The sequence below is a fragment of the Paenarthrobacter nitroguajacolicus genome, assembly GCF_007786235.1.
In the GTDB taxonomy this organism is placed as follows: domain Bacteria; phylum Actinomycetota; class Actinomycetes; order Actinomycetales; family Micrococcaceae; genus Arthrobacter; species Arthrobacter nitroguajacolicus_A.
This window is the reverse complement of record NZ_VNFK01000006.1, coordinates 288,358-345,090: the sequence shown is the minus strand read 5'-3', so window position 1 is coordinate 345,090 and position 56,733 is coordinate 288,358. Positions and strand designations below refer to the sequence as shown.

At 62.7% G+C, this 56,733-nt stretch carries 48 protein-coding genes and 2 tRNA genes (1 of these 50 only partly in view); 33 read left to right on the top strand and 17 right to left on the bottom strand.

The window, feature by feature from the left end; translation table 11 throughout:
* Nucleotides 1–94: 94 nt before the first annotated feature.
* Nucleotides 95–1,363 (bottom strand): macrolide 2'-phosphotransferase, encoded by a 1,269-nt coding sequence (locus tag FQP90_RS10815; RefSeq protein WP_144650020.1) that lies wholly within the window; start codon nucleotides 1,361–1,363, stop codon nucleotides 95–97.
* A 171-nt stretch (nucleotides 1,364–1,534) separates the two neighbouring features.
* Between FQP90_RS10815 and nudC the strand changes: the two genes are divergently transcribed.
* The 3 genes from nudC to FQP90_RS10800 are packed head-to-tail and all read left to right on the top strand — an operon-like array spanning nucleotide 1,535 to nucleotide 5,276.
* Nucleotides 1,535–2,521 (top strand): NAD(+) diphosphatase, encoded by a 987-nt coding sequence (gene nudC / locus FQP90_RS10810; RefSeq protein ID WP_144650019.1) that lies wholly within the window; start codon nucleotides 1,535–1,537, stop codon nucleotides 2,519–2,521.
* Complete coding sequence (locus FQP90_RS10805) at nucleotides 2,518–4,650, top strand: ATP-dependent DNA helicase UvrD2 (protein ID WP_144650018.1); 2,133 nt, start codon at nucleotides 2,518–2,520, stop codon at nucleotides 4,648–4,650. Before nudC ends, FQP90_RS10805 begins: the two co-directional genes overlap by 4 nt.
* A complete protein-coding gene (locus tag FQP90_RS10800) occupies nucleotides 4,650–5,276 on the top strand; it encodes a M48 metallopeptidase family protein (RefSeq protein WP_144650017.1) in 627 nt (208 codons plus the stop codon). Before FQP90_RS10805 ends, FQP90_RS10800 begins: the two co-directional genes overlap by 1 nt.
* Before the next feature lie 57 nt (nucleotides 5,277–5,333).
* On the opposite strand, the gene FQP90_RS10795 is transcribed toward FQP90_RS10800, so the two are convergent.
* The gene (locus tag FQP90_RS10795; protein WP_144650015.1) at nucleotides 5,334–6,761 is read right to left on the bottom strand and encodes a zinc-dependent metalloprotease; all 1,428 of its coding nucleotides are present in this window, start codon (nucleotides 6,759–6,761) and stop codon (nucleotides 5,334–5,336) included.
* Between the two features lie 211 nt (nucleotides 6,762–6,972).
* Here FQP90_RS10795 and FQP90_RS10790 point away from each other — a divergent pair, with 211 nt between their 5' ends.
* The 5 genes from FQP90_RS10790 to FQP90_RS10770 all read left to right on the top strand — a co-directional run bounded on the left by FQP90_RS10790 (nucleotide 6,973) and on the right by FQP90_RS10770 (nucleotide 12,575).
* The gene (locus FQP90_RS10790; RefSeq protein ID WP_144650013.1) at nucleotides 6,973–8,109 is read left to right on the top strand and encodes a YlbL family protein; all 1,137 of its coding nucleotides are present in this window, start codon (nucleotides 6,973–6,975) and stop codon (nucleotides 8,107–8,109) included.
* Nucleotides 8,110–8,235: 126 nt separating this feature from the next.
* Nucleotides 8,236–11,232, top strand: a complete 2,997-nt coding sequence (locus FQP90_RS10785; protein WP_144650011.1) for a UPF0182 family membrane protein — start codon at nucleotides 8,236–8,238, stop codon at nucleotides 11,230–11,232.
* Between the two features lie 134 nt (nucleotides 11,233–11,366).
* Nucleotides 11,367–11,440: transfer RNA gene (locus FQP90_RS10780), tRNA-Met, on the top strand.
* Nucleotides 11,441–11,586: 146 nt separating this feature from the next.
* Nucleotides 11,587–11,660: transfer RNA gene (locus tag FQP90_RS10775), tRNA-Met, on the top strand.
* A gap of 123 nt (nucleotides 11,661–11,783) precedes the next feature.
* Complete coding sequence (locus tag FQP90_RS10770) at nucleotides 11,784–12,575, top strand: GntR family transcriptional regulator (RefSeq protein ID WP_144650009.1); 792 nt, start codon at nucleotides 11,784–11,786, stop codon at nucleotides 12,573–12,575.
* 114 nt (nucleotides 12,576–12,689) lie between these two features.
* Here the strand turns inward: FQP90_RS10770 and FQP90_RS10765 are convergent, their stop codons facing one another.
* On the bottom strand, nucleotides 12,690–13,478 hold the full coding sequence (locus FQP90_RS10765) for a PspA/IM30 family protein (protein ID WP_144650007.1): 789 nt from the start codon (nucleotides 13,476–13,478) through the stop codon (nucleotides 12,690–12,692).
* A gap of 99 nt (nucleotides 13,479–13,577) precedes the next feature.
* Nucleotides 13,578–15,629 carry a TPM domain-containing protein gene (locus FQP90_RS10760; protein ID WP_208759982.1) on the bottom strand — a complete coding sequence of 684 codons (2,052 nt, stop codon included), beginning with the start codon at nucleotides 15,627–15,629 and terminating at the stop codon, nucleotides 13,578–13,580.
* 319 nt (nucleotides 15,630–15,948) lie between these two features.
* Here FQP90_RS10760 and FQP90_RS10755 point away from each other — a divergent pair, with 319 nt between their 5' ends.
* From FQP90_RS10755 to FQP90_RS10730, 6 genes are all read left to right on the top strand, one after another.
* Nucleotides 15,949–17,571 (top strand): S1C family serine protease, encoded by a 1,623-nt coding sequence (locus FQP90_RS10755; protein ID WP_144650003.1) that lies wholly within the window; start codon nucleotides 15,949–15,951, stop codon nucleotides 17,569–17,571.
* A gap of 232 nt (nucleotides 17,572–17,803) precedes the next feature.
* Entirely contained in the window at nucleotides 17,804–18,607 is an 804-nt protein-coding gene (locus FQP90_RS10750) for an electron transfer flavoprotein subunit beta/FixA family protein (protein ID WP_144650001.1), read from the top strand.
* A 14-nt stretch (nucleotides 18,608–18,621) separates the two neighbouring features.
* Nucleotides 18,622–19,575 (top strand): electron transfer flavoprotein subunit alpha/FixB family protein, encoded by a 954-nt coding sequence (locus FQP90_RS10745; RefSeq protein ID WP_144649999.1) that lies wholly within the window; start codon nucleotides 18,622–18,624, stop codon nucleotides 19,573–19,575.
* A gap of 5 nt (nucleotides 19,576–19,580) precedes the next feature.
* Nucleotides 19,581–20,360 carry a PIG-L deacetylase family protein gene (locus FQP90_RS10740; protein ID WP_144649997.1) on the top strand — a complete coding sequence of 260 codons (780 nt, stop codon included), beginning with the start codon at nucleotides 19,581–19,583 and terminating at the stop codon, nucleotides 20,358–20,360.
* A gap of 74 nt (nucleotides 20,361–20,434) precedes the next feature.
* A complete protein-coding gene (locus FQP90_RS10735) occupies nucleotides 20,435–20,980 on the top strand; it encodes a gluconokinase (protein WP_144649995.1) in 546 nt (181 codons plus the stop codon).
* Nucleotides 20,977–22,380 (top strand): GntT/GntP/DsdX family permease, encoded by a 1,404-nt coding sequence (locus FQP90_RS10730; protein WP_144649993.1) that lies wholly within the window; start codon nucleotides 20,977–20,979, stop codon nucleotides 22,378–22,380. The genes FQP90_RS10735 and FQP90_RS10730 overlap by 4 nt, the downstream gene beginning before the upstream one ends.
* An 82-nt stretch (nucleotides 22,381–22,462) precedes the next feature.
* Here FQP90_RS10730 and FQP90_RS10725 read toward each other — a convergent pair whose 3' ends face one another.
* From FQP90_RS10725 to FQP90_RS10710, 4 genes are all read right to left on the bottom strand, one after another.
* A complete protein-coding gene (locus tag FQP90_RS10725; RefSeq protein ID WP_144649991.1) occupies nucleotides 22,463–23,296 on the bottom strand; it encodes an anti-sigma factor in 834 nt (277 codons plus the stop codon).
* A gap of 1 nt (nucleotide 23,297) precedes the next feature.
* A complete protein-coding gene (gene sigK, locus FQP90_RS10720; RefSeq protein ID WP_144650059.1) occupies nucleotides 23,298–23,903 on the bottom strand; it encodes an ECF RNA polymerase sigma factor SigK in 606 nt (201 codons plus the stop codon).
* A gap of 190 nt (nucleotides 23,904–24,093) precedes the next feature.
* Nucleotides 24,094–24,561, bottom strand: coding sequence for a tRNA (cytidine(34)-2'-O)-methyltransferase (locus FQP90_RS10715; protein WP_144649989.1), 468 nt, complete (start codon nucleotides 24,559–24,561; stop codon nucleotides 24,094–24,096).
* Between the two features lie 52 nt (nucleotides 24,562–24,613).
* Nucleotides 24,614–25,558 (bottom strand): J domain-containing protein, encoded by a 945-nt coding sequence (locus FQP90_RS10710; RefSeq protein WP_144649987.1) that lies wholly within the window; start codon nucleotides 25,556–25,558, stop codon nucleotides 24,614–24,616.
* Nucleotides 25,559–25,719: 161 nt separating this feature from the next.
* Here FQP90_RS10710 and FQP90_RS10705 point away from each other — a divergent pair, with 161 nt between their 5' ends.
* From FQP90_RS10705 to FQP90_RS10690, 4 genes are all read left to right on the top strand, one after another.
* Entirely contained in the window at nucleotides 25,720–26,613 is an 894-nt protein-coding gene (locus FQP90_RS10705) for a diacylglycerol/lipid kinase family protein (protein ID WP_144650057.1), read from the top strand.
* A 50-nt stretch (nucleotides 26,614–26,663) separates the two neighbouring features.
* Complete coding sequence (locus FQP90_RS10700; protein WP_244296668.1) at nucleotides 26,664–27,341, top strand: hypothetical protein; 678 nt, start codon at nucleotides 26,664–26,666, stop codon at nucleotides 27,339–27,341.
* Between the two features lie 76 nt (nucleotides 27,342–27,417).
* Nucleotides 27,418–28,125 (top strand): helix-turn-helix transcriptional regulator, encoded by a 708-nt coding sequence (locus FQP90_RS10695; protein WP_144649985.1) that lies wholly within the window; start codon nucleotides 27,418–27,420, stop codon nucleotides 28,123–28,125.
* A 4-nt stretch (nucleotides 28,126–28,129) separates the two neighbouring features.
* Complete coding sequence (locus FQP90_RS10690; RefSeq protein WP_144649983.1) at nucleotides 28,130–29,362, top strand: cysteine desulfurase family protein; 1,233 nt, start codon at nucleotides 28,130–28,132, stop codon at nucleotides 29,360–29,362.
* Nucleotides 29,363–29,372: 10 nt separating this feature from the next.
* Here FQP90_RS10690 and FQP90_RS10685 read toward each other — a convergent pair whose 3' ends face one another.
* Nucleotides 29,373–30,608, bottom strand: coding sequence for an NAD(P)/FAD-dependent oxidoreductase (locus tag FQP90_RS10685; RefSeq protein ID WP_144649981.1), 1,236 nt, complete (start codon nucleotides 30,606–30,608; stop codon nucleotides 29,373–29,375).
* A gap of 175 nt (nucleotides 30,609–30,783) precedes the next feature.
* On the opposite strand from FQP90_RS10685, the gene mnmA reads away from it, so the two are divergent.
* Complete coding sequence (gene mnmA, locus FQP90_RS10680) at nucleotides 30,784–31,905, top strand: tRNA 2-thiouridine(34) synthase MnmA (protein WP_244296682.1); 1,122 nt, start codon at nucleotides 30,784–30,786, stop codon at nucleotides 31,903–31,905.
* Between the two features lie 94 nt (nucleotides 31,906–31,999).
* On the top strand, nucleotides 32,000–33,625 hold the full coding sequence (locus tag FQP90_RS10675) for a hypothetical protein (RefSeq protein ID WP_144649978.1): 1,626 nt from the start codon (nucleotides 32,000–32,002) through the stop codon (nucleotides 33,623–33,625).
* 10 nt (nucleotides 33,626–33,635) lie between these two features.
* On the opposite strand, the gene FQP90_RS10670 is transcribed toward FQP90_RS10675, so the two are convergent.
* Nucleotides 33,636–34,463, bottom strand: a complete 828-nt coding sequence (locus tag FQP90_RS10670) for a caspase family protein (protein ID WP_144649976.1) — start codon at nucleotides 34,461–34,463, stop codon at nucleotides 33,636–33,638.
* A 246-nt stretch (nucleotides 34,464–34,709) separates the two neighbouring features.
* Here FQP90_RS10670 and FQP90_RS10665 point away from each other — a divergent pair, with 246 nt between their 5' ends.
* From FQP90_RS10665 to FQP90_RS10640, 6 genes are all read left to right on the top strand, one after another.
* Nucleotides 34,710–36,338, top strand: coding sequence for an ABC transporter substrate-binding protein (locus FQP90_RS10665; protein ID WP_144649974.1), 1,629 nt, complete (start codon nucleotides 34,710–34,712; stop codon nucleotides 36,336–36,338).
* Between the two features lie 119 nt (nucleotides 36,339–36,457).
* Complete coding sequence (locus FQP90_RS10660; RefSeq protein ID WP_144649972.1) at nucleotides 36,458–37,549, top strand: ABC transporter permease; 1,092 nt, start codon at nucleotides 36,458–36,460, stop codon at nucleotides 37,547–37,549.
* 2 nt (nucleotides 37,550–37,551) lie between these two features.
* Nucleotides 37,552–38,550: an ABC transporter permease gene (locus tag FQP90_RS10655; RefSeq protein ID WP_144649970.1), complete on the top strand. Its 999-nt coding sequence runs from the start codon at nucleotides 37,552–37,554 to the stop codon at nucleotides 38,548–38,550.
* Nucleotides 38,547–40,253 (top strand): ABC transporter ATP-binding protein, encoded by a 1,707-nt coding sequence (locus FQP90_RS10650; protein ID WP_144649968.1) that lies wholly within the window; start codon nucleotides 38,547–38,549, stop codon nucleotides 40,251–40,253. The genes FQP90_RS10655 and FQP90_RS10650 overlap by 4 nt, the downstream gene beginning before the upstream one ends.
* Nucleotides 40,254–40,406: 153 nt before the next feature.
* The gene (locus FQP90_RS10645) at nucleotides 40,407–40,796 is read left to right on the top strand and encodes a chorismate mutase (RefSeq protein ID WP_144649966.1); all 390 of its coding nucleotides are present in this window, start codon (nucleotides 40,407–40,409) and stop codon (nucleotides 40,794–40,796) included.
* A 3-nt stretch (nucleotides 40,797–40,799) separates the two neighbouring features.
* Entirely contained in the window at nucleotides 40,800–41,834 is a 1,035-nt protein-coding gene (locus FQP90_RS10640) for a hypothetical protein (protein ID WP_144649964.1), read from the top strand.
* Nucleotides 41,835–41,889: 55 nt separating this feature from the next.
* On the opposite strand, the gene FQP90_RS10635 is transcribed toward FQP90_RS10640, so the two are convergent.
* Genes FQP90_RS10635 through FQP90_RS10610 form a run of 6 tightly spaced genes read right to left on the bottom strand, consistent with a single transcriptional unit; the run spans nucleotide 41,890 to nucleotide 48,142 of the window.
* The gene (locus FQP90_RS10635) at nucleotides 41,890–42,612 is read right to left on the bottom strand and encodes a DUF4166 domain-containing protein (RefSeq protein WP_144649962.1); all 723 of its coding nucleotides are present in this window, start codon (nucleotides 42,610–42,612) and stop codon (nucleotides 41,890–41,892) included.
* A 20-nt stretch (nucleotides 42,613–42,632) separates the two neighbouring features.
* Nucleotides 42,633–43,925: a DUF58 domain-containing protein gene (locus tag FQP90_RS10630; RefSeq protein WP_144649960.1), complete on the bottom strand. Its 1,293-nt coding sequence runs from the start codon at nucleotides 43,923–43,925 to the stop codon at nucleotides 42,633–42,635.
* A gap of 32 nt (nucleotides 43,926–43,957) precedes the next feature.
* Nucleotides 43,958–45,025: an AAA family ATPase gene (locus FQP90_RS10625; protein WP_144649958.1), complete on the bottom strand. Its 1,068-nt coding sequence runs from the start codon at nucleotides 45,023–45,025 to the stop codon at nucleotides 43,958–43,960.
* On the bottom strand, nucleotides 45,022–46,224 hold the full coding sequence (locus tag FQP90_RS10620) for a DUF4350 domain-containing protein (protein ID WP_144649956.1): 1,203 nt from the start codon (nucleotides 46,222–46,224) through the stop codon (nucleotides 45,022–45,024). Before FQP90_RS10620 ends, FQP90_RS10625 begins: the two co-directional genes overlap by 4 nt.
* Complete coding sequence (locus FQP90_RS10615) at nucleotides 46,221–46,859, bottom strand: DUF4129 domain-containing protein (RefSeq protein ID WP_244296666.1); 639 nt, start codon at nucleotides 46,857–46,859, stop codon at nucleotides 46,221–46,223. Before FQP90_RS10615 ends, FQP90_RS10620 begins: the two co-directional genes overlap by 4 nt.
* A gap of 23 nt (nucleotides 46,860–46,882) precedes the next feature.
* Complete coding sequence (locus FQP90_RS10610; protein ID WP_244296664.1) at nucleotides 46,883–48,142, bottom strand: DUF7847 domain-containing protein; 1,260 nt, start codon at nucleotides 48,140–48,142, stop codon at nucleotides 46,883–46,885.
* Nucleotides 48,143–48,364: 222 nt separating this feature from the next.
* Here FQP90_RS10610 and mtrA point away from each other — a divergent pair, with 222 nt between their 5' ends.
* Genes mtrA through FQP90_RS10595 form a run of 3 tightly spaced genes read left to right on the top strand, consistent with a single transcriptional unit; the run spans nucleotide 48,365 to nucleotide 52,693 of the window.
* A complete protein-coding gene (gene mtrA / locus FQP90_RS10605) occupies nucleotides 48,365–49,039 on the top strand; it encodes an MtrAB system response regulator MtrA (RefSeq protein WP_144649950.1) in 675 nt (224 codons plus the stop codon).
* Nucleotides 49,011–50,978, top strand: a complete 1,968-nt coding sequence (gene mtrB, locus FQP90_RS10600; protein WP_144649948.1) for an MtrAB system histidine kinase MtrB — start codon at nucleotides 49,011–49,013, stop codon at nucleotides 50,976–50,978. The genes mtrA and mtrB overlap by 29 nt, the downstream gene beginning before the upstream one ends.
* A complete protein-coding gene (locus FQP90_RS10595) occupies nucleotides 50,975–52,693 on the top strand; it encodes an LpqB family beta-propeller domain-containing protein (protein ID WP_144649946.1) in 1,719 nt (572 codons plus the stop codon). The genes mtrB and FQP90_RS10595 overlap by 4 nt, the downstream gene beginning before the upstream one ends.
* Before the next feature lie 125 nt (nucleotides 52,694–52,818).
* Here the strand turns inward: FQP90_RS10595 and FQP90_RS23635 are convergent, their stop codons facing one another.
* Nucleotides 52,819–53,367, bottom strand: coding sequence for a hypothetical protein (locus FQP90_RS23635; protein ID WP_244296662.1), 549 nt, complete (start codon nucleotides 53,365–53,367; stop codon nucleotides 52,819–52,821).
* Between FQP90_RS23635 and FQP90_RS23815 the strand changes: the two genes are divergently transcribed.
* The 4 genes from FQP90_RS23815 to secA form a co-directional block, all read left to right on the top strand.
* Nucleotides 53,341–53,814, top strand: a complete 474-nt coding sequence (locus FQP90_RS23815; protein WP_306439403.1) for a ComF family protein — start codon at nucleotides 53,341–53,343, stop codon at nucleotides 53,812–53,814. The two genes, FQP90_RS23635 and FQP90_RS23815, sit on opposite strands and share 27 nt — an antisense overlap.
* A gap of 143 nt (nucleotides 53,815–53,957) precedes the next feature.
* Nucleotides 53,958–54,686 (top strand): ribosome hibernation-promoting factor, HPF/YfiA family, encoded by a 729-nt coding sequence (gene hpf, locus FQP90_RS10585; protein WP_144649942.1) that lies wholly within the window; start codon nucleotides 53,958–53,960, stop codon nucleotides 54,684–54,686.
* A gap of 29 nt (nucleotides 54,687–54,715) precedes the next feature.
* Complete coding sequence (locus FQP90_RS10580) at nucleotides 54,716–56,002, top strand: winged helix-turn-helix domain-containing protein (protein ID WP_144649940.1); 1,287 nt, start codon at nucleotides 54,716–54,718, stop codon at nucleotides 56,000–56,002.
* Between the two features lie 42 nt (nucleotides 56,003–56,044).
* Nucleotides 56,045–56,733, top strand: the beginning of a protein-coding gene (gene secA, locus FQP90_RS10575) for a preprotein translocase subunit SecA (protein WP_144649938.1). 2,053 nt of this gene lie beyond the right edge of the window; the window shows 689 of its 2,742 coding nt (coding positions 1–689); it begins with the start codon at nucleotides 56,045–56,047; its stop codon lies beyond the right edge, outside the window.

Genomic DNA, 56,733 nt, shown 5'->3' with positions numbered 1-56,733 from the left:
GAGCACTACAATCAACGCAGGCCACACACCGCACTCAAAGGCGCCTCACCCATCAGCCGCGTCACCAACCAACCGGGTTAGTACACCTAGCGGGCTAGGACCGGTCCGCCGCATGAAGTGGGGTTACATTGACCACGCTGATGGCGGCAGTGGACGTATCGTCCTGGTCGCTGGTCCCCGAGGTGCCGGCCTCAGTGGTTTCGCTCTCGGATTCCGTTTCTCCGGCGGCTCGTTCCATGTCGCCGCCGCTGCTTGGAGCCGACCCAACAGAAGGCTCGTTAGAGGCATTATCGGTCTCCTCGACGGCCGGTATGGCGGCCACCGAAACTGAAGGACCGGCGTCGGATATTGGGACGACGCTGACAGCGGGCTGCTGGGCCGCCGCGACCTCGGAGGCCTGATGTTCAGCGGCCGCGTCTTCGGCGGCCTGGGCCGCTTCATCGCGTCGTGCCTGCTCTTCGATGTCGTCTGCGAGTGTCTGGAGCATCGACTCCGCCTCTGTCGTCATGCCTTGGTGCCCGGCAGCCATGGCTTTGACCAGGTACTGGGCGAGGGCAAACTCGGCCAACAATGCGGCCCGGCGCAACAGGTGGGCGTCGGGTGTTTCGCGGCGCGCTTGGGTGTAGTGGCTCAGGACTGCTTCAACAAATGAGGCTTCGTTGGAGGCCACCAGCCAGGCGAAGTCGTCGGCGGGGTCGCCAATCCGGAGGTCGGTCCACCCGGTCAGGGCTGTGACGGTGTCGTCTTGGACCATCAGGTTGTCTTCGTGAAGATCTCCGTGGACCACCGAAGTGTTGAAACGCCACAAAGCGACGTCTTCCAGTGCGTGCTCCCATCGGCGGAGCAAGGTGGCCGGGATCTTGCCCGTGGTGGCAGCTTGGTCCAGTTCGTTGAGCTTGCGCTGCCGGAACTCGTTGGCCGAGTAACTGGGGAGGTCCGCATTGGTGACGAGAGTCAGCGGAAGGTCGTGGATGGCGGCCAAAGCCGCGCCAATTTCCTGCGCCAAGGCAGGGTTGCTCGCCGAGAGTTCCTCAATGGACAGCATGGAGCCCTGGAGGTGGGCATACACGAAGGTGGTGAGGGCGCCCTGCCTCACTGTGCCCGCGATGGTGGGCACATGGAATGGCAGTTCAGCGCGGATGGCGGGCGCGAAGGCGCGCAGCACCATGAACTCGGTCTCCAGCCGCGTGCTGGCTTCGGGATGGCGCGGCGAACGGACGCGCCAGCGCTTGCCTTCCGCGTCGAGCAGCAACGCCGAGTCGAAGTCGGCGTCGTCGTCGGGGGAATAGGCTGTAGCCGTCGGCGCCAAACCTGGCACCGCCGCGGTTGCTATAGCGGCCAGTTCGAGCGGTGTTCTTCTCACGTCTCCACGGTAGATTGAGTGGAGCCTGTGGCCATGATGCAGTGCGGCGAGTCTCCAGATCCGCTGCAAATACGCAGTAGAACCTCCCGTCGGGACACCTACTCGGGGCGCGTCCACAGGGCGGGGCTCCGTCAAATGTTTTTTGTCGGTACGAGTCAGTACGGTAGATACATGAGTTACACGGAGCCACCGGCGCTGGCCAATCACCTGATGGACACTGTTCTCCCAGTGCGCGCAGCCATGGTGGACCGCGGATCGGGCGTCCGCATGAAGCCGGGGATGGTTGATGATCTCATCGCGTCCGGCACGGCGAGGGCCATGGTGATTTCCCAGCGCAAGGCGCTGGTGACTGCCGATGGGCTATGGTTCGGCGATGCCGCCCCGCTGTGGAACGCCCTCAAGAGTGGTGATGCCGGTGCTGCCGCCATCTATTTGGGCACAACCCTGACGTCTTCCTCCCTGCAGGAAGGCACCGCCGTTCTGCTTTTCACGGCTGCTGAACCGGTGGACCCGGGGACCGCAACGGTCCCTCTGGATGCTGAGTGGGCGGGCTTCCGGGACGTCGCCGCCCGTCTTGACGCTACTGACACCGCCTTGTTTATCGAGGCCAGCGCAATCTCCAACTGGCACGCAACCCACACGCATTGCCCCCAGTGCGGGACTCCTACGGACATAGAGGCCGGGGGATGGGTGCGGCGCTGTCCCCAGGACAACTCGGAGCACTACCCACGTACGGACCCCGCCATCATTGTCACAGTGGTGGGACCTGATGGCCGACTCCTTCTTGGCGGCGGGGGACCCCTCGACGCCAAGAACTATTCCACGCTCGCGGGATTCGTCGAGCCCGGTGAATCGCTGGAACAGGCTGTCGTTCGTGAAATAGGGGAAGAAGTGGGTGTCCGTGTGACGGCCTGCCAGTATCTCGGTTCACAGTCCTGGCCGTTCCCCGCCTCGCTCATGCTGGGGTTCACGGCCACCACCGACGACGCCGTTGCACGCCCCGATGGCGTAGAGGTCACCCGCGCACGGTGGTTCAGCCGCGATGAGCTGCAGGCGGCCGTGCTGAGTGGCGAGATCACCATCTCCACGCGTTTGTCCATCGCGCGTTCATTGATTGAGCATTGGTACGGCGGCGTCATCGAAGACCTCCAGCCGTGACAGAAGATATTTTCGACGCCGGGGGCTCGCTTGAGGAGCGCATCCTCGGCGGTTTGGATGAAGAGCAGCGCGAAGTCGCCAGTACCTTGTCGGGCCCTCTATGCGTGCTCGCTGGAGCGGGAACGGGAAAAACCCGTGCCATCACCCACCGCATCGCCTATGGCGTTCACTCAGGCGTGTACAGTCCGCAACGGCTGCTGGCCGTGACGTTCACGGCCCGTGCTGCGGCCGAGATGCGGAGCAGGCTTCGCGATCTAGGCGTTGCCAATGTACAGGCCCGTACTTTCCATGCTGCGGCCCTGAGGCAGTTGCAGTTCTTCTGGCCCCAGGCCATCGGCGGTACGCTCCCAAGCCTTTTGGACCACAAAGCCAACATGATCGCTGAGGCCTCCCGCAGGCTTCGCCTCAGCACTGATCGTGCGTCCATCAGGGATCTGGCCGCAGAAATCGAGTGGGCCAAGGTGTCCATGCTCACCCCAGCGAACTATCTGGAGAATGCTCAGGGCCGTGGAACTCCCGGAGGATTCGATCTCACGGCGGTTTCCCGTGTGTTCCAGGCGTACGAGGACATCAAAACGGACCGCAACGTCATAGACTTCGAAGACGTCCTCCTGATCACGGTCGGCATCCTCCAGGAGGATCCGAAGGTGGCAGCAACCGTTCGTGAGCAATACCGCCATTTTGTGGTGGATGAGTACCAGGACGTTTCGCCCCTGCAACAAAGGCTCTTGGACCTCTGGCTCGGTGGTCGTGATGAACTGTGCGTGGTGGGCGATGCCAGCCAGACGATCTACTCTTTTACCGGCGCTTCGCCCAAGCACTTGTTGGGGTTCAAGGCACAGTTCCCCGCCGCCACCGTCGTCAAGCTCATCCGGGACTACCGGTCCACACCGCAAGTGGTGAAGTTGGCCAACGAACTCCTCGGTTCCCGGCGCAGCGGTGGCCCCGTGGCGGATGCCGCTTGGGCTCCGCCGCTCAAGCTGGTGGCGCAGCGTCCCACGGGTCCGGAACCGCGGTTCATGGAGTGCCCGGATGACGAAGCCGAAGCCGCCGTGGTGGCAGGCCGGATTCAGGAGCTGCTCAACGGTGGCGTCAAAGCCAGCGAGATAGCCATCCTCTTCCGCACCAATGGACAATCCGAGGCCTACGAACAAGCACTGGCCTCAGCAGGCATCGGATACCAACTCCGGGGAGGCGAACGGTTCTTCGCGCGCAAGGAAGTTCGGGATGCCATTCTCCAGCTGCGAGCCGCTACCCGGGCGGTGGCCGAGGGACCCCAGGAAGCATTGGGACAGATCGTGCGGGACATCGTCGCCTCCCTTGGGTACACCGAAGCTGCTCCGCACAGCGGGGGAGCGCTTCGCGAGCGGTGGGAATCGTTGGCGGCGCTGGTTGCCTTGGCCGACGAACTTGCCGTCAGCCGGGGCGAATCCTTCACGTTGGCCGAATTTGTCAACGAACTGCAGGAGCGTTCGGTCGCGCAACATGCCCCCACGGTCCAAGGGGTGACTCTCGCTTCGCTGCACGCAGCGAAGGGCTTGGAATGGGACGCCGTGTTCCTGGTGGGACTGAGCGAGGGCCTGATGCCGATTTCTTTCGCGGACACCCCTGAAGATGTTGATGAAGAACGCCGGTTGCTGTACGTCGGAATCACCAGGGCGCGGGAGCACTTGAATCTTTCATGGTCCACAGCCCGTACGCCTGGTGGCCGGGCCAACCGCAAACCGTCCCGCTTCCTCGACGGACTCCGTCCGGATTCCGTGGCGTCCGCAAACGCGCGCAGCAAGACAGGCCCCACACGTCGCAAAGCTGCCGCACCGGCGTCGTGCAGGGTCTGCGGAAGCATGCTGGGAAGCGGAGCCGAACGCAAAGTCGGTCGCTGCAACCAATGCCCGCCCACCTACGAGGAACAGACGTTTGATGCGCTGAGGCAGTGGCGTTTGGATGAGGCGAAGTCAGCCGACGTCCCGGCGTATGTGGTCTTCACGGACGCTACCCTTACGGCGATTGCCGAGGCCAAACCTTCGTCACTTGAGGAATTGGCCGTCTTGGCGGGAATCGGCCCGTCCAAGCTGGAACGTTACGGCGAAGCTGTCCTGGCTGTCCTTGCTGAGAGCTCTGAACTCTGATGGCGCGCCCACCGGCTGCCGACGCCGGCGTTCCGCAGGTCACCGATGACGGTACCCCTGTAGTCGTGCGGCGATCATCGCGACGCCGCAGGACTGTTGCTGCGTTCTGGGAAGACGGCAATGCAGTGGTGGCCATCCCGGCGAGCTTTACCAAGTCCCAGGAACGTGAATGGGTCCAGCGCATGCTGGCCAAACTGAAGAAGCAAGGTGAGCGGCGGAACGCCCAGGGCAGGCGCCGTCCGGCAACGGACCAAGTGCTTGCCGAGCATGCCGCGCAACTTTCACGGACCTACCTGGGCGGGCGCGCAGTCCCGACGTCGGTCCGCTGGGTTGGCAACCAAAACTCGCGGTGGGGTTCGGCCACTCCGGCGGACGGCACCATCCGGCTTTCGAACAAGCTTCAGCCCATGCCGCAATGGGTCATCGACTATGTGCTTGTTCACGAGCTTGCCCACCTGCTGGTAGCTGGGCATAACGCCGACTTCTGGAGACTTGTCGAGGCCTATCCTGAGACCCAGCGTGCCAAGGCGTTCCTGGAAGGAGTGGCTTTTGCGACGTCTCGGGGCCTCGCGCCGGAATCAGGGCGTGACAATCAACCAGAGTGCGCTGCGGAACTGACTGATTAACCCAGCAACGGCCGCCATGAAGGACGGCCGTTGCTGGAGGACAATTGCGGAACCTGCCTACTTGCTCGGCGAGTCCGGGTCGTTGTCGTCCGTTTCTTTCTCGTCGTCCCGGGAATCCGAAGTCTCAGCATCGTCGGTGGTGTCGTAACCGCCGCTGAGCAGCTTCTGCAGGGCGTCGTCAACTTCGCTGTCACTGGCCTCGGCCAGCCGTCGGCGTTCGGAGAAGCCCTTCGGGTCGTCAAGGTCCTCACCCGTTGGCAGCAAGTCCGGGTGGTGCCAAATCGCGTCGCGGCCGGCGATGCCACGCTCTTCCTTCAGCGTTGCCCACAGGGTGGCAGCCTCCCTGAGCCTGCGCGGACGCAGTTCCAGGCCGACGAGGGAAGAGAACGCGTGCTCGGCCGGTCCGCCGGTCGCGCGGCGACGACGGACGGTTTCGCGCAGCGCTGTAGCGGATGGGAGCACCTTGTCGGTAGCTTCCGCGGTCAGTTCGTCCACCCAGCCCTCGACGAGCGCGAGTGCAGTCTCAAGCTTCTCCAGTGCTGCCGTCTGCACGGGAGTGCGTTCCGGCGTAAAGACTCCCTGGGACAGTGCTTCCTGAATTCCCTCGGGGTTGCTGGGGTCCAAGTCCCGGGCCAGGTCCTCTATGCGGGACATGTCAATGTGGATGCCGCGGGCGTATGCCTCGATGGCCCCGAGCAGGTGGCCACGCAGCCACGGGACCTGCACGAACAGCCGTGCGTGGGCGGCTTCGCGCACCGCAAGGAAGAGCCGTACGTCGTTCTCGGGGAGGCTGAGGCCTTCTCCGAATTTGGCGACGTTGGCGGGCAGCAGTGCCATCTCCAGATCTGCCAGAGGGACACCAATATCAGTTGAGCTGACCACCTCAGCCGAGAGAGCGCCGATTGCCTGCCCCAGTTGCATGCCAAAGATCGCGCCGCCCATGTTCTGCAGCATGGAGGAAGCGCCGCCCATCATGGACTTCATTTCCTCGGGCATTTGTTGGGTGAGGGCGTTGGACAGGGCATTGGCGATGCTGTTCGCCACCGGCTCGGTCAGCCGCTTCCATGTCCCCAAGGTCGCTTCCACCCACTCGGCCCTCGACCACGCACGGCCGATCAGGCCGGTTGCCGAGAGATCGGTAACGGGGTCGAGCCAAAGTTCCGCGAGCCGAAGTGCTTCGTCGACTTCCTTGGCCTGCTGGGCATTGACCGAGGGATCGGTGCCGGCTGCTGCGACCCGGCGTGCATTCTCGTGAGCGAGTTGCCAGTTCACGGGCCCTTCGGAGGTGGAACTCATCATGGCCTGGACCTGGGCGAACATCTGCTGGAGCAGCTGGGGGTCGTTGGGCAGGCCTGCGGCCTTGGCCAGCTCGGCGGGATCGATGTTGCCCATGCCCTGGCCGCCCATCAGGTTCTGCAGCATTTCTGCCAGCGGGTCCTTGGGTGTGTCGTCGTCGTTGGACGGGTTGTTGGGGTTGGAAGTCATGGTGCCGCCGATCGTCGAACTGGCTGGTGATCTCTTTCACCGTACCGCGCGGCCGGAGGGCTGTCTGCCCGGAAGCGGCGCCGTTCGCTGTAGGCAAAGCAGCCTCGCAGCGCAGGACCGCGTAGTGTTGATGTTTGGTATGTGCCGCTGCCGCCCTTCGGCGGGATGAGCCATGGAACCGGTCAAGCAACGCCGGCATAGAGAGGCCTCAATGCTTACTTCACCCAGCCCCGAGGGCTCACTGGACCCGCGTCAAACGCCCGACGCCGATCCCTCCTCCGTGCCGTCGGCGCCTCCCCGGGACAGCCGCTACATGATCATGGTGATTTCGGGGCTGCTGGCCTTGGGCCTCGGCATAGGCGCAGCGGCATTGCCTGTTCCCTACGTTGTTGAGTCAGCGGGACCCACCTTCAATACCTTGGGTAAGGACGGCGATAAGCCGGTGATCACCATCACCGGCCGGGAGTCTTTTCCGGCCAACGGCAACCTCGACCTCACTACCGTCGTGATGACCGGTGGCCCAAAGAGTCCTGCCACGATCTTCGATATTTTTCGCGCATGGTTGGACCCTTCCAAGGCCATCTACCCCGAGGAACTGATCTATCCCAAGGGCACCACGGCTGAACAAACGGTGCAACAGGGCGAAATTGCCATGGAAACCTCGCAGGAGAATGCCGTCGCCGCAGCTTTGCGGCAGCTGGACATCCCCTTTGAGCAGCGGCTGACCGTTGCGGGCTTGTCCGATCCATCGCCGTCAGCCGGGAAGATCCAGGAAGGCGACCGCCTGACGTCCATCAATGGCAAGCCCGTCACGTCCATGAGCGTGATCCAGGCGGAATTGGCAGCGGGGGCCGGTGCCCCGGCCGTCGTCGTTGTGGACAGGGACGGTGCCGCCGTGACGGAAACGGTGACGCCCACCAAGAACCAGGCGGACCGTTACGTCCTGGGTGTTCTTCTCGCCAGCGATTTCACCTTCCCGTTCGATGTCCGCATCTCCTTGGAGAACGTGGGCGGACCGAGCGCTGGAATGATGTTCGCCTTGGGAATCGTGGACAACCTCGAACCGGGGGACCTTACTGGCGGTAAACACGTCGCTGGTACAGGCACTATCACTGCAGATGGAGCCGTGGGACCTATCGGCGGTATTGCCCAAAAGATGATCGGGGCCCGGCAGCACGGGGCCAGCATGTTCCTTGCTCCGGCTGCCAATTGTGCGGATGTAGTGGGCCATGTCCCGGACGGGTTGCAGGTTGTCAAAGTGGAAACGCTGGCCGACGCCACTGCCGCCGTGGAGCGGCTCGGGTCCGGACAGGACACGACTGGCCTTCCCACCTGCACAAACAACTAGACTGGCGAAGGAACTTAGCTTTACTGCCACTCGTGGCATATATGACGGCCTCCGCCATATCCCAGCGGCAGAGAATGTCAACCACTCGCACACCGACTGTTCACTGACACCAATGAGGTACAGAGTTTGTCCCGTCCCGCCAGCTCCAACCCGCCCGGAAGATCACCGCTGAGACGAGGTGCCCTGACGCCGACGCTCATTGTCGTTGCAGTGGCTGTCGTCGGGTTCATTTTCTTCGCCAATGTGTGGACTGACGTCCTCTGGTACCAGCAGCTCGGCTTTTTCGAAGTTTATATCCGCGAAAACCTCGCCAGGATCATTACCTTCCTGATCGGTTTCGCCATGATGTTCGCGGCCGTGTTCTTTGCCATCAGGATCGCCTACCGCTCCCGGCCCGTCTACGCGCCTGATGCGGAGTCCCGCGACAACCTCAACCGCTACCAGGCACAGCTTGAGCCAGTTCGCCGGGTGGTTATGGTCGGCCTGCCGATCCTGTTCGGGCTTTTTGCCGGCAGCGCTGCAGCCAGTCAATGGCAGAAGGCACTCTTGTTCTTCAACCAAGAGCCGTTCGGCCAGACGGACCCGCTGTTCAACCTCGACATCAGCTTCTACCTGATGTCCCTGCCGTTCCTGGGATTCGTCACCGGATTCCTGATCAGCATCGCGGTTGTAGCCGGTATCGCAGGCATCCTGACCCACTACCTTTACGGCAGTATCCGCCTCATGGAGCGTGGCATCTTCACCAGCCGCGCAGCCCAGATCCACATCGCTGTCACCGGCGCTGTCTTCCTGGTCCTGCTGGGCATCAACTTCTGGCTGGACAGGTACACCACGGTGCAGAGCAATTCCGGCCGCTGGGCCGGTGCGCTCTACACGGATGTCAACGCCGTTGTGCCTACCAAGGCCATCCTCGCCGTGGCGGCCGGCCTCGTGGCAATCCTGTTCATCATCGCTGCGATCATTGGCCGCTGGCGTTTGCCGGTCATTGGTACCGCGATGCTGGTCATTACGGCCATCCTTGCCGGTGGCGTCTACCCGTGGGTTATCCAGCAGTTCCAGGTGCGGCCCTCGGAAAACACCTTGGAGAAGGAGTTCATCGACCGCAATATCAAGATGACGCGGGCGGCTTACGGGCTGGATCAGATCGACGTATCGGCCTACAACGCCACTACTACGGCTACAACAGGGGCCTTGGCCGCGGACGCGCAGACCACCGCCAATATCCGCCTCCTCGATCCGAACCTCATCTCCTCGGCGTTCGCCCAACTGGAGCAGTACCGCCCTTACTACCAGTTCCCGCAAACGTTGAATGTTGATCGATACATGGTGGATGGCAAAGTCCAGGACACCGTGATCGCCGTTCGCGAACTGAATCCGGACGGCTTGAGCGCCAACCAGCAGACGTGGGTGAACAGGCACATTGTCTACACCCACGGCTACGGTGTGGTTGCTGCCAAGGGCAACAAGTTCACCGCTGACGGTAAACCCGAATTCCTGCAATCAGGTATTCCCTCCAACGGCGTCCTCGGCAATGACACGACGTATGAGCCGCGAATCTACTTCGGTGAGAACTCTCCCGAGTACTCCATTGTGGGCGCACCCGACGGCGCTCCTAACCGTGAGCAGGACCGGCCCGCAGGGCGGGAAGGTGGCGGCGAAACCCAGTACACCTTCAGTGGCAACGGCGGACCTAACGTTGGCAATTGGCTCAACCGCATCCTTTACTCCATCAAGTTCCAGTCCTCGGACCTGTTGCTGTCAGATGGCGTGAACGCAGAATCCCAGATTCTGTATGAACGTAATCCACGGGAACGTGTTGAGAAGCTGGCTCCCTACCTGACTGTTGACGGCAATGCGTACCCTGCAGTCGTTGACGGCCGCGTGAAGTGGATTGTTGACGGCTACACCACCAGCCAGTACTTCCCGTACTCCCAGCCGCAGCAGTTGCAGAACGCCACTGCTGACTCACAGACGAGCGCAGGCCGCACTGTCGCCCTGCCGAACAGTTCGGTGAACTACATCCGTAACTCGGTCAAGGCCACGGTGGATGCCTACGATGGTTCGGTCAACCTGTACGCGTGGGATGACCAGGACCCCATCCTGAAGGCCTGGCAGAAGGTTTTCCCGACTGTCATCAAGCCGTACTCGGAAATGTCGGGCGACCTCATGAGCCACGTCCGTTACCCGGAGGATCTCTTCAAGGTTCAGCGCGAACTTCTGGGCCGCTACCATGTGACGGATCCTGACAGCTTCTACCAGAACAACGACGCATGGAGCGTTCCCAACGATCCCACTGTCTCCGAGGCTGTCAAGCAACCTCCGTTCTACATGTCGCTGCAGATGCCGGACCAGGAAAAGCCGGCCTTCCAGCTGACATCGTCGTTCATTCCGCAGACGGTCAACGGCAGCGCGAGGAACATTCTTTACGGGTTCCTGGCTGCTGACTCCGACGCCGGTAACGTCAAGGGAGTCAAGGGGGAGAGCTACGGAAAACTTAGGCTCCTGGAGCTCCCAACAGATACTCAAGTCCCCGGGCCGGGGCAGGCGCAGAACAAGTTCAACTCGGACCCCACCGTTTCCCAGGCCCTTAACCTCCTGCGGCAGGGCGCATCCGATGTCTTGAACGGAAACCTGTTGACCTTGCCAGTCGGCGGTGGCTTGCTCTACGTACAGCCTGTCTACTTGAAGTCCACGGGTGAGACGTCGTACCCAACGCTTCAGCGTGTGCTCGTGGCCTTCGGTGACAAGATCGGCTTTGCACCCACGTTGGACGAAGCACTCGACCAGTTGTTCGGTGGCAACTCCGGCGCAACAGCCGGCGATGCTGACAACAATGGCCAAACGCCCGCCACGCCCCCTGGTACTACTGCACCTCCCGCTGGCCCGACCGACGCCAAGGCTGACCTGAAGGCAGCGCTCGACGAGGCCAACAAGGCGATCCAGGATGGCCAGGCTGCTTTGGCAAAGGGCGACTTTGCCACGTACGGTGCCCAGCAGGCCAAGCTGTCCGAGGCCCTGAAGAAGGCACTCGACGCGGAAACCCGCCTGGGTGCAACACCAGCTCCAACCGCGACGCCGGGGACTACTCCCAGCGCGACGCCGTCGCCGTCGCCGAGCAGCTGATAGCCGCAGGCGATTGAAGGGCCGGTACCCGCTCCTGTTGGAGCAGGTGCCGGCCCTTTGCACTGGGGGGAGATGCACATCACGTAGCCAGGATTTGGTCTGACATTCACCGGACGGTAGTGTTGTTCTTGCGACGCGGGGTGGAGCAGTTCGGTAGCTCGCTGGGCTCATAACCCAGAGGTCACAGGTTCAAATCCTGTCCCCGCAACTGGAGAAAAAGGTCCGGATCAGTCAAGGCTGATCCGGACCTTTTGTTTTGCCCACAGCGAATTTTCCGTGAAAAGTGATCTGTGGCACCATTGCGGGCAGATGGTCAAAAGCACCCTTTCGGGTGCGGTAGAGTTGTTCTTGCGACGCGGGGTGGAGCAGTTCGGTAGCTCGCTGGGCTCATAACCCAGAGGTCACAGGTTCAAATCCTGTCCCCGCAACTGGAGAGAAGATCCGGATCAGTCAACACTGATCCGGATCTTCTGTTTAACCAGGTGCCGCTGCTGCCGGTGCTAGCATCGAACCCGGATTTGCTGCGGCAAGGGAATGGATGGAACAGCCCAATGGTCAATGACGACTACAAAGACGACTTGGGTCACCTCGCCCTCCAGCGCGACAGCCCGGTTGCTGTGTACCAGCAGGTGGCTGACTTTCTCACAGACCAGGTCAGCCGCTTGGAGCCAGGCTCGCGAATACCCACGGAAGAGTCGTTGATGGACGACTACGGCATTAGCCGCACCACCGTCCGGAAAGCCATTGAAACGTTGGTGGTGAAGGGCTTGCTGGTCCGTAGGCAGGGCAAAGGAACGTTCGTCATGGCCCAGCGTCCCGTAAAGATGCTGAATCGCTTGGCCCCCTTCATGGAGACATTCACTGCGGCGGGAATGAAGACGGTCAAAGGTCTCATCGAGTACAAGTGGATGGAGAAGGACTCGTCAGTTCCGGCCAAGCTGGTTTCTGACGACAACCTGGTCCTGGTGATCCGCCGGTCATATTCCAGTGCAGGCTGGCCCTACGCCATAGCGGAGATTTTCATTCCCTCACATATCGGCCGCCACATCAGCTTGGCCGATGCTGAACGGAACTCCATCTATCAGGTCATCCAGGACAGGACGTCGAAGCCTCTGCAGCGGGCCGAAATCACTGTCACCATGCACGCGCCACCAGAGCATCTCGCCGACGCCCTGAACGTCCGTGGGTTCGCCATGGTGCCGCGCCTGGAGCGGACGACCTTGGGACCGCATGGCGAGGTCTTGGAGTGCACCGTGACGTACTTCCACCCGAAGGGCTTTGAGATTCGCGCCGAAGTGGCAACTGATGCGAGTCCTGGCCACGAATTACCGCCAGGCTCCTGAAGCTGGCCGACGGGGCCTTACCGGAAGGTCAACACCACAAAAGGGGCCGGATCCTTTCAGGATCCGGCCCCTTTTGGGTTAGCGGCAGGTCACGGCAAACGGTCTGACCAGCGACTACAGCTTGTCGAAGTCGGCTTCGTCAACCGTTGCGCCACTGGACGCGGGAGCACCTGCGCCGATGGCGGGCTTGGAACCGCCCGATTTGAGCGCTGCGAGGCGCGCCTCAATTTCGGTCTGCTCACCAAGATCTTCCAACTGGTTGAACTGGGCGTCCAGACTGGAGCTGGCGAGTTCCTGCTGGCCAAGCACCTTTGCCTCTTCGCGGCGGATCTTCTCTTCGAAGCGACCCACTTCGCTGGTGGGATCCATGATGTCGATGCTCTTGAGGGCATCGTGCACCTGGGATTGCGCAGCTGCGGTCTTGGAGCGGGCCACGAGCTCGTTGCGCTTGGCAGTGAGCTGGTTGAGCTTGTTCTTCATCTGATCAAGGCCAGTCTTGAGCTTGTCCACAACTTCCGTCTGGGACGCGATGCTCGGCTCTGCGGAGCGTGCTTCGGACTCGGCCGTCATCTGGCGCTGGATGGCTACCTTGGCAAGGTTGTCGAACTTCTGGGCATCAACGGTATCGCCGGCATTCCGGTACTCGTCGGCCTTCCTTGACGCTGCGAGGGCCTTGTTGCCCCAGTCCTGGGCGTTCTTGATGTCCTCGTTGTAGTCAGCCTGCAGCATCCGGAGATTGCCGATGGTCTGGGCTACGGCGGACTCTGCCTCGGCAATGTTGTTCGTGTAGTCGCGGACCATCTGGTCCAGCATCTTCTGCGGGTCCTCAGCCTGGTCCAGCAAGGCGTTGATGTTTGCCTTGGCGAGCTGAGAGATCCGACCGAAAATGGACTGCTTAACCATGGTGTTGCCTTTCGTCCTGCTCAGTGGTGCCCACTGAAATCAGTGATCAGTTGTTGTACCGCTTCTACACGGGGCATAGACCCCGCCTAGTCTGTCTGGCTAGAAGCTGCCGGAGTCTCCACCACCGAAGTCTCCGCCACCGCCACCCCAGTCTCCACCGCCGGAGTCTCCGCCAAAGAAGCCTCCGCCTCCGCCGCCGTCATTGCCTCCGCCGCCCCAGCCGCCTCCGCCGCCGTTCAGGATGGAGTTGATCAGGATGCCGCCCAGGATGGCGCCGCCGAGACCGCCACCTCCGCCGCCTCCGCCGAACATGCCGCCGCGGCCGTAGCCTTGGTCGGCGTGGCCGAACTGGTCCACGTCGGATTGCGCGAGTTGCGCGGCCTGCGCAGCAAGCGAGTGCGCCTGCTGGGCGTAGGTCAGGGCCGTTACGGGGTCATTACGTGAGATGGACAGCGCGTAATCGAGGTTGCGCTGAGCCTCTGCCAACCTGGTCCGGGCCTCCGTGCCTACGCCACCGCGTCGGGCCGTGATGTAGTCCGAGGTTGCACTGATCTGAGCTTGGGCCGCCATGATGGTTTGCTGCAGCGACGCCTGGGCACGGCGGGCCTGTTCCTGCTGGTCGCGGATACCTGACAACGATTGGTCCAAGGCCTGATGCGCTGATTCGACGCGGCTGAGGGTGGCGATGGGGTCGATCTTGCCACCCTGGATTTCGGTTTTCACCTGGGCCAGAGCGGCTTCGACGCCGGCCACAGGCCCGGCGAGTTCAGGGTGTTCGCCCGACTGGATCATTGCCCTGGCCTGTGCCAGGTCCTGGCTGGTCTCTGCTACGGCACCCTCCAAGGACGCGCGGGCCTCATCGAGGCTTCCGGCCGTCTTGGAGATGGCATCGATCAACACGTTGGTCTGGTGCAGGCTTTCCTCCGCGGCACGGACGGCCACGGCGGCCAGGCTGTTCTCCCCACCTGCCAGCTTCTCCTGGGCTGCGGCAACCGCGTTCTGCACGAAAGCCAGACGCTCCTTTGCCTGGAGGATGTTGTCGGAGACCTGCGCCAAGGCAGAGTCGGCGTACTTGGCACGCAAACCTTCGAGCGATTGTTCAGCGCTGGCGATCTTGGCGTCCGCGTCCTTGGCTCCAGTGGTCACTGCTGCCAAAGCCTGCGGGGCGTTCTTCTCCAGTTCCCGCAGGGAATCGAAGTCGGCCTTCTGATCACGCAGGGATGCCAAGGCGGCCTCGGAGCGGCGGATGATTTCGCCCAGCCAGCTCCGCTGCTGCTCTTCCGTGTCAGGAATGTGGTCGTCAAGCTGCTGCTGAAGCTTGAAGGACTCGGTCATGTGGCCCTTGGCTTCTTCCAAAGCCTTGGTGAAGTTGCCGATTGCGGAGTCACCGTACTGCGCCTGTGCAAAGCCGAGTTCCTGCTCGCTGGACTTGATCGCGTCATCCGCCTCGATCAACAGGGAGCCGCTCTTCTGACGGAGTTCCGGGATGGTCAATCCTGCCAGCGGATCAAGCTGCTCACCCTGGGGGCCATAGCTGGCACTGACAGCCTTGGTGCCCTTCTTGCGGCGGTTGCGCAGGTAGAGGTAGGTTCCAGCGCCGCCGGCGGCTACTACGCCAACCCCTACGAGTACACCGACACCAGCATTTCCGCTCGGGACCGAACCACTGCCTCCGCCTGCGGCATCGCCAATGGCAGCGGCTGTATCAATTGCGGCCTGGGCGAAGTCCTTCTTACCGCCCGCCAGATTGGCAACAACGGCGTTCTGCGCGATGGCGGACTGCTTGGAGTAGATGGAACTACCCGAGTTCAAGGCAAAGTTGTACTGGCCCGTGGTAGAGATGGCCAGGATGGCGTCTGCCTTGCCCATGCCCTTTTTCTCGGCAACGGCCTTGGTCCAGTCAACTGGGGATGTGGGGTTCGTAAACGAGTCCACGGTTACCACATACAGATTGTATTTGTGGTCCTTAAGTGTTTTGGCAATGGCATCCTGGACTTCGCCTTTACGGTTTCCCAGGACGTTCGCATCGTCCACGATGTTCTGGCCGGACGGTATCGTCACGGGATCCGCGGCCCAAGCCGCGCTGGCCGGGAAGGCCAGCAGTCCAGCCACGCCAATGACAGCGAGTACGCGTCTAAATATTGACCGCATGTGCAACCCTTCAGCACGTCTGCGACTGGAACAAGGCGTACCAATCGTCACAGAATGCTCAGCGCCCCCACGCATGGTGTAAAGCCGCAGGTCGCTGTGGCAATTCCTCTTGATTCTATGGTGCACCCCATGGCCCGTCCACAGGGGTGAATATGCCACCAGCGAAATATAGGAGTGAGCAGGATTGTTGAGCCGTTGAGGGTTATTCCAGCGACAGCGCCAGGGGCGCTGCATCTTTCAGGAAGCTCCCAGCGAACGTCCGCTTTTGTTCCAGTAAATGGGTACATAGTTGTGGAAGACGAGGACGAAAGGAAGACCCATGACGGAGAACCCAGCGCAGGGCACCGCACCAGAGAACCGCGAGCCACGCGAACCATCTGAGCAGCGGGAAACCACTGGCCAGCATAATGATGCCACCGCCACCCAGCAGCAGCCTGCCTGGACTTCAGGGCAAGACGAGACTTCAGGGCATCACCCAGAGGCTCACAATGCGCCTCAGCCGACGAGTCCCTTGCCGGCTTTCCAGCCCCCGGCCGAGCAGCCGAGGCAGCCGCAGTACTACGGCGCCCCGCAGCAGCAGGATCCGGCGCAGCGCCCCAACTACCCCCAGCACCAGCCGTTCTATGGTGGAGGCCATAACCCCGCTGCCAACAACGCAGGTCCGCAGTTCCACAACGCCCAGCATCAGCAGGGCCCGGGTATGCAGCCCGGGCCGGGGCACTCGACTGCGGTGGCGACCAAGCGCAAGCCGGCTTTCGGCGTCGGGACGCTTGTGGCCAGCATGCTTGCGGCAGGCCTGATCGGCGGCGGCGTCGTGGCAGGCAGCAATGCGTTGTGGGACAACCCCGCCCCTGCCGCGTCAACGGGCGGACAGTCCAGCACGGTCATCGTCAACAACAAGGATGATGTCAATGTCATCACCGCAGCGGCAGCCAAGGCCTCGCCCAGCGTGGTGACCATCAAGGCAACCAGTGGCAGCGAAGGCGGCACCGGGTCCGGCATCATTCTTGACGACCAAGGCCACATCCTTACCAACACCCACGTGGTCACGTTGGACGGCGCCACGGCAAACGCCGCGATCGAGGTACGCACCAGCGACGGCAAGGTCCTCAAAGCCACCGTTGTGGGCACTGACCCGCTTTCCGACCTCGCTGTCATCAAGGTCAGCGATGCGTCGGGTCTGGTTCCGGCCACCTTGGGTGATTCCTCCAAAATCAATGTAGGGGACACCGCCGTCGCGATTGGTTCGCCGCTGGGCCTTACTGGCACGGTGACGGACGGTATTGTCTCCACGCTCAACCGGACCATCAGTGTCGCGTCGTCAGCTGTGCCGGAGGGTACTCCCGACGAGAGCCAGGGCGGAGACGAAGGCTTCCAGTTCGCGCCGCCAAACGGCGGCCAGAGCCAGCGGACTGCCAACGAGGGTTCCATCGCCATCAACGTCATCCAGACCGACGCGGCCATCAACCCGGGCAACTCCGGTGGCGCATTGGTCAACAGCAAGGGTGAGGTCATCGGGGTCAACGTTGCGATCGCATCGGCTGGCAGCGGTACGTCCGATTCCTCGGCCGGCAACATCGGTGTGGGCTTCAGCGTCCCGATCAACCACGCCAAGCGTGTGGCTCAGGAAATCATTGATACCGGCAAGGCAAGCCACGGACAGTTCGGTGTTTCGGTCCGTTCGAAGTCGTCCACGGGAAGCGATTCCGGCTTCTCCGTCGGCGCCGAGGTCGCTTCGGTGACCTCCGGCTCGGCTGCCGCGAAAGCGGGCCTCAAGGTAGGCGATGTGGTGACCAAGTTTGGTGACTACACCGTCAGCGACCCCAACCAGTTGACCGCAGCCGTCCGCGAACAACCGGCCGGCGCCAAGGTCAAGGTGACCATTCAGCGAGGTGGCCAGTCGCAGGAGGTCGAGGTAACCCTCGACTCCGCGCAACAGTAGGCAGCAAGACATCAAACAACGACGGCGGGCTGCACCCCCCAGGTGCGGCCCGCCGTCGAGCCGTTCCCGGCGGCGCGGGGGCAACTGAAACAGGGGTTAACGCTGGGAGTGGTTTTCTGCGGACAATATGCTTAGCTAGGACGAGCCCACGCGCTGGGCAATTCACGGCCACGCTGTTGCGGTTGGCCGTCCACAAGCATGGAAGGCTGCTTCGAAGACAGTGGAAGAGACATTGAAGATTGTCGTTCTGGTCAAGCACGTCCCGGACGCGCAGTTCGACCGGCACATTACTGGTCCTGCCAACACAACAGACCGCGATGAGAGCATCTTGTCCGAACTGGACGAGTACGCCCTGGAGGCAGCTCTCCAATTGGCGGAAGAACGCGGTGGACCGAAGGCGGGCAATGAGGTCATTGCCTTGAGCATGGGCCCGTCCGGGGCGGTCAACGCCGTCAAGAAGTCGCTCCAGATCGGCGCCTATTCCGGTGTCCACCTCAGCGATGACGCTCTGGCGGGTTCGGATGCCGCGGCTACCTCGTTGGCTCTCGCTGCAGCGATTCGCCACCTTGCGGCCGATGGGCGCCCGGTAGACCTGATCCTGACGGGCATGGCATCCACCGACGGTGAGACGTCGCTGGTCCCGGCCCAGCTCGCGGAGCGCTTGTCGCTCCCGCAGGTGACCTTTGCTTCCAGCCTTGAGGTCGCGGGAGGCCAGGTGACTGCCCGCCGCGATGCCGGCCACTTCTCGGAAACTGTGGAAGCGCAGCTGCCTGCGGTCGTCTCGGTCACCGACCAGATCAACGAGCCGCGTTACCCCAACTTCAAGGGCATCCTGGCCGCCAAGAAAAAGAAGATTGCCTCGCTGTCACTGGCCGATATCGGCGTGGACGCCTCGCAGGTCGGCTTGGCGGGCTCCTGGACGGTCGTGGAGTCTGCTGATGCCCGCCCGCCGCGCACAGCGGGCACCATCATCACCGACGAAGGCGACGCCGGCATCAAGCTGGTCGACTTCCTTGCCGCACAGAAGCTGCTCTAAAGGGGACTCCAATCATGGCAAATGCACTTGTTTTCATTGACAACCCGGGAGCTGCGCTCAAGAAGAGCAGCCTTGAGCTCCTGACCATCGCCCGCTCGCTCGGGGAGACCGCCGTCGCGATCACCGGCGAGTTGAACGACGACGTCGCAGCCACCTTGGGTGCCTACGGTGCCACGACGGTCTTCCAACCGTCGGTGGACGACCTCGACCAGTATCTGGTTGGTCCAAAGGCCGCCTACCTGGCGGCGGCTGTGGCAGCTTCCGGTGCCACGGCCGTCCTGCTCGACAACTCGCCTGAGGGCAAGGAAATCGCGGGCAGGCTCGGCATCAAGCTGAACGCGGGTGTGATCACGGACGTTGTCGGCGTGGAGGCCGATGGCACGGCCCACAAATCGGTTCTTGCCGGCTCCTACAACACCACGGCGAAGGCAAACACTCCGGTAACGGTTCTCTCTGTCAAGGCCAACAACGTTGAGCCTGCACCTGCTGGTGCCGGGGCTGCTCCGGCAACCGCCACGGTGGACGTTCCGACCGACGCGGCAGCGAACTCCGCCCGCATCGCCGCGAGGACCGAGAAGCCCGTGAGCGGCCGTCCTGACCTCAGCGACGCCAGGATCGTCGTGGCGGGTGGGCGTGGCGTCGATGGAGATTTTGGGCCTGTTGAGGAGCTTGCTGACGCCCTGGGCGCAGCTGTTGGTGCCTCCCGGGCCGCAACTGATGCCGGCTGGATCGGACACGACGCCCAAGTCGGACAGACGGGTGTCACGGTTTCCCCGCAGTTGTACATCTCGGCGGGTATTTCCGGAGCCATCCAGCAGAAAGCCGGTATGCAGACCTCCAAGGTCATCGTGGCCATCAACAAGGATGCCGAGTCGCCGGTGTTTGAAATCGCCGACTACGGCATCATCGGCGACCTCTTCAAGGTTCTCCCGCAGGCCACCGCGGAAATCAAGAAGCGGAAAGGCTGATCCCTTTGCCTACTGACGTACCGTCAGCGAAGAGCCCGTTCGACGCCTCCACGGAGCGCGTTGAGCGGGTGCTTTGTTTTACTGCCCATCCCGACGACATCGACTTCGGGGCTGCGGGGACCATCGCAGCCTGGACGGCAGCAGGAGTCCACGTCAGCTATTGCATCATGACCGACGGCGACGCCGGCGGCTTTGATCCCGTGGACCGGGAACGGATCATCGAACTGCGGGTAGAGGAACAAGAGCGGGCAGCGGCCCTGGTGGGTGTCACGGACATCCACTATCTTCACGAGCGCGACGGGTACCTCGAACCGACGCACGGCGTGATCAAGCAGGTGGTGAAGCTGATCCGTGAAATCAGGCCCGACATCGTGCTCACGATGCACCCGGAACGGAACTGGGACCGCCTCCAGAAGAGTCACCCGGACCATCTCGCGGCGGGCGAGGCGGTGACTCGGGCTGTCTATCCTGCCGTGGAGAACCCCTTCGCCTACCCGGAACTGGCTGAAGCCGGTCTTGATGCCTTCAAGCTGCCGTGGCTGTGGTTTATCTCCAGCCCCGAGTCACGGGAGAACCACTTTGTGGATGTTTCCGGGCATGTCGACGCCAAGCTCCAAGCCATCCGGGTCCATGCAAGCCAGCACCCCGATATCGAGGGCATGGAACGGGTGGTCAGGGCCATGATGCTTGGCAATGGGGAGCGCGCGGGCCTTCCCGCCGGAGCGAGCGCAGAGTACTTCCATGTAGTGGCCGTCAACGGATCCACCACGATCGCCGGCTTCTGACGTTGCCGTGGTGTAACCCGTGTCATATGCTTGATCTCGGTTAAATCATATTTATTCGAGGAAGGCAGACTTTGATGGCGAAGACTGCGCAACAACCCGTACTGGTGATTATGGGAGTCTCCGGTTCTGGGAAATCGACCGTAGCCGGCGTTCTGGCCGGCAAGCTGGGCTGGGACCTCGCCGAGGGCGACGACCTCCACCCGGAGGCGAATGTGGCCAAGATGCACTCGGGGCAGGCCCTCAGTGATGAGGACCGCTGGCCGTGGCTGAACATCATCTCGGAGTGGATCCGGGAGCGTGCTGATGCTGGAGTGCCGGCCATCATTACGTGCTCGGCCCTGAAAAAGAAGTACCGTGACGTGCTCCGGGGCGAAGGCGTCGTGTTCGTCTTCCTGCAGGGAAGCAAGGACAAGATTTCCGACCGTCTCGCTTCCCGGCATGGACACTTCATGCCGCCATCGCTCCTGGAATCGCAGTTCGATGCGCTCGAGGAACCCACGGAGGACGAGAACTACATCTCGCTGTGCGTTTCGGCGTCACCTGCCGAAGAAGCAGACGAGGTCATTGAACGCCTTGATCTCCGCCCCGTTGGCGCAGGCACCGAAACGACCACCCCGTGAGGGCGCTGGAAACCGCGACGCAAGTGCAGGAATGGACCGCGCACGACACCCAACTGCTTGTGGTGGCGGCGCTGGGCATCGCCCTGATTGTGGTTCTGATCGCCAAGCTCAAGCTTCATCCGTTCCTGGCCCTCGTCCTGGGTTCCGCCTTCGTTGGCCTGGCGTCCGGTGTTGAACTGGGCAAGGTCATCACCAACTTCGAAGACGGCGTGGGAGGCGTCCTTAAGGAGGTCGGCCTGCTGATTGCCCTCGGGGCGATGCTGGGGAAGTTGCTGGCCGACTCCGGTGGAGCCAACCGGGTGGTGGACACCTTGCTGGCCAAAGCCAGCGGGAACAAGCTCGTCTGGATGATCACGCTCGTCGCCGTGATCATCGGGTTGCCGATGTTCTTCGAAATCGGACTGGTGCTGCTGCTTCCCGTGATCGTCCTGGTGACCCAGAGATCCAAGATGAAGCTGATGCGAATCGCCATCCCGGCCTTGGCAGGACTGTCCGTACTGCACGGGCTTGTGCCTCCGCATCCGGGTCCGCTCATTGCCATCAGCGCAGTGAAGGCCGAACTCGGAACCACCCTTGGCCTGGGTATCCTCGTCGCGATTCCCACGGTCATCATCTGTGGCCCGCTGTTCTCGAGGCTGGCTGCCCGGTGGGTCCCTGTTGACGCACCAGCAGTAGCAGGTGGCATCGACACCCAGCACGCGGCAGACCTTAGCGAGGTCAAGCGTCAGCCGTCGTTCCTGGTGACCCTGCTGACCATCATCTTCCCCGTCGTCCTGATGCTGTTGAAAGCTCTGGGCGGGATCATCTGGCCGAACCCCGAGACGGCACCCGCGATCCGGATCTTCTTCGACTTCGTCGGCCAGCCCCTGGTGGCCATGACGCTGGCGGTACTCCTGGCCATCGTGACCTTCGGCTACGCCGTGGGCTTCACCGGTAGCAGGATCACGGCCAAGCTGGGTGAAAGCCTGGGGCCGATTGCGGCGATCCTCCTCATTGTGGGCGCCGGTGGCGGCTTCAAGCAGACCCTGATCGGCGCAGGCGTGGGCGACGCCGTCAAGAAGTGGGCCGAGGGCGCCAATATGTCCGTCCTGGTGCTCGGCTTCATTGTGGCAGTGGCCCTCCGGCTTGCCACCGGTTCAGCCACCGTCGCCACAGTCACGGCGGCGGGCATTGTGGCGCCTCTGGCCAGCAGCCTGAGCCCCACGCACGCAGCACTGCTGGCCCTGGCCATCGGGGCCGGCTCGCTGTTCCTGTCCCACGTCAACGACGCCGGGTTCTGGTTGGTCAAGGAACTCTTCGGCCTGACTGTGGGTCAGACATTCAAGACGTGGTCCGTCATGGAAACCCTGATCTCCGTGGTGGGCTTCGGATTCGTGATGCTTCTGTCGCTCGTGTTGTAGCTGCCGGAAATTACCAATAAATATCGACGGCGGCCGTCCCCCTAAGGTGGGACGGCCGCCGTCGAGCTTAAAGCCTTGTTCATCAAGCGTTCAGTGCCACCACCAGGACCGGTGCCGTGGTCGGGGCGGTGGATCCACCGGTGGGTTCCACCGTGATGGCCACCGACGACGCAGAGGACAGGCCCTTGACGACTGCCGGCTTGGAGAGCGTCTGGGCGTCCATGGTGCCCTGCGGGACCGGTGCGGAGCCGTCCTTGGGCAGCGTCCACAGCTGGTAGACCTTGCCATCCGGCGCGGGAGCCACGCCATCCATCAAGACGACGAAGGAGTCCTTGGCCGACGACGCTGAGATGGTAGCCGTTCCGCCACCAGGAACTGCGGCGGACTGTTTCTGGACGTCTTGGGCCTGCAGCACCTGGTTGACGGGATCGTTCTGTGCAGAGACGTACGCACCCACACCGATTCCACCGAGCGCAATGACGGCCGCGGCTGCTGCCCCTACGATCCACCGACGCGCACCACCGGTGCGTTGACGCTCCTCGCGCTTCGCCCTGGCGGCTGCGAGATCGTCGACGGCGGGGGCTGCTGCCGCGGGGGCTGCCGGCTCCGCGACTGTTTGGGCCACCGCATCCTTGGTGATGCGGTCCATGATGTTGTCGAAGAGGGCCGCAGGCGGTTCCTCTTCGGGGGCAAAACTGACAGCCAAGGTCTCGCGCGCTTGGCGCACCCTCTCAAGAAACTCCGGGCCCTCGGGGGCGTCCTTGATGTAGTCGTCGATCATGGCCCGTTCGTCGTCGCTGACGGCGTCCAAGGCATAGATCTCCGCCAGCTCGAGGACGCGGCCCTCGGCGAGGTCTGTTGGGATGTCGTTGGCAAACATTCTGCGGATAAAGCCTCCACCAGTGGTTTCACTCATATCAACCCACCCCCAGGCAGGTCTTCAGGCGTAAGAGTCCATCGCGGATGCGGGACTTGATGGTCGGAACGGCGGCACCGAGGTGCTCAGCGACCTCGCGGTAGGTCAGTCCGCCATAGTAGGCGAGGCGAACCGACTCGCGCTGGGTATCCGTCAGCGTACCGAGGCACCGGCTGACGGCTTCAGCCTCAAGGTTGCTGTCGGCCTCATCCGCGACGAGATCCCTGTCCGGGTCCTGGCTTGCTGCACCATACTTGGCTTCGCGGTCCGTGGCGGCCTGCACGGCACGCACACGGTCGATGGCGCGGCGATGGGCAATGGTCATAAGCCACGCCAGGGGGCTCCCTGCGGCGCGATCAAACTTGGCTGCTCCTTGCCACACCTGGATGAAGACTTCCTGGGTGGCGTCCTCGCTGAGGTCAGGGTCTATGAGGACGCGCCGGGCCATGCCAAAGACGCGCCGGGAGGTCAGACGGTAGAACTCGGCGAATGCTTGCTGATCGCCTGCTGCCACGAGCTCGAGCAAACCAGCCAGCTGCGAATTCAGGTCAGTAGCGGTGCCTGTGGCTTCGAAGACCGGGGGGCCGGGATTGTTGGGGGTGTCCATCACCGTCCAGCATATGTCGTCCCGTTTGAAACCGGCAGCACGACAGGCTTGGAACGCATGCGCGGCGGTGCAGCGGCTTGGTGCCATCACCCGGGTCTGCAGCGCGGTCACGTAGGCTCCCTCAATGAATGTCCCAGCCAGGGTCTGTCCCTGCATAAGGTATTCGGTGCTGAGACGCCGTTGGATGGGACTACATCTTGGCGCCCGCGAATCCGTTCTGCCGCCAGGCCTCGAACACGGCGATTGAGGCAGCATTGGCCAGGTTGAGGGATCGAAGCGACGGCTTCATGGGAAGGCGCACGCGTGCGGTGACGTGTGGGTCCTGCTTGAGCCAGTCAGGGAGGCCTACCGATTCCGGGCCGAACATCAGGACATCGCCTTCGCGGTAGCTGATGTCCGTGTAGGAGGTTTCGCCGTCTGAGGTGTAGGCGAAGACACGTTCGGGCTGCAGGGCCGTCCACGCGGCATCGATGTCCTTATGGACCGTGACCACCGCGAGATCGTGGTAGTCCAGGCCGGCACGGCGCAGTTTGGCATCGGAAAAATCGAAACCGAGGGGCTCCACCAGATGGAGCTCTGCTCCCGTGATGGCGGCCAGACGAATGGCATTGCCCGTATTGCCCGGGATTTCTGGGGTGTGGAAGAGGATGCGGAACACTGTCCCATCTTAGTCAGCCCGTGGCAGCGGGCCCGCCGCCTGCAGGCCGGACCTAGTGCATTCCGCGAAGCAGTCGCGCCAGGACCGGGACCACCACGGTGTTTGGCGCCGGACCCGAGCTGAGGAATTGCTTGAGTCCCCGGACCAGTCCCGCACCATTGACTACCTCGACGGTGGGGAGGCTGGACTGGCTTTTGCCGTAGTGGTCGATGACCGGTTCATGGAGGTTGCCGTCGGGACCATGCAGCACCACCCAGCCGGTGACGTTGAGTTCGGGGAAGAGGTCCTGCATGTGGCGGACGATATGCGCCAATTGTGGGGGAGCGACCGAACGGCCGCCATGGCGCAGGGAATGGCCGTCCCAGGCGTACGCACCCTTGGGCAGCAGCATGGAGCCGACCAACGCCAAACGGTAGCCGGACAGGACCGCATGGTCGATGTGGTTGTTGTCCGATGGCGAGCGCAGCCCATTGATCAGGCGGGCAGCGGGAATCGCGGGAAGGACCTGCCGGGTGATGAGCTGGACGGTGCGCATTTCGCGTTGGATGCGGGCTTCGGCGCCGAAGATGCCCCGCTTGCGGGGGAGTCCGTGGACTTGCTGGGCTGCTTCCGCAGCAGTGATGAGGGGGACCTCGTTGGGATCGTCAAAAGCCGGTACGTAGACCGGGGGATCGCCTGCCGTATTGCGCTGGGCCTGGGGTCGTTTGACGTTGGTGGTGGCGGAGGGGCCCGGTGCCGGCGTGCCCGAATAGTCGCCTGGCCGTGCCTGGGTGCGGCCTGAGGTTCCGCTTGCGTACCTGCGATCGTATTCGGCCCTTCGCTGCGGGTCGATCAGGGTTTCATACGCGAGGGTTACCCGCCGGAACGTCTCCGCTTCACCGCCGTGGTCGGGGTGGGCCTTCCGGGCAGCCTTACGGTAGGCGACTTTGATCTCTTTGTCCGTGGCTGTGACGGACACTCGGAGAACCTGATAGTGCGAACTGCTGCCCTCGGCCAAGCATGGGCCCTTCTCTAAAATTTCGGTCCGCTCCGGGAAAGCGCGGTACAGGCAAGTTTATCCAGCCACTATGTGAACGTTGGCACCATGGCTGCTGGTTCCCGGCTGGCATAATTCGGGCTGTGAATCCTCCGGAACCCGTGCACCCCACCAACCCTCCGATGAGGATCGCCTTAGCCATCAACCCCGCGGCTGCCTTCGGCCGCACCAGCAATGCAGGGCACCAAGCCGCAGGCCACTTCCGCGACGCCGGGTGGGACGTCGTCGTCCTTGAGGCGGATGGCTATGACGCCTTGAGGCGGCTTGTTAACGAGACCCTTGCCACCGGAGCCAAGGTTGATGCGTTGGTGGTGGTGGGCGGCGACGGAATGGTTCATTTGGGCGTCAACGCGCTCGCGGGTTTGGACACACCCCTCGGCATTGTTCCCAGTGGGACGGGCAACGACGTCGCCAGGCTGTTGGAGGTGCCACTGAAGGACACCGCCGCCGCCTGCCGCCAAATCATGGCCGCCTTGGAGGCGGGTGGACGCACAATGGACCTCGGCCGGGTGAGTGCGGCTGGCACCAGTACCTACTTTGCCGGCGTCCTCTCTGCCGGGTTTGATGCCGCAGTCAACGAACGCGCCAACAGGTGGCGCTGGCCGCGGGGGAAGAGCCGCTACAACCTGGCGATGTTGAGGGAGCTCGGCTCGTTTCGGCCCATCGAGTACACCGTGACAGCGGACGAGGAGACGTGGCGGCAGCCTGCGCTGCTGATTTCTGTGGCAAATGGCCAGTCCATCGGCGGCGGCATGAGGATTACTCCGGATGCCTTGCCCGACGACGGGTGGCTGGACCTGTTCGTGGTCAAGCCGTTGTCCAGGATCCGCTTTCTCGCGGTGTTTCCCACAGTGTTTGCCGGAAAGCACACCACCCACCCTGCCGTGGAGATCAGGCGCGTCCGGAACGTGCGGCTGGAAGCAGCGGGCGTGGTTGCCTACGCTGACGGCGAGCGCATCGCTGAGCTGCCGGTCGTGGTCGACATTGTTCCGGGTGGCCTCAGGGTTCTTGCCTAGGCGGATAGACTCGATCGCGTCAGAAGGCGGCAGCAAACAGGCAAGGAGCAATGGTGGCGGGCAACGTTCGACGACGCTTGGCTGGGTTTGCGGCCATGGGAACCGCAGGCGTCGTACTCGCTGCGTGCAGCGTTAATGTTCCGGACCCTGCGGCACCGAAACCTTCGCCGTCGGCATCCACCCTCGCGACGCCGACCATCACCCCGGGGCATGACGCGGCTGCCGTGGCGGCGAAGGACTTGCCGCTGTCAGCTGGAGGAACGCTGGCTCCGGGGGAGCCGGTGACGGTGTCCACCAGGTTGGAGGAAGTGCCGGGTTGGTCTTTGGTCCACTCCGCACTGCAAGGCGAGGTCCGGTACAAGAAGACAGACGGGTGCACCTTCGCTGCCCGGGTGAGCGTGAACCAGGAGCCGCTGGTTGTTACGGGCGATGATGTCGCTTCCACCAAGGAACTTTTCCATTACCTCGATGCGGGCATCGCGCTGGAAAACCTGAAGCCTTCCTCGCTGCGCTGGGGACAGGAAGCAAACCAGCCGCAACACAGCGTTGAGGTTCTGGGCCTGGTGTCCTCTGCTGCGTCAGGCGGCAACGCCGCTGTCGTCTTGGCCAGATTATTCAGCGCGCCGGCATCCTCTGTGTACGTCTCGGTGGCATGCCCGGATGACGGCACCCTGGCCAAGGCCCGCACCGAGGTGGAGGCCCAGCTTGTAGTGGTCCCCCCAAGCTAGACCAGTGCGGGATCGGTGGTGCCCTGGCGGCCTGTGATTAAGCAAAGGGTCTTGTTTTTAGAGATACCCTTGCTCCATGAGCGCATTGGGTCCTGCCTGGCTCCAAAGACTCGCGGCAGTCGCTTCACTGCATGACGCCCACCGCAGGGCGCTGTTCACCTACGTCCGCGGTGCTGATGATGCTGTAGGGCGCGATGAAGCTGCCCTTGCGTTGGGCATGCCTCGCAGTACTGCGTCCTTCCATCTTGACCGGCTTGCACGGGACGGCCTATTGCAGGTTGAGTTCAGGAAATCGGCGAAAAAGGCGGCGGGGCCGGGTTCAGGTCGTCCTGCCAAGCTCTACAAGCCGGCCTTGGACGAAGTGGGAGTATCGGTCCCCGCGCGCCACTACGATCTCGCAGGCGATCTCATGGCCACAGCCATCCTCCGATCGTCTGCGGGAGGGGTTCCCGTAGTGGAGGCGTTGCTGCAGGTTGCGGAGTCCAAGGGGCGGGACGCGGGACGTCCCGGCAACCTCATGGGCGCCTTGGCTGACCTCGGTTACGAGCCCTTGCCGGATTCCGCCGGGGGATACCGCCTGATCAACTGTCCTTTCCGCCGGTTGTCGCGGGATCACGCAGAAGTCGTCTGCTCCATGAACGGCGCGTTCCTGAGGGGAGCGGCGGAAGCATCCGGACTGGACCCGTCCGTTGTCGTCCCTCATGCGTCCACTGGGCATTGCTGCGCACGTATTGCCGCTGTGGGGGACGGGCCTCAGTCCTGGGCCTCGGCGTCGGTAGAATAACAAGGTGCCTGTATACCTTGACCACGCTGCCACGACGCCCCTCTCGGCTGAAGCGCTTGCCGTGATGACGCGCGAGTTGGCTCGGACGGGCAACCCGTCCTCGCTGCACGGTGCCGGTCGTCGGGCCCGGCGGGCTGTAGAGGACGCCCGGGAGACGTTGGCTGCCGCAGCTGGGGCGCACCCCTCCGAAGTGATTTTCACCTCAGGCGGGACCGAAGCGGACAACCTCGCGGTCAAGGGCCTGTTTTGGGCCCGCCGCGACGAAAACCCGCGGCGGACCCGCATTCTCTGCTCCGCCGTCGAACACCATGCGGTCATGGACACCGTGGAATGGCTGGAGCGGCACGAAGGAGCGGACGTCGTGTGGCTGCCTGTTGACAGCGAAGGAACAGTTCGGCTTGAGGTCGTTCAGCAGGAAATCGACAAAGACCCTGAGTCAATTGCCCTGATCACCGTCATGTGGGCCAATAACGAAGTGGGCACCATCCAGCCGATCGCGGACATCGTTGACCTGGCAAGGCCCCACGGGATTCCGGTCCACTCGGATGCCGTTCAGGCTTTCGGTTCAATACCGTTGAATTTCCGCGCGTCAGGCCTTGCGGCAATGTCCGTGTCAGGGCACAAGCTTGGTGGCCCCGTGGGCGTTGGAGCGCTCCTCCTTGGCAGGGCCGTAAAGCTGACCCCGGTGCAGCATGGCGGCGGGCAGGAGCGCGATGTGCGCTCTGGCACCCTGGACACTCCGGCCATTGCGGCCTTCGCCGCGGCGGCCGAAGCCGTCACCGCACATTTGCCGGAGGAGCGCGAACGACTCGGCAGGCTGCGCAACCGGCTCATCGACGGAGTCCTGGGCTCGGTTCCGGACGCCGCGCTGCGGGGTGCGCCCGCTGACGGGCGGTTGCCCGGTAACGCCCACTTCACATTCCCCGGCTGCGAAGGCGATTCGCTGCTTTTCCTCTTGGACCTTGCGGGCGTTGAGTCATCCACTGGGTCGGCATGCACAGCCGGTGTGCCCAGGCCCTCGCATGTCCTGCTTGCCATGGGCCTGGACGAGGACACGGCCCGGGGAGCCCAGCGCTTCACCCTTGGCCACAGTTCCACGGATGCCGATGTGGATGCACTCCTGAAGGCCCTTCCCGAGGCCTGCTCCAGGGCCCGGCAGGCGGGCATGGCGGGTCATGAGTCTTCCATCCAGACGGCGGCAACGGTGGCACGGCAAGGGTCGGCAAGCCTCGAATAGAGTGACGCCGCTAGGCGGGTAACAATTCCTCCAGCGGCACGCCGGGATCCGAAAGCTGTTCAACACCTACGCGGACACGACCGGAAATCAAGGCTTTGATGGGCTTTTGGACGCGGCGTTGATTGACGCTCATCCCGGCAACTACTTCGCCCTCCCTCACCCAGAAGGCAATGAAGCTGCCGTCAGCCAACGAGCCACGAATCAGCGGCGGTATGCCGACGGTCAACGATGGAAACCCTGAGTATTCCATGCTCACGCTGAACTGGTCCGTATAGAAGTACGGCACCACATCCAATTGCGCGTCCTCGCCCAGCATGGACTTTGCGGCCACCTTTCCGCCGTTGAGCGCATTGGCCCAGTGTTCGCTGCGATGGTGCTCGCCAGTGAAGGGATGGAGGGCGTTTGCCACGTCCCCCGCTGCCAGCACATCCGGGGCGCTGGCGTTCAGCCCCGCATCCACCAGGATTCCATTCTTGATGGCCAGCCCGGCTGACTCCGCGAGCACCATGTCCGGGATGACTCCAACGGCCACGATGACGACGTCGGCGGGCAGGGTTTCGCCGCTATCGGTTCTTACTGCCGTGGCCCGGCCGTCCTTGCCCACAATCTCGGCTGCGCTCGCGGGGAGACGAAAACTCACGCCCTGTGCCGTGTGGAGCTCCTGGAAGAATTCGCCGAGCTCAGGGCCGATGGCGGCGCTCAAGGGAATGTCCTCCAGACCCAGCAGCGTGACCTGGTTGCCGTAGGTCCGTGCTGCTGCGGCCAGTTCCATGCCGATCCACCCTGACCCGATCATGACCACCGAGAGGCCTCCGCCCTCCAGGAGCGACCGGAGACGCAGGCTGTCTTCGTAGGTTCGGAAGGTCATGACGCCCTCAAGGTCCGCGCCGGGGAGCGGGATCCTACGAGGTAGTGCACCAGTTGCGATGAGGAGCTTGGAGTATCCGATCTTCCGGCCGCTGGCGAGCCTGACCGTGTGGTCCGCCGGGTCAATCCCGGCGGCCGGGCTGCTGAGGAGGAGTTCGACGTCGTTCTCCTGGTACCAGTCTTCCCCTACCACCGCTACGGAGTCTTTGTCTGCTTTGCCCAGGAGGAATTCCTTGGACAGGGGCGGGCGAATGTAAGGGATCCTGTCTTCTGCCCCAAGCAGGGTAACGGGCCCCGCGTAGCCGTCACCGCGGAGGGTCTTCGCGGCGGTGGCACCGGCCAGCCCTCCGCCGATGATCAGCATTCGTTCTTGTGCCATGTCAGCTCGATTCTAAAACCAGTAGTTTTGACTTTAGAAGCGTGAAAGCTCGCGGTCAAGGGATTTAGCACAGGCGTGGCACCGCAGGCTAGAATGGATGGGCACCCCGGCTGTTCTGAGCCGGAATCGATGCCAGCACCCACAACAGAAAGCCAGCATGCGAGTACTTGCAGCAATGAGCGGCGGAGTGGACTCCGCCGTGGCCGCCGCCCGCGCCGTAGAGGCCGGACACGACGTCGTCGGAGTCCACCTTGCGTTGTCGCGCATGCCCGGCACCCTGCGCACGGGAAGCCGGGGTTGCTGCACCATCGAGGACTCCCGCGACGCGTGGCGCGCCTGCGACGTCCTGGGAATTCCTTACTACGTGTGGGACTTCTCGGAGCGCTTCAAGGAAGACGTCGTCCAGGACTTTATTGACGAGTACGCCGCCGGCCGCACACCTAATCCGTGCATGCGATGCAACGAACGGATCAAGTTCGCCGCCCTGCTGGAAAAGGCCATTGCACTGGGATTCGACGCTGTGTGCACCGGCCACTACGCCAAGGTCATCGAAGACGCTGACGGCAATCGCGAACTCCACCGCGCAGCCGACTGGGCAAAGGACCAGAGCTACGTTCTTGGCGTCCTCACCCACGAGCAGCTCAAGCACTCGATGTTCCCCCTGGCCGATACCCCGTCCAAGGCGGAGGTCCGCGCGGAAGCTGAACGGCGTGGTTTGTCCGTGGCCAACAAGCCGGACAGCCACGACATCTGCTTCATTTCCGACGGCGACACCCGCGGCTGGCTGGCCGAAAAGATCGACATGACCACTGGCGACATCGTGGACGAGACAGGCGCCAAGGTAGGCGAGCATCCCGGCGCCAACGCCTTCACGGTGGGGCAGCGTCGCGGGCTGAAGCTGGGAACTCCCGCGGCCGACGGCAAGCCCCGGTTCGTCCTTGAAATCCGTCCGAAGGAAAACAAGGTTGTGGTTGGTCCGGAAGCACTGCTGGCCATCGACGAGATCCGCGGCATCAAGGTTTCATGGGCGGGGTTGCCCATTGCCGAGGTCGCCACAGGCGCGGAGTTCGACTGCCACGCTCAGGTCCGGGCCCACGGCGATCCCGTTCCGGCAGTTGCTTACGTGGAAGCTGTCATGGATGAAGAGGGCGTGGAGCGGGCCGAACTGGTGGTGACGTTGACCGATCCCTTGCGGGGTGTGGCTCCTGGCCAGACCGTCGTCCTTTACCAAGGGAGCCGCGTCCTGGGGCAGGCAACCATCGATGCTGCCCGATCCCTGCAGAGGGTAGCCCTCTAAGGAGCCATTGCCTCCATCTTGCGGCCCCTCCATACTGGGCTAAGCAGCGCTTCCGCTGCGGTGTTTGGGGTCCGCATTCGGGACGGCGATGACTGTGGCGTTTCCAAAAAAGAGCCCGGGAGACATCAAAGCCGGGCAGATGGTCTCGGTGACCGTCCTGGCAGAGGGGCCGATCGGCTCTGCCGGGGCACCTCCGCTGACAGCGCAGGTCCGGATACCGGTGGAACGGTTGCGGCGTGGACCCACCGGACACCGCTACGCAATCCACATCCGGAAGTGGCGGGGGACCAGTGTGTCTCCCGTGACCTTGACACAGCATGGGGATCCTTGGCACCTGGTCTCGGAACCGCCGCCGTCGGACCTCCGCGAGCTCCTGGACGACACGCGCTTCCTGGCCCAGCACGTCTACGGCGTGGCGATGAGCACGCTGGATATTTTTGAGTCCACGCTCGGCAGGCGCATGCCATGGAATCCGGAAGGCCGGGTGGTTCTCAAGGCTCGGGACCTGATCACTGCCACCGATACCGGATACGAACGGGGAACCAACGTCATCAGGTTCGGATCCGTGGATCGGATGGGCTACAAGGTCCCCACAGCCCTTTACCGGGATATCGTCGCTCACGAGGTGACGCACGCGATCTTGGACGGATTCCGCCCCGCATGGGCTGACCACATGGCCACCATGGAGCAACTGGCCATGCATGAAGCGTTGGCCGATACCGTGGCAATTCTTTCGGTCTTCTCTTCCAGGGAAGTCGTTTATCGGCAGCTCGAAGCTGCCGCAGGGGGCTTCGAAGCGGGCCAGATAGTGGATGACTCCATCCTGATGCGTTCCCTGTTTGACTTTGCGCGCGACCTTTTCGCCCGAGGCCCCCTCCGAGAGCCCTTTGTGGGTGCGGTTCCTGAAAACTGGCAGTCACTGCCCGAGCCTCACGCTCGGGGTGCCGTGGTTGTCGGAGCAATACTCAGGGCTGTCCAGCGCCTGTGGTCGGAGAGGAATGCACGCTTCGGTGACGGCCAGGGGCTGCAACAGAAGGCAGAATCGGGCTCCATCGTGGCCATCCGGGTACTCCGCATGGTGATTCGGGGACTGTCCTATATGCCGCCCGTCGACGTGTCGTGGCGGGATCTCCTCAGGGGTATCATTGCTGCCGACCTGGACATGGTTCCCGAAGATACCCATGGCTACCGCGATGCGCTGCAGTCGGAGTTCTCGGCCATCGGCATCCGACGGGTCTCCATGAACAACATCAGCGGTGTGGACACCTATCAGGGACTTCGGTATCCAATACGACTTTCGGCGCTTGGTTCGGACCCCCAGGAGGTCCAGCGGTTCGTCTGGGAAAACCCGCGGCTCCTGGATGCGGCGCGCCTTGAGCGGAGGACGCCCCTGAGTTCCACGCGTGTGCGCACTTCCGAGCGGGTATCCCCGGACGGCTTCATCATTTCGGAGATTGGTGCTTCCTTCATCCAAACTGTTCGCATGAGCCGGCGGGAAGCGAATGTCCGCCTTGGCTTGACGACGCGGCGGGACTATGTGGACATTCGTGGGGGAGGGCTGCTGCGGTTCGACGCCGGTGGCCGGCTGGTCTACGCCGCCCTGAAGCCGGTGATGGACCGTGAACGCCAAAGGCAATTGTTTGGCTCCGATCAGAACCACGATGCGGAGGAGGCTGCGTCGTCGGGAGTGCGGGACAAGTTCCACGGCACCGGAGACTAGAAAAGAATAGTCAGGCTCCCCACGCCGCTTTGCGTGCGGCCCTCGAGGCTTCCAATTGCGCCACTTGGTCGAATCCGCCGGCCTTCAGTCCTTTACTGACCTGCTTCAGGATGTCTGCCCGTCCCAAGGTGCCATCGCCCCGCAGGGATTTGACGAAGTGATAGGTGAATGCGCCGTTGTACCGGCCCTCGATCAAGGCATCGGCTGCGGTTTGGTCGGACCTGCAGGCGGCCATCAGTACCGGTGTCGACAACTTCGCCGCCTTGACGATGTCCCGCAGCGTCCGGGTCTCCAGGTCCTCGTTTGCGATGACGGCCCGTGGCGTGGGTGCCGGAAGGAAGCGTGGCCGCCGGCCAGGAAGCAGGTCCAGGGACTTCAACCCGGTACCGCTATGGCAGGTGTCCAGCACCACATCCATGAGGACCCCGTCGGGCAGTCGGGCGAAAACCGTTGCCAGTTCGTCGTCCGAGATCACCGTGTCCGGATCCCATGCATCTCCCGCGTTGTTGATGTCGTAGCATGCGAAAGCCTCATCGAGGCTGTCTTCCTCATCGCCGCCGACGTCGGGAATCTGTGTTCCATGGCTGGAGAAGGTGAAGACGATGTGCTGCAACTTACCGGCGACTGCGGCGTCCACCAGTTTGGTGACTTCCGCCAAGACCGTCTTCTTCACTGCTTTGGCATCCCTCAACACCGTGATCCCGGCCGCTGGGAAGCCGTAGCTTTCCTCCAACAGGGCTGCCAAGTCCTCGGCATCATTGACGCAGCCTTGAAGCCAGCTGGACTGCGGAAGGAACTTGAATTTGTTGATCCCTACACAGAGGGCTGCCTTGTCCATGTGCCTGTCCTTCGAACTGTGATCCAGCGATTGAACACCCGGAATAACAATATTCCCGAGCCTTCTAGCGGGCAATGGTCCACGAGCCCCACGTCGAAGCTACTGGAAAGTAAATTTTGTGTCTCAAATCACTAAATGGTGGGTTCGCGGCCTTCTAAGTCTGGTTGAATCGAGGCACTAAGAGTGTGCGTCGTCACAAATATCCCACGGCGGCGCGCCGAATCCATCGAACAGAAGGTTCACCAGATGGCACTGAACAAGAAGGCCCTGCACGGCGTTATCGCGCTGGCGGGCATTTCCGCGCTCGCCTTGACGGCATGCACGGGACCGTCCGGCGGCGGCTCATCGTCCGCCCCGGCCGCCGCAGGCCCCATCGCCTACGGCACCACTGATAAAGTCACGTCCCTGGACCCTGCAGGATCCTATGACAACGGTTCATTCATGGTGATGAACCAGATCTACTCCTTCCTCCTGAACTCCAAGCCCGGTGGAGCCGAGCCCGTACCGGACCTCGCAGAGTCGTCGTCATTTACGGCTCCCTCCGAATACACGGTCAAGCTCAAATCAGGGTTGAAATGGGCCAACGGACACACGCTGGACTCCAAGGACGTTAAGTTCTCCTTTGACCGGCAGGTAGCCATCAACGATCCCGCCGGCCCCGCGTCGCTGCTGACCAACATCGAGAGCGTCACCACGCCCGACGCAACCACGGTGGTGTTCAAGTTGAAGAACGCCAACGACCAAACCTTCAGCCAGATCCTCAGCAGCCCTGCCGCACCGATCGTGGACGATGAAGTCTTCCCGGCCGACAAGGTCCTGTCGGATGACGAGATCATCAAGGCGAATGCGTTCTACGGGCAGTACACCATTGACAGCTACAAGAAGAACGAACTTGTCAGCTTCAAGGCCTTCGCCGACTACCAAGGCGTTTTGGGAAAGCCGGCCAATGATGCAGCCACCATCAAGTACTACGCCAGCCCCACCAACCTGAAGCTGGAAATCCAGCAAGGAGCGATCGACGTTGCCTTCCGCAGCCTGAGCGCCACCGACATTGACGATCTCCGGAAGGACTCCAAGGTCAAGGTCCTCACCGGGCCCGGTGGCGAGATCCGCTACATCACGTTCAACTTCGACACCATGCCGTACGGAACAAAGGCAGCGGGAGCGGACCCTGCAAAGGCACTCGCCGTTCGCCAGGCCGTGGCCAACCTCGTTGACCGTCAGGCGATCGCCGACCAGGTTTACAAGGGCACTTACCTGCCCCTCTACTCCAACGTTCCGAGCGGATTCCTCGGCGCCAACGAGTCGTTCAAGGACGCCTATGGTGACGCCGGAAAACCGAGCCTGGACAAGGCCAAGAAAGTCCTGACGGATGCCGGCATCACGGAACCGGTCGCACTGAACCTGCAGTACAACCCCGATCACTATGGCGGATCATCCGGAGACGAATACGCCATGGTCAAGGAGCAGCTGGAGAAGTCGGGTCTCTTCACAGTGAACCTGCAATCCACTGAGTGGGTCACGTACAGCAAGGCCAGCCGCGCCGATGAGTATCCCTTGTTCCAGTTCGGTTGGTTCCCGGACTTCAGCGATGCTGACAACTACCTCACGCCGTTCTTCCCCGAGGGTGGCTTCCTCAAGAACCACTACAACAACCCGACGGTGAACGAGCTCATCGCCAAGCAACTGACGGATGCTGACAAGACCAGCCGCGAGTCTGCCATCAAGGATGTCCAAAACGCCCTGGCCAAGGACATCTCCACCCTGCCCCTTCTTCAGGGAGCTCAAGTGGCGGTGGTCGGAAGTGGCGTGAACGGCGTCGAGAAGACGCTGGATCCGTCCTTCAAGTTCCGTCTCGGAACTATTTCCAAGTAAATACGCCCGGGGGAGGCGGGACACTGATCAGGTGTCCCGCCTCCTTTGCTGACCACGGCTGTGGTCAGCACGCATGAGACAACCCCGCGTAATCCACGGGCAGGAAATGCAGGTAACAAATGACAACACTTATTGAGGTGCCAGAGGCGGAACCCGGCATCGTTGCTCCCAAGAGCAAGTCCAAAGCCGGGGGAGGCCTCGGCAGATACATCGTGGTCAGGTTCTTCCTGATCATTCCAACGGTTTTTATCCTTGTGACGCTGGTCTTCTTCCTGATGAGGGTCATCGGCGATCCCATCACGGCATCGCAGGGGGGACGTCTGCCCCCGGACGTCCTGGCCCAGAGAATCCATGACGCCGGCTACGACCGGCCGGTCCTGGTCCAGTACTTCGAATACCTTGGCCAGCTCATCACCGGCAACTTCGGCACAACCATTACCGACCGCCGTCCCGTGGTGGAAGTACTGACCACGTTCGGCGCGGCCACCTTGGAGCTTTCCATCAACGCGCTGATCGTGGCGCTTGCAGTGGGCATCCCGTTCGGACTCATCGCTGCTCAACACCGGGACAAGACTCCCGATGCCCTCTTGAGGTTCTTCGCGATCCTTTGCTACGCCACTCCCGTCTTCTTCTCGGGACTGCTGCTCAAGCTGACCTTTTCCGTGTGGCTTGGCTGGTTCCCGGTAGCAGGCCGCGCCTCCACTCGGACGGAGTTGGCCATGAGTGCCCTTGCCGCGCCGTCAGGTATTTACTGGTTGGATGCGCTGCGCAGCGGAAACTTCGCGGCGCTGGGAGACATCGCCGCCCATGCAGTCCTCCCGGCCATCGCCCTGGGTTTGCTCACCGCGGGTGTGTTCCTTCGCCTGGTGCGCACCAACGTCATTGGGACGCTCGGGAAGGACTACGTCGAGGCCGGGCGCTCCAGGGGTGTCAGTGAGTTCCGCCTGGTGACCAAGCACGCCTACAAGCCGGCGCTCATCCCCATCATCACTGTCATGGGCCTGCAGATCGCACTGATGCTCGGCGGCGCCATCCTGACGGAAACCACGTTCGAATGGAAAGGGCTGGGGTATCAACTCGTGCAGTATCTGAACGCCAGGGACTTCGTGGCCGTTCAGGGCATCGTTGTGTTGCTGGCGATCATCGTTGCCGTCACCAACTTCATCGTGGACATTATCGCCGCGCTCATCGACCCCCGAGTGAGGTACTGACCATGAGCACTCCTGCACTGACGCCGCCAAGGCAGCCGCTCTTCTCCCGGCTCCCGGTGGTCTCGCACCTTAAGAAGAGCGTGGGCCTCCAGCGAGGCATGCTCATCGTGGGAGTAGTCCTCAGCGGACTATTTATCCTCACCAGCATCTTCGCTCCACTGCTCGCACCGTACGGCTACTCCCAGCTCAGCGACGGGTCGGGATCCTTCCCCACCCAGGAGGCTCCAAGCGGCAAGCACCTCCTGGGCACCACTGTGGGCGGCTACGACGTCCTGTCGCGAGTCATCTGGGGTTCCCAGACGGCCCTGGCGGTCATCGTGGTGTCCGTGGTCATGTCCCTCTTCCTGGGCGTTGCCCTCGGCCTGCTCAGCGGATACTTCGGCGGTTGGCTGGACCGGATCCTGGTTGTGGTGGCGGACGCTATCTACGCCTTCCCCACCCTGCTCCTGGCGATCGTCATTTCCATTGTCATCAGCAGGGGACAATCCAGCTTCTGGGGCGGCATCTTTTCTTGTGCTTTCTCCATCACCGTGGTGTTCGTACCGCAGTACTTCAGGGTGATTCGTGCCGAGACCATCCGCCTCAAGGCCGAACCGTTCGTCGAGTCGGCCAAGGTCCTGGGGGCGTCCAGCCTGCGCATTATCGGACGGCACATCTTCAAGAACGCCACACGAACCCTGCCGCTCATGTTCACCCTCAACGCCTCCGAGGCGATCCTTACGCTGGCCGGACTGGGCTTCCTGGGCTTCGGCATCGAGCCGACGTCCGCCGCCGAGTGGGGATTCGACCTCAACAAGGCGCTCGCTGATACCTCCTCCGGCATTTGGTGGACAGGCGTCTTCCCCGGCATCGCGATCGTGCTCACCGTTCTTGGCCTGACGCTGGTGGGCGAAAGCATCAATGACCTCAACGATCCCCGGATCAGGGGACGCAAGCGCGCCGGTCGAACCCCGGCAGCACCAGTAACGCAGTCAACACCTTCAGAGGCAGGTAAGCCATGACCACCAACCTCGGACACATCTCCGACGACGCCGGTTCCGCCCAGCCTGTCCTCACTGTTGACCGGCTGAAGGTCACCTTCGCAACCGATGGTGGTGACGTCTACGCAGTGCGCGACGTCAGCCTTGACGTCAAAGCCGGTGAAGTCCTTGCCATCGTGGGGGAGTCGGGCTCCGGCAAGACAGTGACGGCCAAGACCATTCTTGGCCTGCTCCCGGAAACGGCCATCAGTTCCGGCGCGGTGGTCATCAACGGCAACAACGTGATCAGCGTCAGCAAGTCCACGCTCCGAAAGATCCGCGGGCGCGACGTCGCCATGGTGTTCCAAGAACCGTCCACAGCCCTGAACCCGGTGTTTACGGTGGGCTGGCAGATCGCCGAAGGTATCCGGGCGCACTCAACGGACGGGCACCGCGTCTCCGCGAAAGAGGCCAAAAAACGGGCCACCGAGGCACTGCGCAAGGTGGGAATCCCTGATCCCGAAACGCGGGTTAACTACTACCCGCACCAGTTCTCCGGCGGCCAGAAACAACGTGTGGTCATCGCTGCCGCGCTCGCCCTGAACCCCGGGCTGATCGTGGCAGATGAGCCCACAACTGCACTGGATGTCACAGTCCAAGCCGAAATCCTGCAGCTCCTCCGCGACCTCAGGGACAACTATGGGACATCGATTGTGCTCATCACGCACAACATGGGTGTGGTTGCCGACCTGGCTGACCGCGTCGTGGTGATGTACCAGGGCGACGTAGTGGAGGAAGCCCCGTCAAGGACCCTCTTCGCCGAACCTCGGCAGGAGTACACCAGGAAGCTCCTGGCTGCCGTGCCGCACCTTGGCCGTCATTCGGCCTCGGAGGGTGCCCGGGGCCGGCTCCACCAGGACGGCCAGGTCCTGGTGGAAGCCAAGAACCTCACCATCGAATACCCGGGGCGGTTCGGCAGGAACGGTTTTAAGGCCGTGGACAACGTCAGCTTCACGGTCTCGGAGAACGAAGTGTTCGGACTCGTCGGGGAGTCCGGCTCCGGAAAGTCCACCATCGGCAGGGCCATTGCAGGACTGACGCGCACCACGGGTGGCAGCCTGAAGGTTCTTGGCTACGAGATGCTGGACTTCAAGGAGCGGTCGTTCCGTCCACTGCGGAAGGACATCGGCTTCGTTTTCCAGGACCCGGCGGCGTCGTTCAACCCGCATCTCACCATCGGTGAGTGCGTCGCCGAGCCGCTCATCATCCACACCAAGCCCAGCGCAGCTGAGGCGAGGAAGAAGGTTGGTGAGCTGCTCGAGTCAGTCCAGCTGCCGGCGTCGTACGCGCAACGCTACCCGCACGAGCTCTCCGGCGGGCAGCGGCAGCGCGCCTCCCTGGCGAGGTCGTTGGCGCTCAACCCGCGCCTCCTGATCGCCGACGAACCCACGTCCGCACTGGACGTTTCAGTGCAGGCCAAGGTCCTGGACTTGTTCAAGGACATCCAGGAGCAGTTCGGCTTTGCGGCGCTCTTCATCAGCCACGACCTCGCGGTGGTGGATATGTTGGCCCACTGGGTTGGCGTGCTGTACAAAGGCCAGCTGGTGGAGCAGGGGATCGGCAACCACGTGATGGGTTCGCCCCAGCACGACTACACCAAGCGGCTGATAGCTTCGCTGCCGGTTCCAGACCCTGACGAACAAGCACGACGGCGGGAAGCGCACCGCGCGCTGCTGCGCGGCTAGGCCGCCTTCGGAAGAAGCGAAGGTGCGTCCCTCTTTGCGAGGGGCGCACCTTTCTGTGCTCCGGGAAACTGCCCTCGAACTTCTCGCGCTACCACCCCTCCACCGGCAGGTAACACCCACGACGGTAACGCCCCACACCATAGACTGGGATGCATGACCGAGCAGAACAACGCCCTTCCCCATGACGTCGATTCCTTCAACCCGGCAGCGAGCTCCTTGGCCGGCCACGTGGACCGTGCCGTCATGGAGGAACTGCTGTCCATCCGGTCCAGCATTGACAACATTGACGCCACACTGGTCTTCCTCCTCGCCGAGCGGTTCAAGGCCACCCAGAAAGTTGGAATCCTCAAGGCCACCCACAAGCTTCCTGCGGGCGACCCGGGCCGGGAATCTGCCCAGATCGCACGGCTGCGCCGTCTCGCGGAAGATGCGCACCTTGATCCTGCCTTTGCGGAGAAGTTCTTGAATTTCATCATCAGCGAAGTGATCCGCCACCACGAGGCCATCGCCGAGGATCACCAGATCTCCAGCCAGCAGGCGTGATCCGTGTCGCCTGAGAACGACCTGCGCGCCAGCGCCACGGCCCTGGGGCCGTGGCCCGGCAGCGATCCCGCGGAAGCAACCCGGATTATCCAGGGAGAGTTGGGCGATCCCCATCTTCCTTTCCTGCCCGAACTTCCCGATCGGGGGATAGGTTCGGACGCCGTTGGCCGTTCGGGCTCCCTGCTGGTGGATTTGGCCATCGATGTGCAGCCCCACGGCTGGCGCTTGGTGGACAGGCCGGGCAAGGATGCCCAGCGCGCCCACTCGGCCCTCGCAACGGACATCAACATCCTGGCCGACGTCGCCGGCATGGAGGACGTGTCCGCGGGTGAACTAAAAATTCAGTTGATGGGACCCATGAGCCTTGCCGCGAGTCTTCACTTGCACAATGGCGAACGAGCCCTCCTGGATTATGGCGCCCGCCGCGACATCGCCGAGTCCTTGGCCGCGGGGGTCGCGGAGCACCTCCGCCGGATCTCGGCAGCAGTACCGGGCGCCGGAATAGTGGTTCAGATCGACGAACCGGAGATCGCCTCCGTCATGGCCGGGACCATCCCTACCGCGAGTGGTTACCGCACCCTGCGGTCCATCCCGGGTGAGGAAGTGACAGGAGCATGGCGACTGGTGATCGACGCACTGCAGGCCGCGGGCGCCGTCGAGACCGTTGTGTCCGTACCGGAGATCGAAGCGCCCATCGAACGGATTTTTGCCGCAGGTGCGGACGGCATCGCTGTCCCGCTCAAAGCCCTGACCACCCGCCAGTGGGAGCTGCTCGCTGCCGGTGTCGAAGCCGGGAAACGGGTGTGGGCCGGTGCGATGCCAACCTGGGTTGGGCAGGCGCAACTGCCACGGACCGGGGACGTCGTTGAAAGCATCTGGAAGCCGTGGCGCCAGCTGGGCCTGCCGGCATCGGGGCTCTCGGGAATCCGCGTCACGCCATCTACAGGACTGGCACACCTCAAGCCCTCAGCAGCCACGGACATCCTGACCAGGCTCACGCAAGTGGCCGATGGACTGGACCAGCTGGCTCAGGGCTGACCGGAACCAGGCTGACGGGAACCAAGCTGACCGGAACCAGGCTTATTGGGTGAGGCTAGATCCGCTTCTCCCAGCGATCCGGTTCCGCGTACCGGGGGAGCGTCGTTCCGGGTGCGGCCCCTGGAAGGTAAGGTGCCAGCCTGTAGTCGAAGCGTCCGGCATACACCAGCACCAAACCGATTTGCGGCTGAATGACCTTGACCTGGATGCGGTGCTTTCCCTCGTCCTTATCCCACCACTGCTCGGCATAGGCCCGGGCGTCCAGGGCTGCCGGCAAAGGAATGCGCAGCGGACCCAGGAAGAGGCGGCTCTCCTTGGAAACACCACGAAGCCGGCCCTCAGCGGTGACACTGACGTCCAAATCCGTCACCAGCCGCCGATAGCGGCCTACGTGATCCACTAAACGGGCCGGTTCGCCGCCACCTTGGTCGTGCTGGGTCGTGATGGCGCTGGTCGTATCGTGGAACAACCTTGTCCCGGATGGGAAGTAGATCTCCCTCCGGGCAGTCAGGGCCGGACGCCCGAAAGGATCCACGTGGGCATGGTTCTCAATCCGGAACGGGATGCCCTCGCCATATTCGGGAAAGAAAGCCTCCTCACCTCCAGTAAGTGCCAGCAGGGGGCGCAGCCATTTCTGCCGGCAACCCACAACGTCGAACACTCCTTCGCCGATCCCATAGGATCCTGTACCTGCCGCCAGCGAAAAGTACTCCTGGAGCTCCGGCGCCAGCTTGGAGAAATCATCGCCGAGTGCCAGCCGATAGATGGGGGCGTTCATGGCAGTCCTTCCTGAGGAAACTAGAGTCGACCGGCTGCTTTGAGCCGGATGTAGGTGTCGGCCAGAAGGGGCGGCAGGTCAAGTGGCTCGGCGTCCACCACTTCGGCTCCGAGCTGCCGGAGCTGTGCCATGACTGCAGCACGTTCCAGCAGCGCACGCTCGGCAGCCGCTGCCCGAAAGACCTGGCTTGCCGTGGTCCGCTGCTCCTTCATTTCCTTGAGCAACGGATCCCGTACCGATGCAACCACCACCACGTGCAGGCGGGACAATTGCGCCACCGTGGGGAGCAGACCTTCTTCGGGGGCGCCGCCGTCGAGCGCTGTCAACAGCACCACCAGCGAGCGGTGCGCCGAGACGGTCCGTACCTGCCCCGGGATCTGCTGCCAGTCCAGTTCTATGAGTTCGGCTTCCAAAGGGGCCATGGCCTGGACCAGTTGTCCCAACAGATTGCCTTTCGACGCCGAATCGACCCGGGCGCGAAGCCTCCGGTCATAGGCCAGGAAGTCAACGCGGTCCCCGCCCCGTTCAGCCAGCACAGCGAGCAACAACGCAGCCTCAATGCCCGTGTCCAGCCGTGGCTCGTCCTCAATCCTGGCGGCTGCTGTTCGGGAAGTATCGAGCACAATGACCACCCGGCGGTCACGCTCCGGACGCCAGGTTCGCACCACTACTGACGTGCGGCGTGCGGTGGCACGCCAGTCGATGGAACGGACGTCATCGCCGCGGACGTAGTCCCTGAGGGAGTCGAACTCTGTTCCCGCGCCGCGGATCTGGACCGCGGCCCGGCCATCCAGTTCCCTGAGCTTCCGGAGCTTCGAGGGCAGGTGGCGCTTCGAGTGGAACGGTGGAAGGACCCGCAACTGGCCCGGGAGTACGCGTGTTCGCTGTCTGCCCGCAAGGCCCAACGGCCCCAGCGAGCGGATGGTCACGTGCGGGCTTGTGAGATCACCACGACGCCGCGGGACCAAGGTCACCGTCATCCGGCGACGCTCGCCGGACGGGACCACCAAGGACTGGGCAGGATTGACGGCGCCTGCGGACGGCTGCCACCCATCCCTGACTTGAGCCCGCAGCTTCCGCCCGGTGCCGTTGGTGACACTCAGCTCGGAATCCACGCTGCTCTCAAGCGTCACATTTCCTGGCTGCTTTCGTTCCAGTGCGAGCTTCGCCGGCGAGGCTGCCGCCACGAGGTCAACCATGAGCACCAGCAGCAGGCCAGCGACCACCAACAGGACGGTGCTCCACGCAGGAAGCAGCACCAACGGCACCAATCCCGCCAGGGCCAGCACTACAAAACGACCCGTGATGTACATTCAGGCCACCTTGGCCGTGGCCGGTAAAGAGCTCACCGAGGCACCGGGACGGATGCGAGGATGCTGCCCAGGACGTCGTCCACCTGGATACCATCCATCTGTGCTTCCGGCCGGAGCCCTACCCTGTGCCGAAGGCACGGCAACGACAACGCCTTGACGTCGTCCGGAGTGACGAACGACCTGCCGGACAACCACGCCCAAGCCTTGGATGTGTTGAGCAGCGCGGTGGCTCCACGGGGGGAGACACCGAGCTGGAACGACGGCGCAGTCCTTGTGGCACGGACAATGTCAACGATGTACGCGAGGAGTTCAGGGGCCACAGTCACCTGCGCTACCGCCGCCTGCGCAGCGGAAAGTTCGACGGCGCCAGCCACCGGCCGTACGCCGGCTGCGGCGAGATTTCGCGGATCAAAGCCACCGGCATGGCGACGAATGACCTCGATTTCCTCCGCCCTTCCGGGCAGCGGCATGGTCAGTTTGAGGAGGAACCGGTCAAGTTGGGCCTCCGGCAGGGGATAGGTTCCTTCATATTCCACGGGGTTCTGCGTGGCCGCCACGATGAAAGGACTCGGCAACGGGCGGGACACGCCATCGACCGACACCTGACGCTCCTCCATGGCTTCCAGGAGGGAGGCCTGCGTCTTGGGCGGGGTGCGGTTGATCTCGTCCGCGAGCATGATGTTCGTGAAGACTGGACCTTCCCGGAAGGTGAACTCGGAGGAGTGGGAGTCGTAGACCAGCGACCCCGTGACGTCTCCCGGCATCAGGTCGGGAGTGAACTGGACGCGTTTGGTGTCCAAGCTCAAGGCAGTGGACAACGCCCTCACCAAGAGAGTCTTTGCTACGCCAGGTACGCCCTCCAGGAGGACGTGACCGCCGCACAAAAGGGCAATGAGCATGCCCGTGACGGTGGGATCCTGCCCGACGACAGCCTTGCCCACTTCGGCACGGACATTCAGCAGCGACTGTCGTGCCGGGTCTTCAGCGGCGTGACCGTGGCCGTTCTCCGAAGCGCTGCTTCCTTGCTGCGTTCCCTGGGGCGTCGTACCGCCCGCGTAGTGGCTGTTGCTGTCCGTATAGCTGTTCGGCTGGCTGCTCATCGGGCGGTCGCCTCCTGTTCCATTCGTTCGATGTGTTGGGCCCACTGAACCAGTTGCCCTTCGGTTTCTGGCGTGAGGTCGATCAGGACCGACCGTACTTCAGGGGCCGGCCGCCCCAAGCGATGGGCAGTAGCGTCCACGATTGCTGCCCTGGTGGCGTCGGTGCCGAGATTGAAATGCCGGGCCAGGCGGGTCAACGTTCCAGCCCGCAGGTTGTCGGCGGCCCTTCCCACAGACCGTGAGTCCTGGTAAAGGCGAGCCCTGCCTTCCGCCGTTTCAGCGGCCTTGACCACAACGGGGAGGGGCTCGAAAACGAGAGGTCCCATTCGCCGGCCACGCCACGCAATGGCCAGCACCGCCACGAGGGCCAACCACGGACCGGCGAAAGCCAACCACGGGGGTGCCAGTTCGCTGAGCGTCGGAGTGGAAGTCGTCGCGGAGACGTCTTCAACACCCGGGATATACCAAACCAGGTCGCGGTTGTTGCCCAGAGTACGCAAGGTAATGGCTGCGTTTCCCTCTGTTGTGAGGTGCTGGTTGTCCAGCAAGTCCGTGCTTCCGAGGACAATGACGCGCCCATCGGACGACGCCGCATACAGGCCCGGTCCGTTGCCGCGGGGGGAGTAGCAGACCACGGGCCCCGAATAAACGGAACCTTGCGCGGAGACGCTTCCTGCTGCCTCGGCGTCTTCCTGCCCACAGGCAGGCTCCATGACCCTGGTCGCTTCGGGAACCACGCCACCCGGCCGGAATTCCGGACCAAGCCCGTTGAGGGTTCTGAGCCTCGGCTTCACCACCACCACACGGTCTGCAGCAGCCGTGAGGTCCTCCACCTGTGATTGATCCAGGAAGCCCTTGGGGTCGTAGAGGAGGACTGTGGCATTGTCTTTGCCTGACAACGCAGACAGGGTGTCCTTGAGGGTGTCCGTCGGCGCGATGGACACGCCTTGGCGCCCCAGGATTTCGGCTACGGCCATGGCGCCATCCGGGGCTGGATTCCGGGCGGACAACGGCCGTGGGTCCTTGGCGCCGGAGACACTGGCGATGGCGAGATAGGTCACCAGGCCAGCCAGCAGGGCGCCGATCCCAATCCACACCAAGTGTTTGCGGAACCAGGCCGTGAAACCCTGCATCGAGGATCGTTCGGGAGGTGCCGCATCGTCCGGACGGCGTGTTGTGTCCATGAGGGGTGTGGTCATCGGGGCACCGCGAATCTCTCCTGCGCCTGTCCCGCGAAATCGGGTTTCATTGCAAGCAGTTCGGTGTCCAACTGCAGGAGTCTCTCGTAGTCGGCCTTCGTCGCGCCCTCTTCGCCGTAACGCACGGCATCGAAGAGGCGGGCGGCGTCATCCAACCGACGTTGTGCAGCACCAAATACCTGCCCCAACTGTCCGGCGGCCTCGTCTGCGGTCCTCCCGGCCCGGACGTCAATCACGTCACGCTCTTCGGCTGAGCGTACAAGAGCGCGAAACTGATCGACGACGGCGGCCGGCCAGTCGCCGTCGTCGGCTGCAGTTCCCGCTCGTCTCCGGTATCCGTCAGCATCGACGGTACTGTCATCCCCGTAAATGTCTGCGTGCGGTGTCTTTCGTCGTGCGTTCAGCCGAGGCCGGACCACAAAGATGGCCACGATGATGAGTGCCACGGCCAGGGCCACAATCATGGGAACAGCAAGATTGGGCCCTGTCCCTGTTCCGTCGCCCTCCAGGGATGCAAGCCAGTCGAGGAAGTCCCGCCACAGTTGGTCCAGCCAGCCGGGCTGCGCGTCAGGGTATTGGGGTTTTGATAACTCTTCTGCTGCCCAGCGCCGCGCTTCGTCTCGGTCGGGCGTCACGGGCGGTTCCATCGGGGCTGCCCTCATGCCGGAGGTCGGTGCCCGGGGACACTGGGCGGAAAGTGGCCGCCGTGAGGAGGCCAGGTGTCGTTTCGGGGCAGGTCGGACGGAGCGCCCGGTATTCCATCCGGATCTGCGCCGGTTTCCATCAGCCGCATCAGCTCAACATCCAAGCCGTCCCGACGCATCCGGAGGTCCATGTAGAGCAACGCGGAAACCGAGGACTGGAAGGCGAACGTCACAGACCCCACCAGGGCTCCGATCGCAGTGGAGATCACCGTAGTGACGACCAAGGTGGAGGCGACCGTCTCCGGGTCCGGGTGGGGTGCCATGACCTGTCCGATGGCGGCAGCGGCCAAGGAAGCCGGGATCTGGACGATCTGGGCAATGATTCCCACCATGATGGCGACCACCAGGGTGATCCCGAAGATGCGCCACCAATTGTTTCTGGTCAAGTGCCAGGAGCGGAGCAGTCCGTCGTACACGCCGGTCCGTTCCACCACAATGGCTGCCGGCGCCAGCATCAATTTCAAGGCAATCCAGACGAAAAACACTATGGAACCCAGTCCCAGGGGAAGGACTACCAGCAGCGCGGCGGGACCCATGGCCGTAAACAGCAATACCGCGATCCCGATCACTGCGGCTGCCGCGAGCAACCCACCCAGCGTCAGCAAAACCGCAACGCCCAGCAGCGGCCAGATGCGCCGGCCGGCGAGCTTCCACATCTGCTTGAAGCCGGTCCTTCGGTTGAGGACGGCCCGGGCTACCGGTACTGCCAACACGCCTTGGAGGACAGACCCAAGAAAGCCGATCAGAACAGAAACCCCCAAGGTTCCGGCCATGATGGCAAGGAAGGGACCCATGGCTTCGGTGAATTCGGCCTCCGAACTCACGTTCTCAAGGGACATGGACAGCTGGAACATTCCCACGGTGACGATGCCGATGAAAACGGCCCCGATGGCTTGCACGATCAGGGCGGAGCCAAACATTGAAGCGGCATTGCGGCGGATCGATTGGAAAGAGCCGTCCAGGATTTCGCCGAACTGCAAGGGACGCAGGGGAATGACGCCCGGCTTTGGGGGAGCGACGTAGAGGGGCTGTCCGTAGGGAGGTCCGGAAGGCCACCCTGGAGCGGGTTGGCCCTGGCTGTACTGCCCGCCACCTTGCGGGGCCGCCCATCCCTGGGGTCCACCCCACTGCGGCTGGTTGCCCCACTGCGGTTGGTTGGTCCAACCGGGCTGACCACCCGACGATGGATTTTGGCCGTGCTCTGGCTGTGACACCGATATCCTCCCCATGAGACCCGGCCCGCCGACATCCGACGTCCCCCTACGGACCTTCGCACCCAGCCTATAGTCCCGCCGTCGTCCCTCATAGCCCACCGACCGACCGTCCTTCCCGGCGAACCCAGGCCGGGGTGCAGTACGGTGGAAGTGCCCTTGGGGCGCCATGCCGGGCGCCGTGCCCAACGGGACAAAGACTTGGTGATAAGGGAATATATAACTATGAAGGCACGCATTCTGGTAGTTGACGACGACGAAGCACTCGCGGAGATGATTGGCATCGTCCTGCGCAATGATGGCTTCGAGCCGGTGTTCTGCGCAGATGGCGGCCAAGCCCTGGAAGTGTTCCGCTCTTCCAAGCCTGACTTGGTGCTTCTGGACCTCATGTTGCCAGGCTCCGACGGCATCGAGGTGTGCCGGCAGATCCGTGGCGAGTCGGACGTTCCCATCGTGATGCTCACGGCAAAGTCCGATACCTCGGACGTGGTCCGCGGTCTGGAATCCGGCGCGGACGATTACGTGCCCAAGCCCTTCAAGCCTGCTGAACTGGTGGCGCGAGTCCGCGCACGACTGCGGCCGGGCGAACAGAAGGCCCCTGAAACCCTGCGTATTGCGGACGTGACCATCGACGTCGCAGGTCACTTGGTGACCCGCGGTGGCGAGCGAATCTCGCTGACACCGCTTGAGTTCGATCTCCTGGTGGCCCTGGCGCGGAAGCCTTGGCAGGTTTTCACCCGTGAGCTGCTGCTTGAGCAGGTGTGGGGTTACCGCCACGCCGCCGACACACGATTGGTCAACGTTCATGTCCAACGTCTGCGCTCCAAGATTGAACGCGATCCGGAAGCGCCCGAGGTCGTTTTGACGGTGCGTGGTGTCGGATATAAAGCAGGTTCCTGAGTCTCCGGTCGGCAAGTCCGGCACGGCAGGCAACGACCCCACTTCCAAGGGTCTTGAAGCGGCCGGTGTCCAGCAGGAGGCACCGGCCCCGCCAACGACCCCCGAAGCATCCCAGGAACAGTCTCGCCGTCAGGTCCGTAACCTGCCTTGGCTGGTTACCCGCGCGCGGATCTGGACGCGTCGCGGTCTCATTTTGGTCCTTCGGGTGTCGCGTCTGGTCGCCATCGGCGTCCGGCAGATCCGGCCGGGCCTGCGCTTCCTGTGGCGCTCCCTGCTTCGGCGCTGGCGGCGGTCCTTGGAATTCCGTACGGTCCTCACCACTTTGCTGTTGGCGGTGACGTCTTTCGCCATCGTCGGTGCATACCTCTCCAACCAAATCGCCAATAACCTCTTCCAGGAGCGTCTGGCCCAAGCTGAGTCCGAGTCGCGTTATAACGTCAAACAGGTCCAAGACACTTTCGACGGCGCGCAGGTCACCGACCAGTCCAGCGTCATCACCCTGGTTTACGACACCCTGACTGCCGTGGAGGGCAGGGGCTCAGTGATCCAACGCCGCTACGTCTTTGAAGCGAAACCGGAACAGACCAAACCCCGAAACCGCTGGGTCGAGTCCCGTGCCTCGGACCAACTGACAGTCCGTGTCATCCCACCTGAGCTGCGGAAGGCTGTCCAAGAGGGTGGCAAGCAGCAGTTCTGGGCCTCTACCCAGTTCCCGGTAGGAAACGAGGACCGCCCCGGGATTGCAGTGGGAAACCTGGTCACCTTCAACGGGACGGCCTACGAGCTCTACCTTATTTACGATCTCAACACAGCCCAGCAAACCCTGGATGAAATCCAGAACGTCCTGTGGGCAGGTGGGGCAGCCCTGGTCCTGATGATCGGCGCCATCGCGTGGTACGTGACCCGTAACGTCGTCAGCCCCGTCAGCCATGCTGCCGTGGTTTCAGAAAAACTCGCGGCTGGCCAACTGCAGGAACGCATGGTGGTCAAGGGAGAAGACGAGGTCGCCAGATTGGGCGCCTCCTTCAACCACATGGCCGCCAGCCTCCAGGAACAGATCACCCAGCTGGCCACGTTGTCGCAGATGCAGCAACGCTTCGTTTCCGATGTGTCCCATGAACTGCGGACTCCGCTGACCACCGTTCGCATGGCAGCCGAGGTGCTCTTCGAGGCACGCGAAGACTTCGACCCCATGAACAAAAGATCCGCAGAGCTCCTTTACCACCAGGTGGAGCGCTTTCAGTCCCTGCTGTCGGATCTGCTGGAAATTTCGCGCTTCGACGCCGGTGCTGCTGTTCTGGATGCGGAACCACAGGACATCTTCCAAGTGATCTCGCATGTCATCGACGGTGCAGCACCGGTCGCAGCAGAGTACGGCTCGGAAGTCCGGTTGAACGCACGGCAAAAGAGCATCGTGGTGGAAATGGATTCCCGAAGGATCGACCGTATCCTCCGCAACCTGCTCCTCAACGCCTTGGAGCACGGGGAAGGCAAACCGATCCACATCTCTGTCGCGGCCAACCACGATGCCGTGGCGGTATCAGTCAGGGACCACGGAATCGGTATGAGCCAAGCTGAAGCAGCCCGGGTATTTGACCGCTTTTGGCGGGCAGATCCTGCGCGGGCCCGGACTACCGGAGGCAGCGGATTGGGCCTTTCCATCGCGGCCGAGGACACCAAATTGCACAACGGATGGCTCCAGGCCTGGGGTCGCAAGGGATCCGGCTCCAACTTCCGCTTGACATTGCCGCTCCGTCAAGGAGGGACCATTGTGAAGTCGCCTCTACAGCTTGAACCGGCAGACATCGAATTTCCTGGCTCGCCGAGCGAACGCCAGATGCTGGTACTGGGAACAGGGCCGGGAGGCGCCCCGCACCAGTCCCACGCCGACGGTGGGAAGCCCTCGACAACTGGAAACGAACCTGGGGAGGTGTCATGAGCAAGGGGCGGACCCGGCGGATGAAGGCCTTCGTGGCGGTTTTGGCTGCGCTGGTCTTCCTCCTCGCATCCTGTGCGCAGATTCCACGCTCCGGTCCCGTGGGCAAGAGCAAGGACGAAGGCGCCGGGAATCCCAACGCGCCTGTCTTCTTTCCGGCAGCCCCTCGGGCCGGGTCCAGTCCCGAGACGGTCATTGAGGACTTCTATATGGCCGGCAGCGGCTACGAAGACGACTATCCTGTGGCACGTCAGTTCCTGACACAAGCACAGTCGGTGACGTGGAAGCCAGACAAGCGAGCCATCGTTTTCCGTGAGGCCCAGGTGGTCAAGTCAGCCGTGGAAAATGAGTACCTCTTCGAACTCGATCTGGCTTATTCGGTGGATGCCGACGGCGTTGCAACCCAGTTTCCGCCGGGCACCAAGGAGACCATTCCGCTGACGCTTGAGCAGGTCGAAGGAGAATGGCGCATCTCGAAGGTTCCGGACGGTACAGCCATCGCGGAGGAGACATTCAAGGTCATTTACGGGGCGAATCCCATCTATTTCTATGACCCGACCTTTACCTACGCGGTACCCGACTACAGGTGGTTCATCAAGAAGAACACGGTGAAGTCCATGACAAGTGCACTGCTTGCCGGTCCGGCACCCTACCTAAGGGGTGCGGTCGTCAGCGCTTTCCCCTCGGGGATGAAGCTCGCGCGGGAATCCGTTCCCGTTGTTTCCGGGGCAGCACAGGTGGATCTCTCCGCCAAGGAACTGTTTGACGCCTCTGCGGAGGACCGCCAGAGGATGCAAAACCAACTGGCGCTGACTTTCCGGAGCCAGCCCGACGTCATCAACGTCCAATTGCGCGCAGATCAGGACTTGGTACGGGTTGAAGACAACGGCACGGTGTTGCCACCCGTGCTGGACAAGACTGTTCCCGCACGCCAAATCGCTGTAAACAACGGCGATCTGGTGCGGTACGAAAACAACAGGGTCACCCCCCTCCCGGACATACAGTCGGTGGCCGGACTGGGACCACACTCACCGGCAGAGTCGCCGGTGTCGCAGACTGCTGCATTCCTGAACGGTGACCGGACCACGCTCTACTCCATTGAGCCTGGACAGCCAGCACGTCAACTGACCACCAGGGCCACTCTCACGGGTCCTTCCTTCAGTCCCCACGACTGGGTGTGGACTGCGGGTCCGGGTGCCAACGGGGCAGCGGAAATAGTTGCCTACAAGCCCACCGGCGTAGCACCGGGCATGGCAATTCCGAATGTCACCATCACGCCTTCCTGGCTCTCCGGCCGGACAGTCAAGGACTTCCGGGTTTCCCGTGAAGGTACGCGGGCGTTGGTTATCTCCCAAGCGAATGGCAAGACGACGGTCCAGATCACAGGGATCGTCCGCAACCCGGACGGCGTTCCCAAGGACCTCACAGCCCCCATCACGCTGCTCAGCACAGGCGCAGCCGACCAGGGTGTCTGGGTCAACGGCTCCACAGTGGCCGTTATGTCCGGTTCGGCTACGGCGACAGTTGTGCCGGAGCTGCTTTCGCTGGCGTCGGGAGAACCGCAACAGTTGGCACCTTGGGACGGGTTGACGAGCATCAGCGCTGGAAATGGCTCCGAACAAATTTACGGCCAAGCCGAGGCCGGCATCTTCCAACGCGTTGGAAACGGCTGGGAGCTCCAGCTGAAGGGGCCCACAGAACCAGCTTTCCCCGGCTGATTTCGCCGAGCAGTTCACCTTTGTTGTCCACATAGTGTTCGTTGTGCCTGCTTGTGGGACGGCTCCTCGGTCAGGCTGACAGCATGACTTTCTCCGTTCCAGGCGCGTGGCTTCGTCAACGCTGGCTACATCAACGCTGGTTCCCTCATCGCGTCGACCCCGATCTTCATGCACCCGAGCCCGCCAGGGCTCGTCGTCGTGGGGTAGATCAGCGGCGTTCGGCGCGGCTCGTGGCCGGGGTGCAAGGGGCTGTGGGTGATCTGGCCTCCCTCTTGGTTCCAGTTGAGTGCGCCTGCTGTGGGGTTGAGGACACGGCGCTCTGCGGCGGGTGCGCCAAACGCATACGGCAGCTGTGCAAGCAGCCTTTCCGTGCAGAGCAGGAATCGCCTGCGCTGGTCGACGTGGATGGCACGGCGAAGATCGGGGTGGTGGCCGCGGGGGCCTACCGGGATGAACTGGCACAGTGCCTGCTGTCCTTCAAACATCTTGGCCAGTGGCGCTTGGCCGGCGTTTTGGCGCCATGTCTCAGCAAAGCCGTGGAAGCCGCCACAGGTGGTCAGTCCGGATATTGCCTCGTCCCCGTGCCCACCAGTGGCAGGGCATACCGTGCACGCGGATTCAGTCCGGTGCACCTCCTGCTCCGCTGTATGCACCTTCGCCGGCTGCAGCCGCATTGCCCGAGTTTTGACGTACTGGCAAAAACGGAGGATCCACCCCTGGCCTGGCTGGCCCGTGGGGCACGCCTGCCCTGGGCAGTCGGGCAAATGAAGGCTTTGCTCTCTGCTGTGCTGCTGGACCGTGACACCACGGGTCACGCGGGCGGCCAAAAGGGGCTGGGAAGGGGCGAACGGGCCAACAGGGTCCGAGAATCCATGCACGTGAGGGGGCGCCGGATCCAGGAACTGCGTGGGAGGCGGTGCATCCTTGTTGATGACGTCCTCACCACCGGGGCTACTCTCGCTGAGGCAGCGAGGGCAGTGACAGCCGCTGGGGGACTCGTCTGCGGCGCTGTGGTGCTCGCGGCCACGAGGCCACCAGCCTACGCTTCATTCGCTGCCGGGCACGACCCCCATGAAGTCCTTAAGACTCAATCAAAAAATAAGTGGCTAAAGGATGAATAACCGGTGGCGATGAACTAACGTCGGTTGTGGGTACCAAGAACAGATGTACCTGTCGATAGCGGCTCGGAAAGGGGCTCGACTGTCCGTCAGACAAGCCCCCAACAGCGCCGTTGTCGTGTCACCTGAGTTATTTGGAGGGCACCATGGAGTTCATGATCAGCGGACGAAATCTCACAGTTTCTGACCGCTTTCGCGAATACGCCGGCGAGAAAATCTCAAAGATTGAATCGCTGGGGGATAAGGTCCAGCGAGTCGACGCCAAGGTTTCCAAGGAAACCAACCCCAGGCAGACGCCGGGCCAGCTCACCGTAGAAGTGACCGTCCTGGGCCGAGGCCCCGTGATCCGTGCCGAGGCCACAGCCGCTGACAAATTCGCTGCCTTCGATCTCGCGTACAACAAGCTGCTTGAAAGGCTTCGTCGGGCGAAGGACCGGAAAAAGGTGCACCACGGCCGCCACACACCTAAGGCCGTGCGGGAAGCTACGGCAACCCTTGAGCCAGCCAGCGCCAGTGAGCCCCTTTACGTCGAAGCCAGCAACCACCAGGAGCCCGCCCCGCAACCGGATGAGCGGTCTCCCTACGACATCGAAAACGACATTCCGGCAGGCGATTCACCCGTCCTGATCCGTCGGAAGGTTTTCCCCGCAGCATCCCTGACGCTGGATGACGCTGTGGACAGCATGGAACTTGTGGGCCACAACTTCTACCTGTTCCTGGACAAGGAAACCAACGCGCCATCGGTGGTATATCGGCGCAGTGGCTGGACTTATGGTGTGATAACGCTTGACTCCACCTGCGAGCCCGGCGAAGAGGCTGTGGAAGAGAAGATCCACGCGTATCGCTCTGACGATCAGGCCGCAACCGCCAAATAAGGCCTCATTTCCTGCATGAAGGGACTTCAATGACCGCTTCGCTGAGCCTCTCACAGGCACGGCGGATCGCATTGGCAGCTCAAGGATTGGCAAAGGTCCGGCCCACCGGTCCCGTGACTCCACGGGTGGTGGGCCGGACCTTTGCCCGACTCCAGCTTGTCCAGATCGATTCGGTTAACGTGGTGGCACGGAGCCACTACCTTCCATTCTTTTCCCGGCTGGGCAATTACGATCCCCAAATCCTCCAGACAATGGCGGGCCGAAAACCACGCAAAATGATGGAGTACTGGGCGCACGAAGCAAGTTTCATCCGCCCTGAGCTGTTCCAGGATCTGTTGCAATGGCAAAGACGGGCGTGGGTTGGAGCCCACCACCTTGACCCAGCGGAACGCCTTGACATGGAAGATCGCATCCTGGCGACCCTCACAACCGGGCGCCCGATGACGGCGTCGGAAGTTACTGCCAAGCTTGGCCATGACGGCCAAGCCGAGAGTGACAACTGGGGTTGGAACTGGAACATCGTCAAGCGCGTACTGGAGCACCTCTTCGAAGAAGGCAGGGTTTCTGCCGCGTCGAGGACACCGCAATTCGAACGCAAGTACACGTTGACCTCCAGGGTTGTCCCAGCGACGCCGGTAGAGGTCGATGCTGAAGCGTCCCTTGACCGTCTGATCGACGCAGCCGCTCAAGCTCACGGCATTGGGACGGTCCGGTGCTTTTCGGACTACTTCCGGACGCCACTTAAAGCCGGATCGGAGTCAGTCGACCGTCTTGTCCGGGCAGGCCGTCTCGAACCGGTTTCAGTGCGCGGATGGGAACGGGACGTCTTCAGACATGTCAACGCCAAGCTGCCACGAAGAGCCGAAGGTCGGGCGCTTTTAAGCCCCTTTGATTCCTTGGTCTTTGAGCGGAGGCGCTTGGAAGAGTTGTTTGGGTTCCATTACCGCATTGAGATTTACACTCCTGCCGCCAAGCGTCGATTCGGCTACTACGTTCTGCCGTTCCTGCTGAGGGAGTCCATCGTTGCGAGGGTGGACCTGAAGGCAGACCGGCTGGCGGGAAAGCTGCTGGTGCGCTCGGCGTACGGCGAGGTGGACGCGCCGGTGGATACCGCCGTCGAGCTTGCCGCTGAACTTGAGCTCATGGCAGAGTGGCTCGGCCTGCAGGAGGTCGCGGTGTGGCCCGTGGGCGACCTCGCCGAAGCACTCTCCGAAGCGATCTCCATTCGATCTGGCCGCCCGGCCGCCCACGTGGAATTGGTCAGTCCGCTCAGAGGTGAACACGGCCACGTGGCGTTAGTCTCTCCCGTAGACTGAAACAGCCAGAATTCGGCAGCATGAGACTGGGAGCAATTTCACGTGGCATCACTAATCGAAAAACTTCTCCGCACGGGTGACAAAAAGACACTCAAGCAACTGCGGAACTATGCCGATTCCATCAATGCCCTGGAAGACTCCTTCAAGTCGTTCTCGGATGCCGAACTCCGCGAGGAAACGGACCGGCTTCGGTCCCGCCACCAGGACGGCGAAACCCTGGACGCCCTTCTTCCTGAGGCTTTCGCTGCCGTGCGGGAGGCGTCCTCACGTACTTTGGGCATGCGTCACTTTGATGTCCAGCTCATGGGCGGAGCCGCACTCCACCTCGGCAACATCGCGGAAATGAAAACGGGTGAAGGCAAGACCCTCGTCGCCACAGCGCCGGCCTATCTCAACGCCCTCACGGGCAAGGGTGTTCACGTCGTCACGGTTAACGACTACCTTGCCGAGTATCAGTCAGAGCTCATGGGCCGCGTCTACCGTTTCCTCGGCCTCACCAGTGGCTGCATCCTGTCCAACCAGGACCCCACAGTGCGCAGGCAGCAGTACGCAGCCGACATCACCTACGGAACCAACAACGAATTCGGCTTCGATTACCTGCGGGACAACATGGCATGGGATGCGGGCGAACTCGTTCAGCGCGGCCACAATTTCGCTATCGTGGATGAGGTCGACTCCATCCTGATCGATGAAGCGCGAACCCCGCTGATCATTTCCGGCCCGGCCCAAGG

Coding starts and splice junctions, on each gene's coding strand:
- nudC (WP_144650019.1), top strand. CDS start 1,535: ATGAGTTACACGGAGCCACCGGCGCTGGCCAATCACCTGATGGACACT.
- FQP90_RS10800 (WP_144650017.1), top strand. CDS start 4,650: ATGGCGCGCCCACCGGCTGCCGACGCCGGCGTTCCGCAGGTCACCGAT.
- FQP90_RS10795 (WP_144650015.1), bottom strand. CDS start 6,761: ATGACTTCCAACCCCAACAACCCGTCCAACGACGACGACACACCCAAG.
- FQP90_RS10790 (WP_144650013.1), top strand. CDS start 6,973: ATGCTTACTTCACCCAGCCCCGAGGGCTCACTGGACCCGCGTCAAACG.
- FQP90_RS10770 (WP_144650009.1), top strand. CDS start 11,784: ATGGTCAATGACGACTACAAAGACGACTTGGGTCACCTCGCCCTCCAG.
- FQP90_RS10765 (WP_144650007.1), bottom strand. CDS start 13,478: ATGGTTAAGCAGTCCATTTTCGGTCGGATCTCTCAGCTCGCCAAGGCA.
- FQP90_RS10760 (WP_208759982.1), bottom strand. CDS start 15,629: ATGCGGTCAATATTTAGACGCGTACTCGCTGTCATTGGCGTGGCTGGA.
- FQP90_RS10755 (WP_144650003.1), top strand. CDS start 15,949: ATGACGGAGAACCCAGCGCAGGGCACCGCACCAGAGAACCGCGAGCCA.
- FQP90_RS10745 (WP_144649999.1), top strand. CDS start 18,622: ATGGCAAATGCACTTGTTTTCATTGACAACCCGGGAGCTGCGCTCAAG.
- FQP90_RS10735 (WP_144649995.1), top strand. CDS start 20,435: ATGGCGAAGACTGCGCAACAACCCGTACTGGTGATTATGGGAGTCTCC.
- FQP90_RS10725 (WP_144649991.1), bottom strand. CDS start 23,296: ATGAGTGAAACCACTGGTGGAGGCTTTATCCGCAGAATGTTTGCCAAC.
- sigK (WP_144650059.1), bottom strand. CDS start 23,903: ATGGACACCCCCAACAATCCCGGCCCCCCGGTCTTCGAAGCCACAGGC.
- FQP90_RS10705 (WP_144650057.1), top strand. CDS start 25,720: ATGAGGATCGCCTTAGCCATCAACCCCGCGGCTGCCTTCGGCCGCACC.
- FQP90_RS10700 (WP_244296668.1), top strand. CDS start 26,664: ATGGTGGCGGGCAACGTTCGACGACGCTTGGCTGGGTTTGCGGCCATG.
- FQP90_RS10695 (WP_144649985.1), top strand. CDS start 27,418: ATGAGCGCATTGGGTCCTGCCTGGCTCCAAAGACTCGCGGCAGTCGCT.
- FQP90_RS10685 (WP_144649981.1), bottom strand. CDS start 30,608: ATGGCACAAGAACGAATGCTGATCATCGGCGGAGGGCTGGCCGGTGCC.
- mnmA (WP_244296682.1), top strand. CDS start 30,784: ATGAGCGGCGGAGTGGACTCCGCCGTGGCCGCCGCCCGCGCCGTAGAG.
- FQP90_RS10670 (WP_144649976.1), bottom strand. CDS start 34,463: ATGGACAAGGCAGCCCTCTGTGTAGGGATCAACAAATTCAAGTTCCTT.
- FQP90_RS10665 (WP_144649974.1), top strand. CDS start 34,710: ATGGCACTGAACAAGAAGGCCCTGCACGGCGTTATCGCGCTGGCGGGC.
- FQP90_RS10660 (WP_144649972.1), top strand. CDS start 36,458: ATGACAACACTTATTGAGGTGCCAGAGGCGGAACCCGGCATCGTTGCT.
- FQP90_RS10655 (WP_144649970.1), top strand. CDS start 37,552: ATGAGCACTCCTGCACTGACGCCGCCAAGGCAGCCGCTCTTCTCCCGG.
- FQP90_RS10650 (WP_144649968.1), top strand. CDS start 38,547: ATGACCACCAACCTCGGACACATCTCCGACGACGCCGGTTCCGCCCAG.
- FQP90_RS10645 (WP_144649966.1), top strand. CDS start 40,407: ATGACCGAGCAGAACAACGCCCTTCCCCATGACGTCGATTCCTTCAAC.
- FQP90_RS10635 (WP_144649962.1), bottom strand. CDS start 42,612: ATGAACGCCCCCATCTATCGGCTGGCACTCGGCGATGATTTCTCCAAG.
- FQP90_RS10630 (WP_144649960.1), bottom strand. CDS start 43,925: ATGTACATCACGGGTCGTTTTGTAGTGCTGGCCCTGGCGGGATTGGTG.
- FQP90_RS10625 (WP_144649958.1), bottom strand. CDS start 45,025: ATGAGCAGCCAGCCGAACAGCTATACGGACAGCAACAGCCACTACGCG.
- FQP90_RS10620 (WP_144649956.1), bottom strand. CDS start 46,224: ATGACCACACCCCTCATGGACACAACACGCCGTCCGGACGATGCGGCA.
- mtrA (WP_144649950.1), top strand. CDS start 48,365: ATGAAGGCACGCATTCTGGTAGTTGACGACGACGAAGCACTCGCGGAG.
- FQP90_RS10595 (WP_144649946.1), top strand. CDS start 50,975: ATGAGCAAGGGGCGGACCCGGCGGATGAAGGCCTTCGTGGCGGTTTTG.
- FQP90_RS23815 (WP_306439403.1), top strand. CDS start 53,341: ATGCACCTTCGCCGGCTGCAGCCGCATTGCCCGAGTTTTGACGTACTG.
- FQP90_RS23635 (WP_244296662.1), bottom strand. CDS start 53,367: ATGCGGCTGCAGCCGGCGAAGGTGCATACAGCGGAGCAGGAGGTGCAC.
- hpf (WP_144649942.1), top strand. CDS start 53,958: ATGGAGTTCATGATCAGCGGACGAAATCTCACAGTTTCTGACCGCTTT.
- FQP90_RS10580 (WP_144649940.1), top strand. CDS start 54,716: ATGACCGCTTCGCTGAGCCTCTCACAGGCACGGCGGATCGCATTGGCA.